This window comes from Bradyrhizobium sp. URHD0069, assembly GCF_000701345.1.
In the GTDB taxonomy this organism is placed as follows: Bacteria; Pseudomonadota; Alphaproteobacteria; order Rhizobiales; family Xanthobacteraceae; genus Bradyrhizobium.
In genome coordinates this window covers 1-51,702 of the sequence record NZ_JNIJ01000044.1, presented here as the reverse complement: position 1 = coordinate 51,702, position 51,702 = coordinate 1, and the positions used below count along the sequence as shown (strand labels likewise).

At 61.0% G+C, this 51,702-nt stretch carries 42 protein-coding genes and 2 pseudogenes; 19 read left to right on the top strand and 25 right to left on the bottom strand.

What is annotated here, in order from left to right:
• From N554_RS0124320 to N554_RS0124305, 4 genes are all read right to left on the bottom strand, one after another.
• Positions 1 to 981: hypothetical protein (locus tag N554_RS0124320; RefSeq protein ID WP_029585873.1), on the bottom strand; the 981-nt coding region annotated here is incomplete at its 3' end.
• Between the two features lie 100 nt (positions 982 to 1,081).
• Positions 1,082 to 1,420 carry a hypothetical protein gene (locus N554_RS0124315; protein ID WP_036053937.1) on the bottom strand — a complete coding sequence of 113 codons (339 nt, stop codon included), beginning with the start codon at positions 1,418 to 1,420 and terminating at the stop codon, positions 1,082 to 1,084.
• The gene (locus N554_RS0124310; protein WP_156042077.1) at positions 1,417 to 1,800 is read right to left on the bottom strand and encodes a hypothetical protein; all 384 of its coding nucleotides are present in this window, start codon (positions 1,798 to 1,800) and stop codon (positions 1,417 to 1,419) included. The genes N554_RS0124315 and N554_RS0124310 overlap by 4 nt, the downstream gene beginning before the upstream one ends.
• A gap of 113 nt (positions 1,801 to 1,913) precedes the next feature.
• A complete protein-coding gene (locus N554_RS0124305) occupies positions 1,914 to 2,162 on the bottom strand; it encodes a hypothetical protein (protein WP_029585870.1) in 249 nt (82 codons plus the stop codon).
• Positions 2,163 to 3,610: 1,448 nt separating this feature from the next.
• Between N554_RS0124305 and N554_RS0124285 the strand changes: the two genes are divergently transcribed.
• The 3 genes from N554_RS0124285 to N554_RS0124275 are packed head-to-tail and all read left to right on the top strand — an operon-like array spanning position 3,611 to position 4,514.
• Positions 3,611 to 3,796, top strand: coding sequence for a DNA-binding protein (locus N554_RS0124285; protein WP_156042076.1), 186 nt, complete (start codon positions 3,611 to 3,613; stop codon positions 3,794 to 3,796).
• A 27-nt stretch (positions 3,797 to 3,823) separates the two neighbouring features.
• Positions 3,824 to 4,126: a helix-turn-helix transcriptional regulator gene (locus N554_RS36350; RefSeq protein ID WP_081851390.1), complete on the top strand. Its 303-nt coding sequence runs from the start codon at positions 3,824 to 3,826 to the stop codon at positions 4,124 to 4,126.
• A 55-nt stretch (positions 4,127 to 4,181) separates the two neighbouring features.
• Positions 4,182 to 4,514 carry a hypothetical protein gene (locus N554_RS0124275; RefSeq protein ID WP_029585867.1) on the top strand — a complete coding sequence of 111 codons (333 nt, stop codon included), beginning with the start codon at positions 4,182 to 4,184 and terminating at the stop codon, positions 4,512 to 4,514.
• Between the two features lie 170 nt (positions 4,515 to 4,684).
• On the opposite strand, the gene N554_RS0124270 is transcribed toward N554_RS0124275, so the two are convergent.
• From N554_RS0124270 to N554_RS0124255, 4 genes are all read right to left on the bottom strand, one after another.
• Positions 4,685 to 6,058, bottom strand: a complete 1,374-nt coding sequence (locus tag N554_RS0124270; protein ID WP_029585866.1) for a tyrosine-type recombinase/integrase — start codon at positions 6,056 to 6,058, stop codon at positions 4,685 to 4,687.
• A gap of 641 nt (positions 6,059 to 6,699) precedes the next feature.
• Positions 6,700 to 8,196 carry an argonaute/piwi family protein gene (locus tag N554_RS0124265; RefSeq protein ID WP_029585865.1) on the bottom strand — a complete coding sequence of 499 codons (1,497 nt, stop codon included), beginning with the start codon at positions 8,194 to 8,196 and terminating at the stop codon, positions 6,700 to 6,702.
• A complete protein-coding gene (locus N554_RS0124260; protein WP_051677674.1) occupies positions 8,186 to 11,098 on the bottom strand; it encodes an SIR2 family protein in 2,913 nt (970 codons plus the stop codon). Before N554_RS0124260 ends, N554_RS0124265 begins: the two co-directional genes overlap by 11 nt.
• A gap of 193 nt (positions 11,099 to 11,291) precedes the next feature.
• Positions 11,292 to 12,986 carry a putative bifunctional diguanylate cyclase/phosphodiesterase gene (locus tag N554_RS0124255; RefSeq protein ID WP_029585863.1) on the bottom strand — a complete coding sequence of 565 codons (1,695 nt, stop codon included), beginning with the start codon at positions 12,984 to 12,986 and terminating at the stop codon, positions 11,292 to 11,294.
• Positions 12,987 to 13,309: 323 nt separating this feature from the next.
• On the opposite strand from N554_RS0124255, the gene N554_RS0124250 reads away from it, so the two are divergent.
• A complete protein-coding gene (locus N554_RS0124250) occupies positions 13,310 to 13,594 on the top strand; it encodes a hypothetical protein (protein WP_029585862.1) in 285 nt (94 codons plus the stop codon).
• Between the two features lie 16 nt (positions 13,595 to 13,610).
• On the opposite strand, the gene N554_RS0124245 is transcribed toward N554_RS0124250, so the two are convergent.
• Together N554_RS0124245 and rpmF are read right to left on the bottom strand one after the other, a co-directional pair.
• Positions 13,611 to 14,225, bottom strand: a complete 615-nt coding sequence (locus N554_RS0124245; RefSeq protein ID WP_029585861.1) for a hypothetical protein — start codon at positions 14,223 to 14,225, stop codon at positions 13,611 to 13,613.
• Positions 14,226 to 14,399: 174 nt separating this feature from the next.
• On the bottom strand, positions 14,400 to 14,585 hold the full coding sequence (gene rpmF, locus N554_RS0124235) for a 50S ribosomal protein L32 (protein ID WP_027540899.1): 186 nt from the start codon (positions 14,583 to 14,585) through the stop codon (positions 14,400 to 14,402).
• Positions 14,586 to 14,971: 386 nt separating this feature from the next.
• Here rpmF and N554_RS0124230 point away from each other — a divergent pair, with 386 nt between their 5' ends.
• A complete protein-coding gene (locus N554_RS0124230) occupies positions 14,972 to 15,901 on the top strand; it encodes a M23 family metallopeptidase (RefSeq protein ID WP_051677673.1) in 930 nt (309 codons plus the stop codon).
• A gap of 39 nt (positions 15,902 to 15,940) precedes the next feature.
• Here N554_RS0124230 and mtgA read toward each other — a convergent pair whose 3' ends face one another.
• Positions 15,941 to 16,618 carry a monofunctional biosynthetic peptidoglycan transglycosylase gene (mtgA, locus tag N554_RS0124225; protein ID WP_029585859.1) on the bottom strand — a complete coding sequence of 226 codons (678 nt, stop codon included), beginning with the start codon at positions 16,616 to 16,618 and terminating at the stop codon, positions 15,941 to 15,943.
• Positions 16,619 to 16,801: 183 nt separating this feature from the next.
• Between mtgA and N554_RS0124220 the strand changes: the two genes are divergently transcribed.
• On the top strand, positions 16,802 to 17,728 hold the full coding sequence (locus N554_RS0124220) for a polyprenyl synthetase family protein (protein WP_029585858.1): 927 nt from the start codon (positions 16,802 to 16,804) through the stop codon (positions 17,726 to 17,728).
• 9 nt (positions 17,729 to 17,737) lie between these two features.
• A pseudogene (locus N554_RS36345) lies at positions 17,738 to 18,423 on the top strand (DUF1345 domain-containing protein).
• 168 nt (positions 18,424 to 18,591) lie between these two features.
• Here N554_RS36345 and N554_RS0124210 read toward each other — a convergent pair.
• Positions 18,592 to 20,418, bottom strand: coding sequence for a caspase family protein (locus N554_RS0124210; RefSeq protein WP_029585857.1), 1,827 nt, complete (start codon positions 20,416 to 20,418; stop codon positions 18,592 to 18,594).
• Positions 20,419 to 20,756: 338 nt separating this feature from the next.
• Here N554_RS0124210 and N554_RS0124205 point away from each other — a divergent pair, with 338 nt between their 5' ends.
• Together N554_RS0124205 and N554_RS0124200 are read left to right on the top strand one after the other, a co-directional pair.
• Positions 20,757 to 21,131, top strand: a complete 375-nt coding sequence (locus N554_RS0124205) for a nuclear transport factor 2 family protein (protein ID WP_029585856.1) — start codon at positions 20,757 to 20,759, stop codon at positions 21,129 to 21,131.
• Positions 21,132 to 21,329: 198 nt separating this feature from the next.
• A complete protein-coding gene (locus N554_RS0124200; protein ID WP_029585855.1) occupies positions 21,330 to 22,937 on the top strand; it encodes a Na+/H+ antiporter in 1,608 nt (535 codons plus the stop codon).
• A gap of 163 nt (positions 22,938 to 23,100) precedes the next feature.
• On the opposite strand, the gene ispG is transcribed toward N554_RS0124200, so the two are convergent.
• Genes ispG through N554_RS0124185 form a run of 3 tightly spaced genes read right to left on the bottom strand, consistent with a single transcriptional unit; the run spans position 23,101 to position 25,865 of the window.
• Positions 23,101 to 24,378 carry a flavodoxin-dependent (E)-4-hydroxy-3-methylbut-2-enyl-diphosphate synthase gene (gene ispG, locus N554_RS0124195; protein WP_029585854.1) on the bottom strand — a complete coding sequence of 426 codons (1,278 nt, stop codon included), beginning with the start codon at positions 24,376 to 24,378 and terminating at the stop codon, positions 23,101 to 23,103.
• A gap of 13 nt (positions 24,379 to 24,391) precedes the next feature.
• Positions 24,392 to 25,348 (bottom strand): DMT family transporter, encoded by a 957-nt coding sequence (locus tag N554_RS0124190; RefSeq protein WP_029585853.1) that lies wholly within the window; start codon positions 25,346 to 25,348, stop codon positions 24,392 to 24,394.
• 31 nt (positions 25,349 to 25,379) lie between these two features.
• On the bottom strand, positions 25,380 to 25,865 hold the full coding sequence (locus N554_RS0124185) for a Fur family transcriptional regulator (RefSeq protein ID WP_029585852.1): 486 nt from the start codon (positions 25,863 to 25,865) through the stop codon (positions 25,380 to 25,382).
• A gap of 223 nt (positions 25,866 to 26,088) precedes the next feature.
• Between N554_RS0124185 and N554_RS0124180 the strand changes: the two genes are divergently transcribed.
• The 4 genes from N554_RS0124180 (at position 26,089) to N554_RS0124165 (ending at position 30,663) form a co-directional block, all read left to right on the top strand.
• Positions 26,089 to 26,571: a MarR family winged helix-turn-helix transcriptional regulator gene (locus N554_RS0124180; protein WP_029585851.1), complete on the top strand. Its 483-nt coding sequence runs from the start codon at positions 26,089 to 26,091 to the stop codon at positions 26,569 to 26,571.
• Positions 26,564 to 27,730, top strand: a complete 1,167-nt coding sequence (locus N554_RS0124175; protein WP_029585850.1) for an HlyD family secretion protein — start codon at positions 26,564 to 26,566, stop codon at positions 27,728 to 27,730. The genes N554_RS0124180 and N554_RS0124175 overlap by 8 nt, the downstream gene beginning before the upstream one ends.
• 6 nt (positions 27,731 to 27,736) lie before the next feature.
• Complete coding sequence (locus tag N554_RS0124170) at positions 27,737 to 29,296, top strand: MDR family MFS transporter (RefSeq protein WP_029585849.1); 1,560 nt, start codon at positions 27,737 to 27,739, stop codon at positions 29,294 to 29,296.
• 302 nt (positions 29,297 to 29,598) lie between these two features.
• A complete protein-coding gene (locus N554_RS0124165) occupies positions 29,599 to 30,663 on the top strand; it encodes an SDR family oxidoreductase (RefSeq protein WP_029585848.1) in 1,065 nt (354 codons plus the stop codon).
• 14 nt (positions 30,664 to 30,677) lie between these two features.
• Here N554_RS0124165 and pcaG read toward each other — a convergent pair whose 3' ends face one another.
• The 3 genes from pcaG to pcaF form a co-directional block, all read right to left on the bottom strand.
• On the bottom strand, positions 30,678 to 31,280 hold the full coding sequence (pcaG, locus tag N554_RS0124160) for a protocatechuate 3,4-dioxygenase subunit alpha (protein ID WP_029585847.1): 603 nt from the start codon (positions 31,278 to 31,280) through the stop codon (positions 30,678 to 30,680).
• The gene (pcaH, locus tag N554_RS0124155; RefSeq protein ID WP_029585846.1) at positions 31,280 to 31,981 is read right to left on the bottom strand and encodes a protocatechuate 3,4-dioxygenase subunit beta; all 702 of its coding nucleotides are present in this window, start codon (positions 31,979 to 31,981) and stop codon (positions 31,280 to 31,282) included. The genes pcaG and pcaH overlap by 1 nt, the downstream gene beginning before the upstream one ends.
• A 149-nt stretch (positions 31,982 to 32,130) precedes the next feature.
• The gene (gene pcaF / locus N554_RS0124150; protein WP_029585845.1) at positions 32,131 to 33,339 is read right to left on the bottom strand and encodes a 3-oxoadipyl-CoA thiolase; all 1,209 of its coding nucleotides are present in this window, start codon (positions 33,337 to 33,339) and stop codon (positions 32,131 to 32,133) included.
• A 231-nt stretch (positions 33,340 to 33,570) separates the two neighbouring features.
• Here pcaF and mutS point away from each other — a divergent pair, with 231 nt between their 5' ends.
• The gene (gene mutS, locus N554_RS0124145) at positions 33,571 to 36,300 is read left to right on the top strand and encodes a DNA mismatch repair protein MutS (RefSeq protein WP_029585844.1); all 2,730 of its coding nucleotides are present in this window, start codon (positions 33,571 to 33,573) and stop codon (positions 36,298 to 36,300) included.
• A gap of 117 nt (positions 36,301 to 36,417) precedes the next feature.
• Here mutS and N554_RS0124140 read toward each other — a convergent pair whose 3' ends face one another.
• Both N554_RS0124140 and N554_RS0124135 read right to left on the bottom strand, forming a co-directional pair.
• On the bottom strand, positions 36,418 to 37,215 hold the full coding sequence (locus N554_RS0124140; RefSeq protein ID WP_029585843.1) for a hypothetical protein: 798 nt from the start codon (positions 37,213 to 37,215) through the stop codon (positions 36,418 to 36,420).
• A gap of 143 nt (positions 37,216 to 37,358) precedes the next feature.
• Complete coding sequence (locus tag N554_RS0124135) at positions 37,359 to 37,868, bottom strand: OsmC family protein (RefSeq protein WP_029585842.1); 510 nt, start codon at positions 37,866 to 37,868, stop codon at positions 37,359 to 37,361.
• A 204-nt stretch (positions 37,869 to 38,072) separates the two neighbouring features.
• On the opposite strand from N554_RS0124135, the gene N554_RS0124130 reads away from it, so the two are divergent.
• Positions 38,073 to 40,868 carry a [protein-PII] uridylyltransferase gene (locus N554_RS0124130; protein ID WP_029585841.1) on the top strand — a complete coding sequence of 932 codons (2,796 nt, stop codon included), beginning with the start codon at positions 38,073 to 38,075 and terminating at the stop codon, positions 40,866 to 40,868.
• Positions 40,869 to 41,906: 1,038 nt separating this feature from the next.
• On the opposite strand, the gene N554_RS0124125 is transcribed toward N554_RS0124130, so the two are convergent.
• Positions 41,907 to 42,179 carry a hypothetical protein gene (locus tag N554_RS0124125; RefSeq protein WP_029585840.1) on the bottom strand — a complete coding sequence of 91 codons (273 nt, stop codon included), beginning with the start codon at positions 42,177 to 42,179 and terminating at the stop codon, positions 41,907 to 41,909.
• 252 nt (positions 42,180 to 42,431) lie between these two features.
• On the opposite strand from N554_RS0124125, the gene N554_RS0124120 reads away from it, so the two are divergent.
• Positions 42,432 to 43,169, top strand: a complete 738-nt coding sequence (locus tag N554_RS0124120; RefSeq protein ID WP_156042075.1) for a hypothetical protein — start codon at positions 42,432 to 42,434, stop codon at positions 43,167 to 43,169.
• Between the two features lie 142 nt (positions 43,170 to 43,311).
• Here N554_RS0124120 and N554_RS0124115 read toward each other — a convergent pair whose 3' ends face one another.
• From N554_RS0124115 to N554_RS0124090, 4 genes are all read right to left on the bottom strand, one after another.
• Positions 43,312 to 44,223 (bottom strand): hypothetical protein, encoded by a 912-nt coding sequence (locus N554_RS0124115; RefSeq protein WP_156042074.1) that lies wholly within the window; start codon positions 44,221 to 44,223, stop codon positions 43,312 to 43,314.
• Between the two features lie 44 nt (positions 44,224 to 44,267).
• Positions 44,268 to 44,756: a hypothetical protein gene (locus N554_RS0124110; RefSeq protein WP_029585837.1), complete on the bottom strand. Its 489-nt coding sequence runs from the start codon at positions 44,754 to 44,756 to the stop codon at positions 44,268 to 44,270.
• Positions 44,753 to 48,550, bottom strand: a complete 3,798-nt coding sequence (locus N554_RS0124105) for a P-loop domain-containing protein (RefSeq protein WP_156042073.1) — start codon at positions 48,548 to 48,550, stop codon at positions 44,753 to 44,755. Before N554_RS0124105 ends, N554_RS0124110 begins: the two co-directional genes overlap by 4 nt.
• Before the next feature lie 400 nt (positions 48,551 to 48,950).
• Positions 48,951 to 49,286 carry a hypothetical protein gene (locus tag N554_RS0124090; RefSeq protein ID WP_029585835.1) on the bottom strand — a complete coding sequence of 112 codons (336 nt, stop codon included), beginning with the start codon at positions 49,284 to 49,286 and terminating at the stop codon, positions 48,951 to 48,953.
• Positions 49,287 to 49,591: 305 nt separating this feature from the next.
• On the opposite strand from N554_RS0124090, the gene N554_RS0124085 reads away from it, so the two are divergent.
• The 3 genes and pseudogenes from N554_RS0124085 to N554_RS0124075 all read left to right on the top strand — a co-directional run.
• Positions 49,592 to 50,518: an efflux RND transporter periplasmic adaptor subunit gene (locus N554_RS0124085; protein ID WP_029585834.1), complete on the top strand. Its 927-nt coding sequence runs from the start codon at positions 49,592 to 49,594 to the stop codon at positions 50,516 to 50,518.
• Positions 50,519 to 50,939: 421 nt separating this feature from the next.
• A complete protein-coding gene (locus tag N554_RS0124080) occupies positions 50,940 to 51,221 on the top strand; it encodes a GIY-YIG nuclease family protein (RefSeq protein WP_029585833.1) in 282 nt (93 codons plus the stop codon).
• Between the two features lie 185 nt (positions 51,222 to 51,406).
• Positions 51,407 to 51,702, top strand: a pseudogene (locus tag N554_RS0124075) (IS110 family transposase); the annotation flags it as partial.

The window sequence follows — 51,702 nt, the reverse complement described above, 5'->3', positions numbered from 1 at the left end:
GATCGCCTGCGGTGCGCAGTCGCTGCGATGCTCACTCGGCAGCTTGTCGGCCTGTGCTTGCCACACCAGACGCGCTTCATCGTACTCGACCGCCAACAGATCGCCCATCACGACGGCGGCACGGGTCTCGCGCTCGGTGGCTGACAATGCGGCGGCGTCATCGGCTTCCTCTGACACCAAGGTATCCAAGCTGGCGAGCAGTGCATCCTTGTGAACGAACGCAAACCATGCGAGCACATCAGGCACTTCGGTGACCGCAAATGATGGCACTTGGGCATTGACGATCGACCCTTGCAGCCGCTGCATGGGCCAGACCACTGATCGGTCGTGTTCAAGCACATCACTCACCACGGGCGTCCCCCGCGTCGCTAGAGCCTCAACTTCCTGTCTGATCTTGGCGCGAACGTGTGCGCTTGGGTACGGCGCGGACCTGATGCGGTTGAAGTCTGCCTTCAGCTCCCGACCACGTCTCTGCAGGCGAAGGATGCCATCAGGCAGGCTCTCATTCTTGAGCAACTGCGGCGGCTTGCCTTCGATGTCCTGCAGCACCACACCGGGCGGAACGCCGTTCTTCAGCCAGTTCTCGACCGCCGTCAACACGTGCGATGCCGCGCGCCATGTCGCCGACCGCGTCTCCTTGAGTTCACTGAGCCGCTTGAGGTGGTCAGTCAGCTTGTCGAGCAGTCGTCGCTGCTCGATGACGCGGCCATCGGTCTCCGGCAGATTGAAGCCGCCCTCTTGCTGATGGGCTTGCAGCCTCGCTAGCCTTTGTTCGGCCTGTATGCGCGCGTCGCTCGCCTCGCGGATTTCCTCAAACTTGGGAATGAGCTTATTCAGGTCGTGGAAGCGCTGGCGCAATGCCCGCAGCCGGTCGGCAGCTCCGGGCGGCAACAGCTCGATCACGTCGTAACTCGGCGTGAGGCTCATGGGAACGGAGAACGGTTGCGGGTCGCGTGGTCCGGGTTCAAATCCTTCTGCCATGGGTGTTCGCCTCCCTCTCGATGATTGATCCGCTCAACATCGCATCCGGCGTGGGCAGGGAATAGGGGTCGGCAAACTTCCAACGGGTGGAAGTCTCGATCTACCGCTGCGCCAGCACCGCCCGGATCAGCCTCTCACTCACCAGCCTGTCGCGGACCTTCAACACGCACCACAACAGCCCGTCGAGGCGTCCAGCAAGTCGCGGCGGCATCGACGGCTCGCTTGCTTCACGTCGCCAAGCACCTTCCCGGTATCGGGCGAGCTTGGTGCGCAGCACCGCCGCCGCTGCACGATCCGACATTCCAGTGCAGTAGATGTCCGCAGCCGCTCGCAGGAAATGATCGCGCACGGACAAATGCAGCAGCGTCAGGGGTGTGCGCCTGCCGCGACCGTCGACCGGCACCGCGTGGGCAAATGCTGTAGCCCGATGCGGCCTCATCGTCGCCCCGCGTCGATGAACCTTCCGCCGGGGATCAGGTGCCGCAGCGCGCGCGCTGCCTCGCGCTCGATCGCCTCGGGCGGCAGATCATGCCAGCACTGGTCGCAGAACGCCGAGACGCTGGCTGATGTCGCCGCGACCGCTGGCGTGGCGAACAGAAACGCCGCAACATGCGCATCGTCGGCAAAGTTGGCCCGGCATGCAGGGCAATACGGCCTCCGCTGCTGGATGTTGCTGCGCCAGAACGACAGCGCGTTGCGCAGCAGCGGATGACCGTCGAGCGGCGCGTCGGCGGCGATCAGATGCGTCAGGATGTGATCGCGATGCACCTCCCGACGGAATGCCCGCGTATCACTGCGACGTTGCGCTCGGTTGCTCATGGTGATGCCTCTTCATCGTCGCGATGGTCATGGTACTGTGGCGGTGATAACTCCCGCCATCTGTTTTGGTCTGCGTCGTCGGCCAGCTCGAAAAGGGCTGACCGGCGGCGTTGCTATTCAAGCACCGGCCCGACGCTCTTCAACAGCGGAAGCCGCAGAACCCCGCGCTCGATGCGTTGCTGACGGCGTTGCTGTCTCCGTTCGACTTCCTTGCGCTCCAGCGGCTGCGGCCTGAGTTGTGGCTGTCGCTTCTTCGGCAGCGGCCCCTTTTTGGCGAAGCCACGCTCCGCCCGCCATTTTTGCTCGGCCTCTCGCGCGCGCATGCGCATTCCCTCTGCTTTATCGTCGTTGATGTTCGTCATCCTGTTTTCCCTTCATCTGGTTCGGTCTGTCTCTGCTGCTCTTTCTTCAAGGTCCATCGCACTGGGTTCGACCTGATCTGCAGACGCACCTCGCCCCTGACCGGGGCAGAGGTGGTTTTGCGTGTTCTGTCATCGCACTTGGGACAGACCCTCACTGGCTCCCTTACGGGGGCACGCTCGATCATGGCGAAGTCCCTCAACGTCGTTGTTGAGAGGCAGATCACGGTCATCCGGTTGATCGCTTCGCGGTCCTCGTTAACCCCGCAATCGCGAGGTCGAAAATGGCGGCGGCCCATCGTTGCTTGATCGACAACAACGGTAGGCGTCCGGCTCCTGGCGGGCCGGTCGTGGCGCGGCATGCATATTGCTGCATACTGGCTCGGTCATATCGGGCATCACCCCGACGTGGTCCCCCTCGGTCCTGTCCCCAAGGTTTGGCCCCGTCTGACTTCCACAGGGCGCATCGCACACGCGCGCGAGCCATCCGCTCCGGGTGCTCCGTGGCGGTGCTCGAATATTAGGATGGACGCGGTCAGCGACCGGCTCATTGCCGGTGCGGCACACCCGTGACTTGCCAAATGATCTGTGGGGCTGCATATGAAAAATACTCCTGTTGGATGCTTGGCAGTGTTCAGGGAGGTCTAAGTTTTTCGCTCGATGGACCTTGGCGGGTCAGGTTCGATCGAAAGCAAAATTGCAAAACGCCGCTGTCCAGCCACGGACGGCGGCGTTTTCGTTTACGGTGGTCGAGATGCGGCGAAGCGATGCCAGCGCGCGACGGCGCAGCACCATGCGGTCTTGTGTTTTTTCAGGTGGGGGTTAGTGTTGGGAAAGGAGCAAGCGCGCATTTGGGCCACCGTGAATGGCGTAAATGGTCTGGGCTTGCTCACCAGAGGCGGTTGGTGTCGAGCAACACCGCCGCCTCGCGCATTTCAACATTAGCCCTCATAAAAAGTCCACCCCTGATGTTGTGATGTTGCGACCGCTTGCGCGAATGCGCGGGTCTCGAATGGACCGGGCGCGTCGTCATGGATGCCAAGCTTCTTCGTCATGCGCGCAAGTGTGAGCCCTCTCCCGGTCATCCGACCGGCATGATCAGGCTGAAGATCGTACACGATGAGGATGATTGCGTCTGTGTTCGTGCGACGGATGCATCAAAGGGCGGGAGATAAATCCCGCACAAATTGCAAAACGCTACTCGAAAAGTCTGACCGCTATCACCGATTGTAAGAACGCGTGCGAAAAAGGGAGCACTGCTTACAGCGCTATCTTCTGGTGTTGATTGATCAATTCGCGAACTGCAACGCGAAAAGAAGAGCAGTCATGAAAATCCGAATGCCGGACGCATCGGAATTGCGACGCTGCTTATCTTGCCGAAGGTGGAAGTTCTGATCAGACTTAAGCATCGGTTGACGCAAGATCAGAAACACATCGGACGCAACAAGGCGATGACCAAGACCGTAAAAATTGCTGCGATGATACCGCCGGACGTAAAGGCGTGGCTTCAGGAGCGCGCCGCCTATCACGGCTCGACCTTGGGTGCCGAGCTTTCTCGTGCGTGCAGGGAGCGCATGGAGCGCGAAGCGCAGGCCGCCAAGGATCGGTTGACCGCTGCTGCTGCTGCTGCGGAGTGAGCCGAACAGGTAAAGTGAGAATGGACCATGAGCAGAAGCTCTGCGCTGCACGATTGGAAGGTAGACACGGCGATGAAAGCCGAAATGGAAGACGGCGCACCGGATAAATCCGGGCCTCGGCGCATGCTTAACGAGAAGCAGGTTTTGCAGATCGTGCCGGTCAGTCCAGTAACGCTCTGGCGGATGGAAAAGAAGGGCTCGTTTCCGAAAGGGACCTATATCAGCCCGAACCGGAAAGTCTGGTTCGAGGACGAAATCACCAAGTGGCAAAGCGACGTCAATGGCCGGGGTCGCGGGCGACGGCACCACCCGACCCGGTCGAAATCATGAAGGCCGGGGCGATGACGCGCCAAAGTCTCGCCGGGCAACGCAGGAGCACGTACCAATGACGAACGCCGATGAAGAATTCCTCCGCCAGATGACTGACATTTCCAACCGGCATCAGCAGGCGATGCAGGGCATGAGCGAGCGAGAGGCCGGAACCTATGTGAAGCGCACAATCGACGCCGCGACCATCGTGGTCGGCATCTTTGCCGATGCCGGGTCACCCAACGGTGTCGGCATGCACGTCATCAAGGGCAGCCGCGAGTTGCAGGTCGTCATCGCATCCGGCCAGCCGGATCAATTTCTGATCGACGCCATTCCCTGCATGGAACTGGAGCAGGCCATTGCAGCGGAGCGAGTGTGGGGCGACGGACAGGTCAAGAGCGATGGTTAAGGCCGCATCGCTGGTGCGTTTATTCCAGAGCCGACGCTACCAAAACACCGGGCAGTACGCCGAACGCATCAGCGGCCAAACAGCGGGTTTCACGGGAATTCAAAAGAAAAGCCCGGCCAGCTTCGCGCTGACCGGGCTGCTCACATCCGCAAATGCCGTATTGGCGTTGATCAGGCCGCGAGCCGCAGCTCGGAACGATCAATGGCCTTCACTGGAGGCTCGCCGATGATGCGCCGCAACTCGACGGCCCATGCATCGAGCACCGCGCGTTTCTTCGCCACCCGGTTGCGGGTAGCAAGGTTATAGACCCGGTTCGTGATTGCAGGCAGCGGCTTGCCGTTCTCGTCCTTGCTCGACTGATGGTCGAGGCAAAGCGAGATACCGCTTTCCGGCAGACCGAGTTCGCCACACATCGTCGCCGCCGTGCGGCGCAGATCGTGCGGCGTGAACGGCTTGAGGCCGAGCAACTCGCAGATGCCTTTGGTTTTCGCGTTGCCGCGCAGCGCGTTGTGCATCGACGAGCGCGACAGCGGCGCGTCGCCGAAGCGGCCCGTGAAGGCATATGCGTAATTGCCCATCGCTTCGTTGATAATCTCCATCGCCAGATCGCTTAGCGGCTGGTGGATCACACGCCGCCGCTTGACCCGCCGTGCCGGGATGTCGACGGTGCCGTTCCCGGCGTTGAGTTCATCGCGGTGGATCGGCAGCAACTCGCCCGAGCGCAGCATCGTGGTCAGCGCGAATTTAAGCGCCAGCCGCGTCTTGCGATCCCAAGGCATGTCCTCACGGTCGAGGCCGTGCCACAGCGTCCTGATCTCGTCTTCGCTTAGAACCCGTGTGCGCGGATGCTCATCGTCCAGCTTCGGCAGGTTGACGCAGGGGCTGGCGCTCACATAGTCGCGGCCCGCTTCCGCCGCCCAGTTGAACAGGCCAGACGCCGCGCGCCGCATGTGGCGGGCGTTGCTCACCGATGCCTTGCCGCCGAGCTTGCCCGCGACGATGTCGTTCGAGAGCGTGGCAATGTCATGCTTGGTCACCTCGCTCGCGACCTTCTTGCCGAGCCGTGGGCTGAGGAAGCGCCGCAAATGGCTGGCGACGTTCTCCCAGCTTTCGATCCGGGCTCGCATCTCGCCGTCCGGCTTGCGAACCGGCGTCTTGATCCACCCGATCCGCTCCTCGATGATGTCATCGACGGTCTTGCCCCGCTTCACCTGCCGCACCTTGCGGTCGCGGAAGGTCTCGGCCATCGCTGCCGCGCCCGTACCCCGCAGGCCGTAGACCCTGCTGCGGGCATCTTCGACGGCGAAGGTCGGGCTGTAGACGCCGAGCCATCCGGTGCGCTGCTTGCCGGTCTTAGGATCGGTGAACTTGAACGAGAAGGTCGCAACGCCAGCAGTGGTGATGCTGACGTAAAGGCCGGGGCATTTGCGGTCGTAGATTTTGACCCGCTTGGCAACCCGCTTCTCGCACATGCGGTCGGTGAGGATGACGCTGCTGTTGCGCGCGCGCTTGGCGGGTTGGGTGGTCGTGGTAGTATCGGTCATGGTTTCGGCTCCGTGAGGGTTGGGACCATGGGTCCGGCTTGGGCCTCTCGAAGTCCGTGGAAGGGTCGAGAGAGGCTTAGGGCCGGGCCCTAGATTTAGCGAAATGCGCTGAAACCCGATGAATGAGGGTAACCCAAAACCCCTTGTTTTAAAGGGTTTTGTTGCTTTCAGCGTCTTTCAGCTAATTTCAAAATATAGCCCACCACGGCTTTGCCGTCCGCAGCAACCTTCGCCAGACGCTTCGACTGGCCATGTGCGATCAGCCGAAGTCCTGATGAAGGCGTTGAAGCGCCGCGTTCGTCCGCGCGCCGCCTGACCGCTCACGGGGTTCGCTCAATGGATGGCCCCGCCCTGCGATTGCGTTTCGCGCCCGACGCTGCCGCGTCCACCGCATCCCGCACCCAACGTTCGCGACGATCATGATACGCCCCTCTGAGGGACGGGAAGGCGTAGGTTGTAGAGCTGATTGGCCTGACGAATAAGGGGAATGTTTTTGAGAAGAAGACTGGACAGGTAGAAACAGGTTGAATTGGTTCAAGAAATTGAGCGGCAGGCGCACGCGTGGTGAACCGTTGTCGGGGGGTACCGGCGGACCAAATGGCTGACATTTGCAAATGCCCTCGTTATCAGGCCAGCGTAACTCACATGTAGAATCTGAAAGATGTCAAAGGCCGTTCCTGAGTGGCTTGCCCATATTCGGCCATAATGCCCCCCACTTGTCGCGCAAACCGCAGCGTAACCGGCTGACCACCTGTAATGCTTGCGGTATTCCAATTCATTCGCGCTAGACCGAGGATATCTTTTGACACTCGCTCAATATCGATCGCTCGATCGCTTCTAATTTCAACAGGTGCTGGAATATGTGGACCTGGATATGTGTTGAGCTCCTGCATATACCCTGTGGTGAACAGGTAAGACGAAGCATCGTTCACTGAACAGAGCGTACCTCGGTTGGGTGGATATGCACCGAAACGAACGAGCCGGAACGTCGTAGGCATAATGTTGATAAGTTCAACAACAGGCACGTCGTCTAGCGCTGACCTAAAACCATCGATCTCCTCTGGGCTGAATTTCGACGACTTGTGCATTACTACACGAAGCGGAACGCCGCCCGCGCGATCTCGATATTCGGAAAGGATATCCTGTCCAAGCTGGTAGGCCTGCTCTCCTGTCAGATGCACGGCACGGCCCTGTTCTTCGGTCCATTCAATATCCCCGCCTCTCAGCGCGAACGCTTCGCCCTGACTGGAAAAGGCTTGAGCAATACTAGATTTCACCAAGTGTCGCTCGGTGGTTTTAATGTGATTAAAGCTAATTCCAACGAAGCAAGTTTCTGGTCCCTCGGTCTTGAGGCGCCACGGAATCCCGCCGGATTTGTAATAGAGTCCTACTGAGCTGTTCCACGCACGCGTGGCAGATCCCTGACCAGATCTCCCATCAACAAATAGGCCCCCAGTCGCGATCTGGATGGGCATTTGCTCCTTCATCGCTCGCGCCTTTAGGGCCCGCCTGAAATCTCGGTAAAGAAGGTCCTCCGGTTGCGCTTCGTCGATAGCCATCTCGTCGAACATGTCATACTGAGTGCTCGCCTTGCGCTTCTTCAGTGCTTCCGCAGCTCTTTTCTCCTCACGCGTCAGAGTTTTTGTGACGTTCCTGCACTTTACCAAAACCTCGTCCGAAACGCAGCAAACAACAACATCAGGTCGCGTCGATTCCAGCTTTGATAGCCGGCGAATCGAGCTTTGATACATTGAGAGAACGAGATCAAAACGTTGACTCGGGTTCGCTGTCTCCAATGCCTCTGCGAACTCGCGATCGTCAAACTTAACAGTCCAATGATCTGCAATAGTTAGTTTCGCACGAAAGATCACCTCAAAGCCGGCGAACGCGGGATATGCTGTAACGCTGGGTTCGTCCAGAAGCTCGCCCTCCGCTCGTCGGAACCACTCAAGCGCACTGTCGATCATAGCTGCTGTGCCAACGATACCAACGCAAACTCGGTCACTGCGAGCCGCGCCGAATCTCAAATCGAACGGCCCCCCCGATCGAAGACCTTCTCTGGGGTCACTAAACTCTCCAGGCCCTCCAAATTCCAATAGAGGTGGGCTAAACTCTCTCAATTCGAACTTAAGAGACATCAGACCCTTCCTCGGTTTTAGTTTCGGATTCGGTCATCTGGCTTTGGCGACCTTGTTCGGCCAACTGTTCTAGTTCTTCGGCCAACTCATCGAAATCGTCATCACTCGATGTTTCCACGCCCTCGTCCGCGGGGACCAGCTTCATATCATTGATGGTAGTGGTCGGAAGATGCGAAGAAAGTGCGATACACGGCGGACTGACGAAGGCAAGCCCGCCGTCGGTATCGAAACGCGTAAAGCCATTTGCTCGCTCCGCTTGTAACGTCGCGACAACCAACCACCGCTCATCTATTTCGTCGTCGAGGTCGCGGCCCCCATCCAAGTTTTCGGGCAAATCTTCAGGGACCCGCACCAACCTTTCCCCGCTAATATTCAAGCTGAAACTCGTCGAGTTACCGCCCCCCAGCAACCATGCCCAGAACGATAAATCGTTGAGCACAGCGCTATTGTAGTCCCTGGCAGCTCGCTTCGTGGACAGCTTGTTAATCCGTTCCGGCGCGAGCAGTCCCTTGAAGCCGTCAAATGTGAAAACATATCCTGGCTCCAACATAAGGCTCCAAGAATCGCCGAACTTGTGGAATTGATATCCGAGGGCTTCGTGCTCCCAATATGTCACCTTGCCAGTCGTTGGAGAATTTCGGGATTTGACGACGGTGCGACGAGCCTTTCGTAAACGCGCTTGGTACGAAATCGAACGGGGGCCTTGAGGTGTACGCGGGAAATAAGCGCGCTTGCGCTTTCCATCTACGATCATGCCACGCGACTGGAAATGCTTTCGAAGGCTGTCATTCAACATTCTGACGAGCAGCCGTTCACCATCGGGGCCGCAAAAGAACTCAGCCGTCCCAAGTGCCTCAACAGTCCCAGGCTCGACAAGGTTACTAAGCGGATTCGCCACGTCGCCCAAGTCATGAAAGCTATAGATCCTGCCCTCATGCAGCAAAAATGGTGGTATCCATTCATCCGGAAGACGTTTCCAAACATTTCCCACCCATGAGATTTCCGTTTCGCCGTGAAAAATCTGAGCAGGAAGTTCAGCAACCTCAAGCAAGTTGGCTGCATAGGTCGTAGACGTCAGCACGGTCGGAACGGCAGTCCTTGTGACTACATCGACAGCCTCTGGTCGAGAAAATATCTGGACGTTAAACTTGGCGTTTTCGTTTGTGGGCCCAAAGCTCACGTCGCCACCGCCGGCCCGCACGATCCGGTAAACATCGGAGAGGCCGGAGCCAGCTTTGTCCATCTCGCCGCTGCCATAAAACAAGTCGGCGAGCACGGGGTTCCGATAACCTTTTATACCTCGATGTCCTAATCGAATTTCCTCTTCAATAGAGCCGGCCTCAACACGGCGCTGAACTTCATCGACGAGTCCACCGGAATTGGATACGCGGATCGAGCCCGCCTCGATTTCGATAATGATCGGGTCATCAACACCATAGTCGCGGTGGACAAGGGCATTTACAACAACCTCTTTCATTGCCAAGAGTGGATACGGCATCACGGTCTCTGATGTCGCCCCCTTTAGGCGAAATGGTCTGTTGAACGATCCGAGAATGCCCATGATGCTGTCGTACTGAGCCCACAAGTTACCATCGATCGTTCGTTCAAAGGAATCCGCGGCAGAGGTGCCTGCTTCAACTCCGGCCTCTTTTGTTCCTAAGGCTCCGACGAGCCAATCCTGATTACCCCGCGCGCGAATAATAACCCTCGCGGAAGGGACCTCAGACTGAGTGAAGCTACCAAAAAGAAGACAACCAGCGAGGGTAATCCTGACAAAGCCATCTGAGTCTGTGAACGCAAGGTTTGTTTGAAGCAGTTGATCCTTGAACCAATTTTGGTCGGTCTCTGCGGGCACCCTTATTTGCAACGACTGGCAATATTTGAGTAGCCTAGGGCGCAGTGTGGGCCAATCCAGGCCTTCCAGACCCGTGTGCTGAGCCGCGCGCATATCGAACGTGGGCGGCGGACTCATGATCGGCTTAGCAATGATTTCGACGGGCCCCCGGGCATCGAGATGAAGCCGCCACAAGTCTCGTTCAAAAAGCTCGTCGAATCCATCAATGTCGACTAACGAGAAGTTGCTGCCAATTTTTTGAGCAAGTGCGGTAACAAGTGGGGATAGTTCTTCCTCTTTTTCAGCCCGCAACTTGCACCAAAAGACGCCATGGCGATATCCGTTTGCAGTATCGGCATTCTGCAACAAAAGATGCTGCATAACCGATGGTTCGCCGCCTCTGTACCCAACGACAATCAACGGATGATCACGCAGAAGAGGGAAGAGCATTTCCACTAGTTTTTGGTCAAGTTTCTGAACCTCCTTTTCGATATTCTTGTCGGTGTAATGATCCACTGACCCGTGGAGATACACCAGCTGTGGATGCTGTGGGCTAGTTGAGAATTTCGTGTAGTCCGAAGGAGTTTGAATAACGTCAATATAGTGCGGACGCCGCTTCAACACCCTCATTTCAGGAAGCAAGCTATCGAAGTTTGTCGTTAGGACAATCGGGATAAAGCCGAGCGCTAAGAACTCGGCGAGCTTATCGTAACCAACACTTGGAGCGAGGCTAGTCTCCAATAGCTGTCTGAAGAAATCGGCGCGCGCTTGCCGGGGCTGAAGAAGATTCTGAACGGCTGCTGCGTAATTGTCGTGTGGCGGCGCATCCCTCTTGTACCAGCCTTGCCCTTCGAGCCACGGAAACCAATCGCTCCGCTTGAGCCTGGGATCCTCGGGTGATCGACCATTTGCGATTGCATAGGCCCAACGTGCGGCTTTTTCGACAATAGTGCCCGCGAGCGGCACTCCCGATTTTAGCGACGCGCCCGCACCCAACAGCACGATCGGACTGGGTTGTCCAATGAGCAGGCTATAGAGCTTCCCAACGATGCAGTACTGCATCTTCATACAGTGTCGCGACCATCACGATTTGGCCGCGAATCGGCAGCCGGTAGGACAGACTACCGAACCTAGAGCGCGTTGTCTTTTTGTTCCGCCGGGGCCACCCGAAACCGAAGCTCGAAAAACAGGGAGTTGCGCTTTCGACGGGGCGCCGCATGCGGCATATGGGTCCGGCGTTCGCCGGGACGATGCGGGTGCTTCACCCCGCCGCCGGCAACACCGTCCCGCCCGCCGCCGCCCACGGCCGCTGCGATGACGCCAGCCCGATCAGCCGCCCCTGGATGTAATCGCAGCCCCAGTCGCGCAGCATGGTCGCGGACTCTTCATCCTGGACCCATTCCGCGACCGTCTTGATGCCGAGCCGGCGCGCGAGATCGATCAGCGTCTGCACGAAGGCGCGGTCATCCGCCGAGCGTGCGATGTTCTGCACAAAGGCACCGTCGATCTTCACGATATCGACGCCGAGCTTGCGCAGATTCCGGAACGAGGTGTAACCGGCGCCGAAATCGTCGATCGCGATCCGGCTGCCGAAGTTTTTCAGCCGAGTCACAAAGCCGCGCAGGTCATCGATATCCTGGATCGCAACGGTCTCGGTGATTTCCACGATCAGCCGCTCGGCCACGCCGGGATGCGCCCGCATCAGCGATTCGATGGAAGCCCACCAGTCCGGATCCATCGTGGTGTCGGGCGAGATGTTGAGGCTGAGCTGCACCTTTGGCGAGCTAGCAAGCTCGGCCACCACGAGTTCGAGCACGCGGTGGTCAACCAGGCGTATCAGGCCGAGCCTCTCGGCGACTGGAACGATGTCCGGCGCCAACAGAACCTGTCCGTCAGCCTGCACCATGCGGACAAGGCACTCGTAGAATGCCGCATCGCGCGAGCCCGCCTCCACCACCGGCTCGAACGCCATCACGATCCGGCGCTCATTCAGCGCGGTGACGATCTCATCAGTAACGCGGATATTGACGCGGCGCTGGGCATCGCGCTCGGCATTCGGACGCCACAGCGAAAACGACCCGGCGCGGCGGCGCTTGGCCATGTCGAGCGTTTCATGGGCGCGATTGATGGCCTCTTCGGCGCTGCGTGCATAACGCGGCACGCCGACCGCGCCGATCGAGGCGGTCACGGAGACCGGACCGGATTTGGTCGGTACCACGTTTTCGCGAATGCCGGCCAGAAAGCGCTCGGCGGCGACGTTCACGTCGTCGACGGTGCAGTTCTTCAGGATCAGTCCGAACTTGTTGCCCGAAAACCGGCCGAGCACGTCGCCGCCGCGCAGCCGGCTGCGAATGCGGCTGGCCACTTCGGAAATCACCGCGTCCGCAACATCGAAGCCGAACGCGTCGTTGATCCGCGCCAGATGATCGATGCCGATCAGCATGAAAGCGCAGGACGTGCGGAAGCGCGTCGCTTCCTCGATGGTCTCGGCCAGCGATGCGATCAGATGCGTACGGTTGAGCTCGCCGGTCAGCGGATCGTGGCGCGACAGTTTTAGCAGTTGCTCGTCGCGGGCGCGCCGTTCGTTGTTGATGCGGACAATACCCTGCGCGTATGCCGGCCTGCCATCGGAGCCGGCAAACCAGCAGCCGGTCTCCTCGATCCACAGCACGGGGACGGACGCAGAGGTCCGCACGCCATATTCAATTCGGTAGGGTGTGCCGTCGACACCGTGTGCCGGCGAAGCATGACCCAGCGCGTTCATCCGGATCGAGCGCTCCGGCTCGATCAGTTTTGAAAATTCTGCGCCGGTTGCCAGCGACGTCGCCGGGATATCCGGGAAAACCGCGCCGACGTGATCGCTCCAGGTGATCGCATCGGTTACGGTATTCCATACGAAGGCTGCCTGGCCAAGCGAACCCAGAATGGTCGAAACTTGCGGAAGGGCGGACGTCAAGATCGCCTCGTTTCGGGATACTGCCGGATGATTCTCGATCTTAAGGATACCGCCTCTTTTGCTCCAAACCAGCGCGTATTCGCGAAAATGCGTACCGGTTGCGATCAGAATACGCGCAGGTCACTAAAGGAGCGCATTTTCTTACGGAAACCGGACCTACGTCGCCCGAAAGTGCGCTGCGCAAGGTTCCAAATGGTTCGGAAACCACGTTGCGCCGCCCTCAGGAACAAAGCGCGCAGAACCGGCATGGACCTTGCGATGATGAAATCGCAAAGGGCGCGACGTCCCAAAACATGACAGTTCAGCCGGGTTTCGATTTCGCGATGCCAGATACCGATCGACCAGAACAGACCGCAGATGATGGCGCCCTCGCGGACGCTAAGCCCGCCTGCGTTGCTCTGGTGCCGGTGATCCCGGCGGCACAATGGTCGCGGACTCCGAGCGAGCTGTCCCGGCCCAACTCGATCTTCGTCACGCATCTGATCGCAAGCGCCGAGCAGGTTCCGCAAATGCGCAGCTTGCGGCGGGCAACGCCTGCCGATGCGCAGAGCGCCTACGGAGCACCCCGCCTTCAGCGGGCCGGCATCCGGATGCGGCAAATCATTTAGGAATTAAGAGCAGCGCTCAGCGCGGCGGCGCGTCCGGCGACGGCGGTGGGCCATTGCCGGGCTGCAGCTCCGGAGAGGCAACCTGCGGCGAGGCCGCACTCGGCGTGACTTTCGGTTCGGGATGATCGAGCAGTACGGATTCGGCGACCGAAGCCGCTGCCGGAATCGGTGGTGCAACTACGGGCTCGAATTGAGATTCGGGCGTTACGGCGGCAGGCTTTCGCGCGCCCCAGCCGGAGCCCGCGGGATCTGACGCCACCTGCATTCCGCGCCGCGCGCGCAAGGCAATGCCCGAGAGGAAATCGACCAACGCCAGCATGGCCAGCAGGAAATAGGTCGACGTGCCGAACTGCGGCCACAGCACAAATTCGGCGGCCGCGGCGCCGAACACGATCAGCGACAACAGGTGATCGGTGAGATATTTCGCGCCGGGGCGCGCGGCCTTGATGACCTCGAACAGCAGCAGCAATACGCCGAGCGCCAGAAGCATATCGCTCAGCGTCACCGACCATTCGGTGCCGGAGATCAGCGTCAACTTCACAAGCGGCTCGGCGAGGGAAAAGCCGGGCATCAGGAAGACGACGATGTTGTAGATTGCGAGCGGAATCAGAAGAAGCGGAAAACCGATCATGGACATCGGCGAGGCCTTCTTTTTCAAGCAAGAGAACCGAGGCATTTTCGGGCGAAGCGCTGTTCGGCTCGCCCTGGACCACGTTCTATCTCACCAGTTTGGGTGAATTCGGGCACGCAAATCCGGTTTGCCGCCCGTCCCGCCTCGCTCGGTGGCGCGGCTTCCGCACCGCGATCAGGATTCCTTCTTGGCCTTCAGAACCTGCCGGCCCTTGTACATTCCGGTCTTCAAATCGAGGTGGTGCGGACGGCGCAATTCGCCCGAATCCTTGTCCTCGGCGTAGGTTGGCTTCTTCAATGCATCCGCCGAGCGGCGCATGCCACGCCGCGAGGGCGATGTTTTTCTTCTGGGAACGGCCATATCGGTGTCCTCTAGGGGTGTTGTCGGAGGCATCGTCCGTGGCGGACGGCTGAAGCGTTTTGGCGCGAGCTGAAATGCCGATAAGGCCGCGCTTATAGAGGATGGCATGGCGTAAAGCTAGGCCAGCCACGCGGGGAAATTGCACGAAAACCTCCCGATGGCCGGGCTCGCAAGCCGGGCAGAGAGGCCGCCCGATCTCGACGATCGGTCGAATTCCGGGAAAAGCCCTATAGAACAAACCGTGATCAACTGCTACGACAATCTCAGCGGGTTTGATGCGGGTGCTTAGCGCTCAGAGGGAGATGAAGGTTGCGTAATCGGGGTTTACGGGGGTCATTTTGGCAATATTCCGCCGTGGCCGCATTTTACGGCTCACAAGTATCTCCTTGCTTCTGCTCGTGGAAGGCGCCGCGGCGTTCGACCCAGCGCGATACCAGCCGGCAGACCTAGACGTCATTTCCGCCAGAAAACCTCCGGTGGGACGGGGTGTCGATGTCTTCCCGGCGCGAGCGTACCGGTTCGACGTGACGTTGGCCTCCCGGGCGGCGCCTTGCAAAACCGACTTCCTGAAATGGGCGATGCAGACATCCGGAATCGAACAGTCGCAAGTACAGAGCATACCGATATCCCGTTGCATCAAGGTCAGGTCGGCGAAGGGCAAAGTCCTGTCGGTGTTCATCCAGGACGTTCTCACGGAGAGCCTTGAGAAAGAGGTGCCGCAAGATGGAAAGCTGACGCTGTATGCAACCCTGATCTATTTCGGCCAGGAAGGTCCAGGAATGATCGTGAACGAGTTCACCCGCCCGCAAACGAAGCAGCAAGCCAGACAGGATTGCGGGTGCGGAAAGGATTCCCATTCAGGAGGCGACTATAGTGCCCCGGCCGGAACCCCCCTTTCAGTGATGGAAGATGGGATCGTGGTGAAGGTGGAAGAAAACGAGCAGGCGATCGTGAACATCCCCACCGCAGGACAGTGCGGACGATACGTCGTGGTCAAGCACACCTTTCCAAACGGACGCACGGCATTCACCCGCTACACGCATCTCGGCCGGCTGACAGGCAAAACCGGCAAGGCAATTTCGGTCGGACTGCAAGTGAGAAAGGGAGACAACATCGGCGAAGTCGGTAGCAAAGGCATCTTCCATTTTGAAATTCGGCCACTTGAGACCGCAACGATGGACAAGAGTGCGGCATGGACCCAGCTTTATGGAGCCGAGCCCGGCATGGATTGGTCGCGGTTTGGGACTGTTGATCCCCAAACATTCGAGGCTGATGTGTTCGGGGGCAAGAACGTGACGCCGGCCAGTAAAAAATGACCTCGCTCTGATTTCACCGCGAGCCCTCTCAGCCCTCGCTCAAAAAGCACGGTTCTCGCTCCAGCAGCGCTGGAGGGCCGCTGCATTGGCCCGCGCCATGTAAGTCCCGGCCAATCGCCGCACGCCGGGGCCGGGATTGCGGGCGCTGCGCCTGACCGGATTGGGCAGGATCGCCGCCAATAGCGCCGCTTCGCGCGGCGCGAGGGCCGATGCCGGATGGCCGAAAGCATACATCGCGCCGGCTTGCGCGCCGAACTGGCCGGAGGGGCCGAGCTCGGCGATGTTGAGGTAGATTTCCAGGATCCGCTGCTTCGGCAGCACGAGGTCGATCCACAGTGCGAGCGGAAACTCCAGCGCCTTGCGCACGACGCTGCGGCCCTGCCACAGGAACAGGTTTTTCGCCACCTGCTGGGTAATGGTCGAGCCGCCGCGCATCACCTCGCCTTCCTCCGCGTCGTCGATCACCTCGCGCAGCGCGTCCCAGTCGATGCCGCGATGGCTGCAAAATTTCGCATCCTCGGACGCGACCACCGAACGTGGCAGCGAAGGCGAGATCGCGCTGAAATCGATCCACTGCCGCGATACCGGCGCGCCGGTCAGCCAGCGCCAGGCCATCAGCGTCGAGACCGGATGACCGGCGCGATACAGCGGCGCCAGCAGATACGGCAGCAACAGCAGGACCAGCAAAGTCAGCAATAGATTTCGGGCAACGCGCAAATTCTACGTTTCTGGTTCAAGTCAGCAGGCGCGGGGCGGGCAAATTGGTCGCTTCGAATGATATGTCTCTGATATTTCCCGGTTTTTCCAGCGCTTTTAAGGCGCTGCGAACCGAGGGGCCGGAATTGACGAAGCCGGTGCCATCAACGATTGTCCGGCCGACTCGATCTGGAGCTGTTTTTGATGACGACCGGCACTGCTATATCCGCTTTTGCGAAACGACTGGACCAGACCGCGGAGGACACCGAAGCCCTCCTTGGCAAGCTTTTGTCGGACGCGCTATTGCCCGACGAGATCGCGCGGCCGAAACGGCTGATCGAGGCGATGCGCTATTCGAGCCTCGATGGGGGCAAACGACTGCGACCGTTTCTCGTGGTCGAGAGCTCGGCGGTGTTCGGCGTCCCACGCGAGGCCGCTCTGCTGGCCGGCGCCGCGCTCGAATGCATCCACTGCTATTCGCTGATCCATGACGATCTGCCGGCGATGGACAACAGCGATTTGCGCCGCGGCCGGCCAACGCTTCACAAGGTCTATGACGATGCCACCGCGATCCTCGCCGGCGACGCCTTGCTGACGCTTGCCTTCGACATCATCACCCACGATGAAATTCACAGCGACGCCAACGTGCGCCTTCTGCTGACGCGCGCGCTGGCGCGGGCCTCAGGGGTCGGCGGCATGGCTGGCGGCCAGATGCTTGATCTCGCCGGCGAGGGCCGGTTCGGCGACCGCGAGCCGGTCGACGTCGCGCGGCTGCAGCAGATGAAGACCGGCGCGTTGTTGCGCTATGGCTGCATTGCCGGCGCGATTCTCGGCCAGTCCTCGCAAAAGCAATATCAGGCGCTCGACGACTACGGCCGCGCGCTCGGCGAAGCCTTCCAGATCGCCGACGATCTGCTCGACGTCGAGGGCGACGCCGCCGCACTTGGCAAGCAGACTGGCCAGGACGCGGCCTTGGGTAAGACCACATTTGTCACCCAGCTCGGGATCGATGGCGCCAAGCAGCGCGTGCGCGATCTGCTGGCGCGCGCCGATTCGGCGCTCTCGATCTTCGGCGCCAAGGGCGACGTGCTGCGCGCCGCCGCGAGATTTGTCTCCGAACGCAACAGTTGAAGAAGGCCGATGACGGGCAAGGAAGCCGACGATCCCGTTCTGCTTCGCTTCCGGAAGATGTCGAGGCCGGTCCGCTTGGTCTATGCGCGACCGCGCACGTTTTTCTCGATCGTGATCGGCATCCTCGCGTTTTTCCTGCTGCCCGGCTCGCTGCGGCTAGCAACGCGCCTTTTGATCAGCTGGGACATTTTCGTTACGCTGTATTTGGCCCTCGCATACGTCATGATGTTTCGCAGCGGCTTGCACATATCCGGCGTAACGCGGTGCTGCAGGACGATGGCCGCTTTCTGATTTTGCTGGTGACTGCGCTTGGCGCCTTTGCCAGCATCGCCGCGATCGTGTTCGAACTCGGCGCATCGCGGCGCAGCGTGCCGCAAATGACGCTGGCGACCGTGACGATCGCGCTGTCGTGGGCCGCGGTCCACACCACCTTCGCGCTGCATTACGCTCATGATTATTACCGCGGCGCCAAAGCGGGGGGCTTGCAGTTTCCCCGCGGCGACGCGAACGAGAATCCCGACTATTGGGACTTTGTGTATTTCTCGTTCGTGATCGGCATGACCGCGCAGGTCTCCGACGTCGGCATCACGGATAAGACCATCCGCCGCACCGCCACTGCGCACGGCATCATATCCTTTGTGTTCAATACCGCGCTGCTCGCCTTGATGGTCAATATCGCCGCAGGCGCGATTTAACCAAACTCCAACCCTTCAAAGAGCTGGTCACTGCGAGGAGCGTAAGCGACGAAGCAATCCCGTTCTTGTTTCGCGCCTCCTGGATTGCTTCGCGGAGCCTGTCGTCGGGCGCATTCGCGCGACCCGTTGGCTCGCAATGACCGCGAGGACCGGCTCAGCGGCCTCCGCTCAATTGCAGATCTGCACGTTACCGCCGCCGCCCTCATAGGGCCCGCCCTGCGCGGTCGTTCTGAACTCAAGACGACATCCCCGGGCGATTGGGCGGCAGCCGCCGCGGTCGCACACGATCTGGCCCGATGCCTGCGGCCTGGCCACGCTAGCGTCGAACTTGGGCCGCTCACGAACCGGACGCTCTCCCCGATCACGCTTTGCGGTCGGCGTTTTTGCGCGCCGCTTCTCGCATTCATTGTCGCCGTTGAGGACCAATCCTTCCGCGCACACGATTCTGCTGCAGCGCTCGCCGTCGACTTTGAAGCCGTGCTCGCAGGTCAGCGGACAGACCCGCGACGGCTTGAGCTTGATCGTGTCAAGCGCGTCGATGCTGGCAAGCTTGACGTCGAGTTTGGTCCCGGCGTGCCGGTTGAACAGCGCCAGCGAGCGTCGCGACGCTGCGTCCCATTGACCATCGGCCGCATTGGTCAGACAGCCGACGCGGCGCAGCTCGGTCTGCACCGATTTTGCGATATCGACCGGCGGCGGCCCGGCGCTCAGGGCGGCAAGGTTCGTCCCTTTCTCACCTTGGGCCTTCTCAGGCGCCGATGCGCCCGCGGCAGCCCTGCTTGCGGGCGAATTATCGGCGACCTTGGTCTCGGCAGCTTTGTCGGTTGCGGACGCCTCGGTTGCCACGCGCTTCCGTTCGGCCTCGGCGGCTTGCTCCTGCACGACCTGCTTGGCTTTTTCGGCGGCGATACGGGCCTGCTCCGTCGCTTTCACGTCCGCCTCGGCCTTCAATTGCTGCGGCTTTTGTGCGCCCTCGGCAGCTAGCCGTGCGCGCTCCTGTTCGGCCAGCCGCGCCTTTTCGGTCGCCGCGACGCGCGTCTCCTCTGCGGCGATCTTGGCGAGCTGAATCCGGGCCAGGTTTGCGTAAAAGCCATCCGGATACTGCGCGAGGAAGGCATTCATGGCATCCTTGTGGCCGATCTGCAGTGCCAGTTCGTAGTCCCGACGGGCTTCAGCCTGGGCATTGGACGCCGGCGCGGACGGCACAGACGCCGCAGGCACCAACGGCACGTCCTCACCGCCGAGCGAACCATAGACAAAGGGCTCCTGCCGGTTGCTGGTGTTTTTCAGCACCTCGTCGCGTACGAAGCCGAACGCCCGGCGTACATCGAGCCCTGGCGTCGTCAAATGCTTCGCGAGCGCGATCGTGAACGGGCTGTTCTTGCTGTCGCCATCCAGCGCCGTCGAGCCGGCCTTGGCGGAATAGGCGATCAGCATGTTCGGACTGGTCGGCTCGACCTTGGCGAGGCCCTGCCCGATCGCGCGCGATGCGACGGTCCGTTTCATGCTCTTGGCAAACGGATTGTCCCGGCAGGCATCGAGGATCACCAGCCGCAAGTGCTTCGCCGGCTCGATCGCCAGCAGCACGCGGTCCAGCGAAAATGCCTCGTCATAGACGTCGGTGTCGCGTTCCAGTCTGGCGTCTATCGGGATCAGGTAGTTCGTACCGTCCACCTCGATGCCGTGGCCGGCGTAATAGACCAGGGCGATGTCGGCATCGCGCGCGCGGTCGGCAAAGTCGCGCAGGGCGCGGCGCGTCTCGGCCGCCGGAAGGTCCTGGCGTGAATCGACGACGTCGAAGCCGGCTTTCTTGAGCGTTGCCGCGATCACCGTGCCGTCATTAACGGGATTGGGAAGCCGGGCCACGTTTTGATAGGCGGAGTTGCTGAGCACCAGGGCGACGCGCTTTTCGGCCCAGGCCGGCTGGCATACCAGCAACAGCGCGGCAACGAGGAAAAATCGATGCAATTTTTTTACAAATCCAGGCGATTTCATCACGACATTCCCCCCGACCTATGGCTTCGTAGCACGAGACCCTGTCTATCAGAAGCCTTCGCCAAGCCTTGTGAGCCAGATCACGGACCGCGAAGTGGTCCGCGGCCTCAATTCAGGAGGCTCGATAAGAGGGGCTTGGGGCGCGTGCGAAAAGGAATTCGTCCGCCACCGCATATTGAACCGCGCCACACAAGCACTGTCCGGCCCCCTAACGCTCGCCTCTCTCAGATTTGTCCCAAATGCCTCCTTGCCCGCCTGATGGAAGCCCGGTGGCGCTATTCATCAGTTCATGGCTTAATTCGAGCCGGATGAATCTTAGCCAGCAGGGAGCATCAACCGTGAGTCATGACCGATCCACCGTCGAGGCCGTGGTCAACAACTACTTCGACGGTCTGTACGAAGGCGATGCCGACAAGCTCGGCGCCATGTTCCATCCTTCCGCCGATCTGCGCTGGCTGGAAAGGGGCGAGCTGCAAGTCCTCACCGTGCCCGATTGGCTGGATCGCGTGAGAAAGCGACCGTCCGCCAAGGCCGAGGGCAAGCCGCGCGAGGATTTCATCGTGACCATCGACCGCTCCGACGATGCCACCGCGTTCATCAAGGTGCGCTGCCAATTGCCGCCGCGCTACTTCACCGACTATCTGGTGGCGATGAAGCTCGCCGACGGGTGGCAGATCGTCTCCAAATCTTACCGCTACGATTTGAGGGACTAGCGCCTTTTCCGTTTCGATCGAATCGAAACGGGGGCTCTGGATTTTTGATTTGCCGCGTTTGTCGACGCGAACCGGTCTCCACGTCGCTTGAAGCGCTTGAGCCATTTGTAGGGAAGAGCCACACCGATTCCGCGGCATTGACGAAGCCGCAGGTCTGGGCAAATTGACCCGACACAGGAATCGGACAGCGTGGACAGCGTGGAAGCCAAATTCCAGATATTTTTGATTCTGCTGGCGGTGCTGGCGGGTACCGCGCTGCTGGCGCGGCGGACCAACATCGCGCCCGCAATCCTGCTGCTGCTGAGCGGTATCCTGCTGGCCTTCGTGCCGGGGATACCGTCGCTGGAGTTACCGCCGGAACTGGTGCTGCTGATGGTCTTGCCGCCGCTGATCTATTCGGCGAGCGTCGCGATGAGCTGGCGCGAATTCAAACTTTACCTGCGCCCCATCATCCTGTTGTCGGTCGGCTCCGTGATTTTTACAGCGTTCGCGGTCGCCGCCGCGACGCATTATCTGATCGGACTGCCGTGGAACGTCGGCTTCCTGCTCGGCGCCATTGTCGCGCCGCCGGACGTGGTGGCGCCGCTGGCGATCGCGCGCAAGCTCGGGCTGCCGCGCCGCATCCTGGTCGTGCTCGAGGGCGAGGGCTTGGCGAACGACGCCACCGCGCTGATCCTCTATCGCTTCGCGGTGGCGGCGATTTCAACCGGCATGTTTTCACTGCCGCAAGCGGCCGGGACGTTCGTCCTCATCGTTGCCGGCGAGGTACTGTTCGGCGCGGCCGTGGGCTGGCTGATCCTGCGGATGCGCCACCGGGCGCGCGACCCGCAGATCGAGATCACGCTGTCGCTGATCACGCCCTATATCGCCTTCTGGGTGCCTGAGCATGTCGGCGGCTCTGGCGTGATCGCGACCGTCACCTGCGGGCTCTATATGAGCTGGAACGGACCGCTATTGATCTCTTCCGCGACGCGCCTGCAGGGCATCTTCTTTTGGGACCTCGTGATCTATCTGATCGAGGGCCTGCTGTTCCTGCTGACCGGATTCCAGATGCGATCGCTGTTCGAGAAATCGAAAGCGTTCCCGCTGGACGACATTCTGTCGGCAACCGCGCTGGTGGCGGTGATGGTCATCGTCGCCCGGTTCGCCTGGGTTTATCCCGCCGTATACCTGCCGCGCGTATTGAGCAAGCGCCTGCGCGAACGTGACCGGTCGCCACCATGGCAATGGACGTTCGTGGTCGCCTTCACCGGCGTGCGCGGCGCGGTATCGCTGGCCGCGGCGCTGGCACTGCCATTCGCGCTTCCGAGCGGCGAGGGCTTTCCCTACCGCGACCTGATCCTGTTCGTCTCTTTCGGCGTCATTTTCATCACGCTGGTGGGGCTTGGGCTTGGGTTGCCGCTGGTGGTCCGGTGGCTCGGCGTCGCGCAAGCCGGTCGCGACGAGCATCGGGCGGAGCACGAGGCTGAGATCGCGGCGCGGCGCGAGGCGCTCGGCGTCGCACTTAAGTCGCTCGACGCCATAACCGATGACCGCGAATTGTCGGATGAGGTGGTGAAGCTGTTACGCGCGCGGCATGAGATCCGCATCAATCAGCTGCCTGATTCGCTCGATCCCGATGCGCACGACGTTTCGGCGACCGGGATAGCGCTGACGCGGGAATTGATATCGGCGGAGCGCAAATACATCCACGTCCTGCTGCGCAACGGCAAGATCACCGACGAGACCAGGCGGCGGATCGAACGCGATCTCGATCTCGAGGAAGCAAGCCTCGCCAACCGCGAACATCGCAGCGCGCCGCTGTGAGAAAACGCCTGCATGGCCGTCCGGCAAACCCCGCGACCGTCTTATAAAACAATAAAACTCGGTGACTTGGTCCCGGCTCGCGCGGAGCCTGTCATCGGGCCGGCCGAAGGCCGGACCCGTTGGCTTGGCCGGGACGACGTGGGAGGGGGACGCCCGCGTTCCCCTACTCCGCCGCCGTGGGCTTAGCGCCGGTGCCGTAGCGCTGGTCGATATAGTCGATCACCAGCGCCTTGAAGTCGGCGGCGATCGTTGGGCCGCGCAGGGTGCGGAATTTCTTGCCGTCGACGAACACCGGAGCGGCCGGCGCTTCGCCGGTGCCGGGCAGCGAGATGCCGATATTGGCATGCTTGGATTCGCCGGGGCCGTTGACGATGCAGCCCATCACCGCAACGTTCAGCGCCTCCACACCGGGATATTGCGTCTTCCAGGCCGGCATCTCGTCGCGGATGAAATCCTGGATGCTGCGCGCCAGTTCCTGGAATGTGGTCGAGGTGGTGCGGCCGCAGCCCGGGCATGCCGCGACCAGCGGCACGAAGGTGCGGAAGCCCATGGTCTGCAGCAGTTCCTGCGCGACCTGCACCTCGAGCGTGCGATCGCCGCCGGGCTCGGGCGTCAGCGAAATCCGGATGGTGTCGCCGATACCGTCCTGCAGGAGAATGCCGAGCGCGGCCGATGACGCCACGATGCCCTTCGATCCCATGCCGGCCTCGGTGAGGCCGAGATGGATCGCATAATCCGACCGCGCCGCGAGTTCCCTGTAGACCGCGATCAGGTCCTGCACCGCCGACACTTTGGCCGACAGGATCATCCGGTTCTTTGCCAGCCCGATCTCTTCGGCGCGCGCGGCTGACAGCAGCGCCGACTGCACCATCGCCTCGCGCGTCACCGCACGCGCATCGAGCGGCTCGGGAGACTTGGCGTTATCTTCCATCAGCTTGGTGAGCAGCTCCTGATCGAGCGAACCCCAGTTGGCGCCGATGCGCACCGGCTTGTTGTTCCGAATCGCGATCTCGACGATGTCGGTGAACTGGCTGTCGCGCTTGTTCTTGAAGCCGACATTGCCGGGATTGATGCGGTATTTATCGAGCGCCTCGGCACAGGCCGGATGCTCCGCCAAAAGCTTATGGCCGATGTAATGGAAATCGCCGATCAACGGCGTGGTGATGCCGCGCTTGCGCAGGGCATCGCGGATATGCGGCACCGCGGCGGCGGCTTCGTCGCGGTCGACCGTAATCCGCACCAGTTCCGAACCGGCGCGCGACAGCGCTGCGATCTGCGCCACCGTGCCGGCGACGTCGGCGGTGTCGGTATTGGTCATCGACTGCACGACGATCGGCGCACCCCCGCCGACGGCGACATTGCCGACCATGACCTCTGTGGTTCCATGCCGGGCCTTGGGGCCGGCGACGTCGTTTGGCAACGGCTTTTCGAGCTTGTTCATGAGGTCTCGGATATCAGGTTTTGGTGACATTCAGCAATGGATCAATGGGAACCGCGTCCACCGGACTGGGGCGATTTACGAGGTAAAGGCCCGCAATCACCAATAGTGCCGCGACGCCGAATGCCACCGTCAGGGTGTCATGCAGTATTAAATAGCTAGCCACGCCGCCAAACAAAGGGGTGATAAAGGTAAAGGCCGACAATTTGCTGGCGGAATAGGTCTTGACCAGGGTGAACCACAGCAAAAACGTCAATCCGACCACCCAAACCGCCTGATAGACCATCAGCGACAGCGCTAAGGGCCCGGGAACCCGGGTCAGGGTTTCACCCGAAAGCCACGCCGCAACCCCGAGTATCGGGATCGACACCGCCACCTGGTAACCCAGAACCTTTTCGGGCGGGGCCCAACGCAGCGGGGTCGCCTTGACCAAAAGCGTGGTGGCCGCCCACAGCGCGCCGCCGCCGACGACCATCAGGTCGCCCAACAGCACATTGGCATCGACATTGGCCTGGGGCACGCCAATCGCCAGCGCGACGCCGGCAAAGCTTAAGCCCAGCCCGCCCCATTGCGACGCACGCAGCCGCTCGCCGAGAAATTGGTAGGAGCCGAGCGCCACGAAGAACGGCACGGTATAGAGAAACACCACCGCGCGCGACGCCGACGTCAACAACAGGCCGCCGTAGATCAGCACGAATTCGAAACCGAACAGCACGCCTGCGAACAGGCCGGCGCCAAGCGTGCCGTCGGCAGCAAAGATTTTCACGCCGCGCAGCCGCGCGATCAACAGCAGCACCGGCAGCGCGCCGACCGAGCGGGTCGTCGCCTGCAGCATCGGCGGAATGTCCGGCAGCGCCAGCTTGACCGCGACCTGAGTGAGGCCCCAGCTCAGGCAGAGCATGAGCATCAGCGCGACGGCGCCCGGGCTGAGCGGACGCTCGGCCGAGGGAATAACCGATTGTTCTGAAGCCATGGAACCCCGTGTCCGGCTCATCGCCGTGTTGTTATTTCTGGCAATGCGCGCAGACGCCGGTGATTTCGACCACGGATAGCTTTGGCGCAAAGCCGGTGGCGCGCGCAGCCGCATTAAGACTTTGCGCCACCGGCACGGCTGGAATTTCGCCGACCGAGCCGCAGCGCTCGCAGATCAGAAACGCCACCATCCCCGTCGCGTCATGGTCATAGGCGCAGGCCAGAAACGCATTGCGGCTTTCGATGCGGTGAACGAGGCCGTTCTCGATCAGGAAGTCGAGTGCGCGATAGACCGTGATCGGCGCCGGTCGCGGCATCGATTTCGCGAGTTCTTCAAGCACTTCATAGGCGCCCAGCGGCCGATGGCTGGACAACAGCGCCTGCAACACCTGACGGCGGATCGGCGTGAATTTCTGCGACCGCCGCTCGCACACCCGTTCGGCATGATCGATCGCGTCCGCAGTACAGCGTTTGTGATCGTGATCGGGCGCGGGGAATGTCGGCTTGGTCAGCGTCATCTGAGGATCATGTAACGCGGCTGATCGGATCGGTCTGACCCGGCCTTGAAAATTTGCAGCGCAGCATCGTGTAGCATCTTGCGGGGAATTCCGAAATCCCCCGGGTTGCCGCGGCACACCCGCATCGAGCCATGTGCTGCCGACGGGTCAGCCTTCCGTTAAACATCGCATTGCCAGATCATGAGCTAGCTTATAATAGGGCACGCTTATGGAGAAGGCGCTGATGTCCCGCGGTTCCGTGGATATGAATTTCCTGTTTACGCTTGGCGAAGTGCAGCGGCTGGTGCGTGCCTATGCCGACAAACAGGCCGCCCGCTACGGCATTACCCGTGCGCAATGGGCGGTGCTGGCCAAGGTGGAACGCAGCGAAGGCCTGAAGCAATCCGAACTGGCGGAACTGATGGAGATGCAGCCGATCACCTTGACGCGGCTGATCGATCGCCTGTGCCAGAACGGCTGGATCGAACGGCGCGGCGACGAGAGCGACCGCCGCGTCAACCGGCTCTATCTGCGCAAAGCCGCCCGTCCGTTGCTCGGCAAACTCAGCGGGCTGCGCTCCGAACTGACGGCGACAGCGCTCGAGGGGATCAATCCCGCCGACGCCCATCGCCTGCTCGCCCAACTGGAAACGATCAAGGAAAACGTGCGCAACGCCATTCAAAATACGGCGGCGGAACCGCCGAGGAAAGAACAGCGCTATGGCTGATCCGGTACTGAAATTTCCACCCGACCAGAAGGGCAATCCGTCGGCAAAGCCGCGGACGAAAATTGCGGCGGAGCCGCGGCGCCGATTGATGGCCGGCATGCGGCGTTACCGTCGCGCGCTGCTGCTCGTGGTGCTGCCGCTGGCGGCGCTGATCGGCGGGGTAACCTTCTATCTCCATGGCGGCCGCTACGTGACCACCGACGACGCCTATGTCGGGGCGCAAAAAATTCTGATTACGCCCGACGTCTCCGGCAAGATCATCAGCGTCGCCGTCAAGGAGGGTCAGCAGGTTTCGCCCGGCGACATCATGTTCCAGGTTGATCCGGTGCCATTTCGGCTGGCTTTGGCGCAGGCGCGCGCCAAGCTGGACGACGCCAAAACCAGCCACGACAACCTGATCGCCAATGTGAAGCTCTATTCGCAGACCATCGAACTCGTCAACGCAGGCATTGCGCTCAAACAGCGCGACGTCGAACGCAAGAATTCGCTGGTCAAGAGTTCAGCCGGATCGCAGCTGGATCTCGACAACAGCGCCACCGGGCTGGTCACCGCGCAAGCCCAGTTGCAACTGGTCAAGCAGCAGAACTCGACCGCCCTCAATCAGCTGCTCGGCAATCCCGAGCTGCCCCTCGAACAGTTTCCGGCTTACATGCAGGCCAAGGCCGCGCTCGACGACGCCCAGCGCAACCTCGATTTGAGCACGGTGCGGGCGCCGATGAACGGCGTAGCCACCCAGGTCGATCAGATCCAGCTCGGCCGCTTCGTGATGGCCGGTGCGCCGGTGTTCAGCATCATCGACGTGTCGAACCCATGGGTCGATGCCAATCCGAAAGAATCCGATTTCACCTATGTCGCGGTCGGCCAGTCCGTCACCCTCGACGTCGATGCCTTCCCCAACCATGTCTTCAAGGGCACGGTCGGCTCGCTCAGCCCCGGCACCGGCGCGCAATTCGCGATTCTGCCGCCGCAGAATGCGACCGGCAATTTCGTCAAGGTGGTGCAGCGCGTACCGGTGCGAATCTATTTCGACAAGAACGACAAGTATGTGCAGAAGCTGAAGGCCGGCATGAGCGTGTACGCCACGATCGACACCAACCATCGCCGTTCGCTCGCTGGCCTGCTCGGCTTCTCGCCGGCGGGGGCGGCAAAAGAGGACTGACGCATCATGCCGGACTCGGCGGCGGCACCCATTGCGGTTCCAGGCCTGCGCCGGACCATGGTGACGATCTGCGCCATGACCGCGACCATCATGCAGGCGCTGGACACCACCATCGCCAATGTCGCGCTGCCCTATATGCAGGGCTCGCTGTCGGCGTCGCAGGATCAGATCAACTGGGTACTGACTTCCTACATCGTCGCCGCCGCGATCATGACCGCACCTGTGGGGTGGATCGCCAACCGCTTCGGCCGCAAGCGTATCTTCATCCTGTGCTCCGGCGGCTTTACGATCGCTTCGGTGCTGTGCGGGCTGGCGCAGGACATCACTCAGATGGTGCTGTTTCGTTTGCTGCAGGGCATGTTCGGCGCGGCGCTGGTGCCGTTGTCGCAGGCGGTGATGCTCGACACCTATGCGCTGCACGAGCGCGCCAAGGCGATGGCGATCTGGGGAATGGGCGTGATGATGGGCCCGATCCTGGGACCATCGCTCGGCGCCTGGCTGACCGAAACCTATTCCTGGCACTGGGTGTTCCTCGTCAACCTGCCGTTCGGCATCTTCACGGTGCTCGGCCTGCTGGTGTTCATGGACGAGACCAAAAAGGATCTCAACCTGCGCTTCGACTGGTTCGGGTTCACCGCACTTGCGGTCGGCATAGGCTCGTTGCAAATTGCGCTCGACCGTGGCGAGCAGCTCGGCTGGATGGAATCGAACGAAATCATCGCCGAGTTCATCATCTCGATCATCGGCTTCTACTATTTCTTCGCGCATTCGCTCACGACCTCAAAGCCGTTCATCCAGTTCGCGCTGTTCAAGGACAGGAATTTTGTCGGAGGCTGCGTGTTCATGGCGGTCATGGGCCTGGTGCTGTTCTCGACCATGGCGCTGTCGTCGCCGTACTTGCAGAACGTGATCGGCTATCCGATCATCACCGCGGGCCTGTTGCTGGCGAGCCGCGGCTGCGGCACGTTCGTCGCGATGATGCTGGTCGGCCGGATGATGCGCTATATCGAGGCGCGCACGCTGATCGTCAGCGGGTTGAGCATCACCTGCCTGTCGCTGTTCTACATGACCGCCTGGACCGATCAAACCGGCGTTGCCGAGATCGTGGTGATCAGCATCGTGCAGGGCTTCGGGTTCGGCCTGGTGTTCGTGCCGCTGAGCACGGTGGCGTTCCTGACGCTGCCCAACCATCTGCGCACCGACGGCACCGCGATGCTGACATTGATGCGCAACGTCGCCTCCTCGATCGGCATTTCCGTGGTCATCGCACAGCTGACCGAAGGAACGCGGCGGACCTACGCGGTGTTGTCGCAGCACATTAATCCGTTCAACCACGCGATGCAGACGCCCGACGTGCGTGGCATGATCGACATGACCACCGACAAGGGCCGCGCCATGATGGACGCCATCGTCCAACTGCAGGCCGAAATCATCGCCTTCTCGCTGGATTACCAGATGGTGATGATCTTCACGCTCTGCGCGATCCCGCTGGCCGTCATGATCGGCTCCACCAAGGCCGCGCTGCGCAAGCAGTCTCTGGCCCCGGAACATGCGGTGATCGAGTAGCGGCGGGTCTTTGCCTCTTCCCGTTCTCTACCGGGGAGAACTAAAGGAAGAACCGCCCTTTCACACCTCGAAAACCGCGATCAGCGTGCCGCGCCGACGTTGGCGGCATCGCCGTCTGAATAAATCCGCGTATGGAGATGCCGCAACATGTGCGCGCAAAAAGCACGTCTTCAAGCAGACGTTCCGGCCATCCGCGTCTCCGGTGCAATCGCAGACAAGTGACGCCATCATTCATGGTTGCGCTTGGTTGATGCGGCCACGTGACATATCTCCTTCAATTATTTTCGGGAAAAGGTCCGGTCATGGCGGGTTCAGCACTGGTGGTTGGAGTGAGCGGCATTGTCGGCAACAACCTTGCGCGGCGTCTTGTCGAACGAGGCTGGCAGGTGCACGGACTGGCGCGGCGGCCGCCCTCCGATATTGATGGCGTGATGCCGGTAGCCGCGGACCTGCTGGATTCCGCATCCCTTCATAACGCCTTGCAGGGATTGCGACCGGCCGCTGTCTTTATCGGCGCATGGCTGCGGCAGAGGACAGAAGCCGAAAACATCAAGATCAACCGCGCCATGGTGCGCAATGTGCTCGAGGCGTTGTCGCGTTCCGGCTCCGTCCGGCACGTCGGGCTTGTAACTGGACTTAAGCATTACCTCGGACCGTTCGAAGCCTACGGCAAGGGCACGCTGCCGGCGACGCCATTTCGCGAAGAGCAGCCGCGGCTGGATGTCGAAAACTTCTACTATGCTCAGGAAGACGAATTGTTCGCTGCGGCGCGGCGTGATGGCTTCGGCTGGAGCGTGCACCGTCCCCACACGATCATCGGCTACGCCGTTGGCAACGCCATGAATATGGGGGTTACCCTTGCAGTCTATGCGACGATCTGCCGAGAGACCGGACAGCCGTTTGTGTTTCCCGGCTCCGCCGCGCAATGGAACGGGCTCACCGACATGACGGATGCGCGGTTGCTGGCCCGTCACCTGGAATGGGCCGCTACGACCGAGGCTGCGCGCAATCAGGCTTTCAATGTCGTGAACGGCGATGTGTTCCGCTGGAGCTGGATGTGGGCGCGGCTGGCCGATTGGTTTGGACTGCGACCCGCGCCGTATCCGGGCCAAGCCATTCCACTAGAGGGCCAGCTGGCTGAAGCGGGTCCGATCTGGGCCGAGATCGTGCGCAAGCACAGACTGGCGCAGCAGGACCTCACCGCGATCACCTCGGCCTGGCACACCGACGCCGATTTGAGCCGTCCGATCGAGGTGGTGACCGACATGAGCAAAAGCCGCAAGCTCGGCTTCCTCGACTACCAGGCGACCGATGACAGCTTCTTTGACCTGTTCAGCCGATTGCGTAAGGAGCGTATCATCCCCTGACGCCAGAGTTTAAGCTAAACGTCGAAAAACACCGTCTCGTTGTCGCCCTGCAGGCGGATATCGAAGCGATAGACGGCGTTGCCGTTGCCGGGTTCACGAGCGGCGATCAGCGTGGCGCGGCGCTCAGTGGGCACCAGCGCCAGCACGGGATCGGTGGCGTTATCAGCCTCGCCGTCGAAATAGATCCGCGTATAATTGTGCAGCAGCATGCCGCGCGCGAAGATCGCGAGCAAAATATGCGGCGCCTGAACCTTGCCGTCGGGATCGGGCACCGAGCCGGGTTTGATGGTGTCGAACGCATAATCGCCGTTCGGATCGGTGCCGCAGCGGCCAAAGCCTCTGAACGCCGAATTCGGCAACGCGCGTTTATCCTTGGGAACATTGAAGCGGCCCTGCGCATCGGCCTGCCATATCTCCAGCATGCAATCCGGAACCGGCTGCCCGTCACCGTCGAACACCCGCCCTTCAATCCTGATGCGCTCGCCCGAGGTGTCCGGGGTGACAAGGTTGTTGGTGAAGGCGTCGTTCCAGTCGTATTTGCCGTCCGGCGCCAGCCCGTATTTGAAAAACGGACCGACGGTTTGCGATGGCGTAATCCCCTTTGTGATTTCCTGCACTATTTGGTCTCCATCGGCGTGGCATTGCGCCCGCGCAGCACAATGTTGAAGCGGTAGCACAGCGCCCATTCCGGCTGGGTGCTTTCCAGGTCGAACGAGGAAACCATCCGCATCCGCGCCTTTTCATCCGGCACCGAATTGAAGATCGGATCGAATTCGAACAAGGGATCGCCCGGGAAATACATCTGCGTTACCAGCCGCGAGATAAAGGAGTGGCCGAACACCGAGAAATGAATGTGGGCGGGCCGCCAGGCGTTGTGATGATTGCCCCACGGATAGGCGCCGGGCTTGACGGTGACGAACCTGTAATAGCCGTCGCTATCGGACTGCGCGCGGCCGGCGCCGGTGAAATTCGGATCGAGCGGCGCCGGATGCTGGTCGCGGACGTGGATATAGCGGCCGCAGGCATTGGCTTGCCAGATTTCGAGCAGCGTATTCGGCACGCCGCGTCCGTCTTCGTCCAGCACGTGGCCGTGCACGATGATACGCTCGCCGAGCGGCTCGCCTTTGTGCTGGGTAGTGAGATCGTTGTCGTTCTCGCGCACCGTCTCGTGGCCGTAGACCGGTCCGGTCAATTCCGACAGCGTGTGACGGATGACGATCAGCGGCTTTTGCGGCGCCCGCTTCAGCGTGCTCTTGTAAGCCGGCGACAACCGCGCCGGATGCGCGGCGTTGCTCGCGATCGGATAGGTGAGTGTCATGTCAAATCCTCAGCACATCCCTCGTCATTGCGAGGAGCGCAGCGACGAAGCAATCCAGTTCCCCGCGCCGTGATTGCTTCGCGGAGCCTGTCATCGGGCGCGCATTCGCGCGACCCGTTGGCTCGCAATGACGGCTAGAGCAGTCGCCGTTAATTCAGCTTCTCGATCGCCATCGCGACTCCCTGCCCAACGCCGACGCACATCGTCGCCAGCGCGCGCTTGCCGCCGCGTTTCTCCATGCCATGCACCGCGGTCATCGCCAGCCGGGCGCCGCTCATACCTAAGGGATGACCGAGCGCGATGGCGCCGCCATAGGGGTTGACGAAATCGGCGTCTTCCTTGACGCCGAGCTGGCGCAGGCACGCTATCCCTTGCGACGCGAAGGCTTCATTGAGCTCGATCAAATCGAAATCGCTGATTTTCAAGCCCAGCCGCTCCATCAGCTTGCGCGTCGCCGGCACCGGACCGATGCCCATGATGCGCGGCGGCACCCCGGCCGAGGCGAGCCCGAGGATCCTCGCCCGCGGCGTCAGCCCGTGCGCCTTCACCGCGGCTTCGGAGGCCAGGATCATCGCCGCCGCACCGTCATTGACGCCGGAGGCATTGCCGGCCGTTACCGTGCCGGGATTGCGTACGATCGGCTTCAGCTTGGTCAGGCCTTCGAGCGTGGTTTCGGGACGCGGATGTTCGTCCTTGTCGACGCTGACCGGACCAGCCTTGCCGCCGGGTACCGAGACCGGGGTGATTTCCTCGGCGAAATAGCCCGACGCAATCGCTTGCCCGGCGCGCTGCTGGGAGCGGATCGCGAACGCATCCTGGTCGGCGCGCGACACCTGGAATTCTTCTGCGACGTTCTCGCCGGTTTCAGGCATCGCATCGACACCGTATTGGGCCTTCATCAGCGGATTGATGAAGCGCCAGCCGATGGTGGTATCGAAAATCTCAGCGGAGCGCGAAAACGCTTCCGGCGCCTTGCCCATCACGAATGGTGCCCGCGTCATCGATTCGACGCCGCCGGCGATCGCAAAATCGATCTCGCCGGCGCGAATCGCCCGACCCGCGGCGCCAACGGCATCCAGCCCCGAAGCGCAGAGACGATTAAGGGTTGCGCCGGGAACCGATTCCGGCAGGCCCGCCAGCAGCAGCGCCATCCGCGCCACATTGCGGTTGTCCTCGCCGGCCTGGTTGGCGCAGCCGAGATAGACCTCATCGACGGCGGACCAGTCGAGCTTGGGGTGGCGCGCCATCAGGGCCTTGATCGGGGCGGCCGCGAGATCGTCGGCGCGGACCTTGGCCAGCGAACCGCCGAAGCGGCCGATCGGGGTCCTCACGGCGTCGCAAACAAATACATCGCGCATTGAATCTCTCCCTGAATGCCGTGGTTTCCGCGGCGAACGGCTCGAATTGATGGCGAGTTTTAGGAGCGGCTATTCGGCAGGTCAATTGATCGCCGATGTTCCAGCGAGGCATTCGCGTGAGGTCGGGTATGCCCCCCGGTTGTGGACAGGCGCGTGGAGGAGGTGGAAAACCTCCATGGCTGCGGCAAACCGATAGGAGCGACGGCTAAAATTTTGTAGTTTGCGCAGCCCATGACGATCCAGCAATCCATCCCTGTGCCATCAGACGCCGCATTGACCGCCGAGACCGCCGCGCGCGTCACGCCGATGATGGAACAATTCCTTGAGATCAAGGCCGCCCACCCCGGGCTCTTGTTGTTCTACCGGATGGGCGATTTCTACGAGCTGTTCTTCGAGGACGCCGAAATCGCCTCGCGCACGCTCGGCATCGTGCTGACCAAGCGCGGCAAGCATCAGGGCCTGGACATTCCGATGTGCGGGGTGCCGGTGGAGCGCTCCGAGGATTACCTGCACCGCCTGATCGAGGCCGGCCATCGGGTGGCGGTGTGCGAACAGACCGAGGATCCGGCGGCGGCGCGGGCACGCGGCAACAAGAGCGTGGTGCGCCGCGGCGTGGTGCGGCTGGTGACGCCGGGCACGCTGACCGAAGACACGTTGCTCGACGCCAAGGCCAACAATTATCTGCTGGCGATCGCGCGGGCGCGCGGCTCAGTTGGGGCCGATCGCATCGGGCTTGCCTGGATCGACATTTCCACCGCGGAATTCATCGTGACGGAATGCGCGACCGGCGAACTCGCCGCCACGCTGGCGCGGATCAACCCCAACGAGGTCATCGTCACCGACGCGCTGTATGGCGATCCCGATCTCGGACCGCTGTTGCGCGAATTGCCGGCGGTGACGCCGCTGACCCGCGACGTCTTCGACGGCTCCACCGCCGAGCGGCGGCTGTGCGATTATTTTGCGGTGGCCACCATGGACGGGCTCAGCGCGATGTCGCGGCTGGAGGCCACCGCCGCCGCCGCGGCCGTCACCTATATCGACCGCACCCAAGTGGGAAAACGGCCGCCGCTGTCGCCGCCGTCGCGCGAGGCGGCCGGCACCACCATGGCGATCGATTCCGCCACCCGCGCCAACCTCGAACTGACACGGACGCTCGCCGGCGAACGGCGCGGCTCGCTGCTCGATGCGATCGACTGCACGGTGACGCCGGCCGGATCGCGGCTTCTTGCCCAAAGACTGGCGGCACCGCTCACCGACAGCGCAGGGATCGCGCGGCGGCTCGATGCTGTCAGCGCCTTCGTCGCAGACAGTGCGGCGCGCGACGATGTCAGAACCACACTGCGCGCCGCACCCGACATGTCGCGCGCGCTGGCGCGGCTCTCGGTCGGACGCGGCGGCCCGCGCGATCTGGCGGGTTTGCGCGACGGCATTTTGGCGGCCGATGCGGCGCTGGCGCGGCTTGCCCAGCTCGAAGCACCGCCGCCGGAAATCACTGGCATCATGGAGGCGTTGCGCCGCCCGTCGCGCGATCTCGCCCGCGAATTCGAGCGTGCGCTCGCCGAGCAACTGCCGCTGATCAAACGCGACGGCGGCTTCGTGCGCGAAGGCTATGAGACAGCACTCGACGAAACCCGCAATCTGCGCGACGCCTCGCGCCTCGTGGTCGCCGCGATGCAGGCCCGCTACGCCGACGACACTGGCGTCAAGGGTTTAAAAATCCGGCACAACAATGTGCTCGGCTACTTTGTCGAAGTCACCGCGCAGCACGGCGAAAAATTGATGTCGCCGCCGCTCAACGCCACCTTCATCCATCGCCAGACCCTGGCCGGGCAGACGCGATTCACCACCGCCGAACTCGGCGAGATCGAAGCCAAGATCGCCAATGCCGGCGACCGCGCGCTCGGGCTGGAGCTGGAAATTTTCGAGCGGCTTTCCGCAATGGTGATGGCCGCCAGCGACGATCTGCGTGCCGCCGCGCATGCCTTCGCGCTGCTCGATGTCGCCACCGCGCTGGCGAAGCTTGCGGTCGATGACAATTACGTGCGGCCCGTGGTAGACGGCTCGGTCGGTTTTGCCATCGAGGGCGGCCGGCATCCGGTGGTGGAGCAGGCGCTGAAGCGCGACGGCCAGCCGTTCATCGCCAACGCCTGCGATCTCTCGCCGGGGCCGGGCCAGAAGTCAGGCCAGATCTGGCTGATCACCGGCCCCAACATGGCAGGCAAATCGACCTTCCTGCGCCAGAACGCGCTGATCGCGCTGATGGCGCAGACCGGCAGCTTCGTGCCGGCGACGCGGGCGCGGATCGGCATTGTCGATCGGCTGTTCTCGCGGGTGGGTGCTGCCGACGATCTCGCGCGCGGCCGTTCCACCTTCATGGTGGAGATGGTGGAAACCGCCGTCATCCTCAATCAGGCCAGCGAACGCTCGCTGGTGATCCTGGACGAAATCGGCCGCGGCACCGCGACCTTCGATGGCCTCTCGATCGCCTGGGCGGCGATCGAGCACCTGCATGAAGCCAACCGCTGCCGCGCGCTGTTCGCCACCCATTATCATGAGCTCACCGCGCTTTCGGCGAAATTGCCGCGACTGTTCAACGCCACGGTGCGGGTCAAGGAATGGCAGGGCGACGTGGTGTTCCTGCACGAGGTGCTGCCGGGCTCGGCCGACCGCTCCTATGGCATCCAGGTCGCAAAACTCGCTGGCCTCCCGGCGCCGGTGATCGCCCGCGCCAAATCGGTGCTAGCAAAACTGGAGGCGCAGGACCGCGGCCAGACCGCCCGCGCCCTGGCCGACGATCTGCCGCTGTTCGCGGTGCCGTCACGCGCCGCCGCCGAGCCGGCGCCGCCGAGCGAAGTGGAACAGCTGATCGAAGCCGTGAAGGCGCTGCACCCGGATGAGATGTCGCCGCGCGAGGCGCTGGAAGCGCTGTATGCGCTGAAGAACAAGCTGGTGAAACATTAGGACATCGTAGCCCGGATGAAGCGCAGCGAAATTTGGTCACAGACATCGCAACAGCCCCGGATTTCGCGGAGCCTGTCATCGGGCGCGCATCCGCGCGACCCGTTGGCTTCATCCGGGCTACAAGCGCGCCACCTTCCTTCGCCCGTTCCACCACAGGCCGAGATTCCAGCACACGCAAATCATCAGCGCCAGGCTCAAGCCCACCACCGAGCCGAACTGCAATGCCGCGACATGCAGCGCGGCGATGGCGATACCGAGGCCCATCAATCCGCCGGCGCTGTTGGCGATGACGGCCGCGGTCGGCGGCCCGCCGATCCGCGGCTGCAGGATCAGCATCATGCTGGTGAACACCACCGGGAACAGCGCGATCATGCCGCTGACCTTGGGCCCGACCCAGCCCGACAGCGTCACCACAATTGCCACCAGCGTCGCGACCAGCGAGGCGCGCAGCGGAATGTCGTACCAGCGGCGCGTGATCAGCGGCATCTTGACGTGGCGGAAACGCTGCAGCAGCGGCACGCAGATCGCGAAGGCAACGGCGTTCGCGACCAGGCCGCCGGCGAGCGACCACTGAATGGTTCGCACCGCAGAGGCCAGCGCGACCCACACGGCGACCGCACCAAGACAACTGACAATTGCGCTCTGACGCTGCGCCAGCACGACATAGGTCAGGCCGAGAAAGATCGTCGCGGCGTTGATAGGCAGGCTCGCCAGCGCGCCCTCGGCGATGAACGCCGCATCGTGATCGAGCGCGAGAAACACATAGGAAGGCCCCGCCGAAATCGGCAGCGTCGCGACCAGCGCGCCGATCACCGGACCCGAGCGCTCTGCTATCACCGACGCGGTAACCACAAACGCGGCGGTGATCGCCATGCGCAGCGCGAGCGTCAGGATGAAGGCAAGATCGGCGGACATTTCTTAGTCGTCCCTGCGAAAGCAGGGACCCCTAACCACAACTATTTGCATGGCGCGAAAGCCGTCGAACAGCGGTTCTTGAAACGAGAGGACACCGCGTATGGGTCCCGGCGTCCGCCGGGACGACGTCGTATTGGTGGCACTCACACCCGGTGCATGGTCACCGAAACCTTCGGGCCGTTCCTGATGGTCTGGTAGACCACGCAATAGCGCTCGGTCAGCTTCAACAACAGATCGAGCTTGTCCTGCGGTGCGTCGGTGGCGACGTCGAAGCGCAAACGAATTTCCGCAAAGCCGACCGGCGCCTCCTTGTCGACGCCGAGCGTACCGCGGAAATCGAGATCGCCCTCGGCGGTGACGTTTCCCGACTTCAGCGGCACCTCGATGGCGGTCGCCACCGATTTCAACGTCACGCCGGCGCAGGCGACCAGCGCCTCGAGCAGCATATCGCCGGAGCACAATTCGAGCCCGGAGCCGCCCGTTGCGGGATGCAGCCCCGCCACCGCCAAGGCGCGGCCGGTCTCGACCTTGCAGGCGATGCCGTCGTTGTCGACCGAGCCCCTGGCGGTCAGCGTGATGACCGCGGCTTTGGGATCGGACTTATAGCGCTCCTTGATCGGAGCCTGCGTGGCGCGGAGTTGGGCGGCGTCCATTTTTGTTCTCTCCCGGATCTTATGGGTGTTGCATGTATCGGGTCGAAGGACGGATGTCACCACCGCATCGCTTCACCTGCAGTTGATCTGGCTGAACCAGGGTCAGCACCCCCGTTGCGAAAACACCGTTTCATTCCAAATAATTAAACCGATACGCCACAATCTCCCGTGACAGCGTCAGCGCCGTCCGATATCGGGATAGCCATGGATAGCGTCGTGACACAGGCCCCGCCAGAGGCCGACGAGCGTTTCGACACCGCGCGGATCACGGCCGCGGTCGACGCTCTCGCCGAAAGGCATGCCGGCCGCGAGGACCTTTTTCGCTCCGCCACGGCGCAGCTCCTGAAGGCGGAACTTATCGCCGCGCGGACCACGGCGCAGGCCGTGCTGCTGAAGGATCGTCACGGGCGACGCTGCGCCGAACGGCTGTGCTACGTCCAGGATGAAATCATCCGCATCCTGTACTCGGCAGCGACGCGGCATCTCTATCGCTCGCCAATCCCCTCCGGCGCCGAGCGGATGGCCGTCGTCGCCACCGGCGGGTACGGCCGCGGACTGATGGCTCCGGAATCCGACATCGATCTGTTGTTCATCCTGCCTTACAAGCAAACCGCCTGGGGCGAGCAGGTCGCGGAGGCGATTCTCTATTGCCTGTGGGACATGGGCTTGAAGGTCGGTCACGCGACGCGCTCGGTCGATGAATCGATCCGGCAGGCGCGCGGCGACATGACGATCCGCACCGCGATCCTCGAGACGCGGTTCCTGACCGGAGACCAGCCGCTCTACGACGAGCTGGTGGCACGGTTCGACAAGGAAGTCGTGCAGGGCACCGCCGCCGAATTCGTCACCGCCAAGCTCGCCGAGCGCGAAGAGCGCCACCGCCGGGCCGGACAATCGCGCTATCTGGTCGAGCCCAACGTCAAGGACGGCAAGGGCGGGTTGCGCGACTTGCACACGCTGTTCTGGATCGCGAAGTACGTCTACCGCGTGCGCGAGACCGATGAGCTGCTGGAACGCGGCGTATTCGACGCGCACGAATACCGCACCTTCCGCCGCTGCGCCGATTTCCTGTGGTCGGTCCGCTGCAACATCCATTTCTTCTCGGGCCGCGCCGAAGAGCGGTTGTCGTTCGACATCCAGCGCGAGATCGCGATCCGGCTCGGCTATACCTCGCATCCTGGCATGCAGGATGTCGAACGCTTCATGAAGCACTATTTCCTGGTCGCCAAGGACGTCGGCGATCTCACCGCGATCCTGTGCGCCAAGCTGGAAGATCAGCAGGCCAAACCGGCGCCGGTGCTCAGCCGCATGATGGCTCGGCTGCGGCCGAGCAACAACCGGCGGCGGGTGCCCGAGAGCGATGACTTCGTCGTCGACAACAACCGCATCAATCTCGCGGCCCCCGATGTCTTCAAGCGCGACCCCGTCAACCTGATCCGGATTTTTAGCCTGGCGCAGAAGAACAATCTCGCCTTTCATCCGGACGCCATGCGCACCGTGACGCGTTCGCTGAAGCTGATCAACACGCAGCTGCGCGAGGATCCGGAGGCCAACCGGCTGTTCATGGAGATCCTGACCTCGAACGATGCGGAGGTCGTGCTGCGGCGGATGAACGAGACCGGCGTGCTGGGCCATTTCATTCGCGCCTTCGGCAAGATCGTGTCGATGATGCAGTTCAACATGTACCACCACTACACGGTGGACGAGCATCTGATCCGCTGCGTCGGCTACCTGCAGGAGATCGAACGCGGCGGCAACGACGAATTCACCGTCGCCAGCGATCTGATGCGCAAAATCCGCCCCGAGCACCGCGCGGTGATCTACATCACCGCGCTGCTGCACGACATCGCCAAGGGTCGCCCCGAGGATCACTCGATCGCCGGCGCAAGAGTGGCGCGGCGGCTGTGCCCGCGGCTCGGATTCAACGCCGCCGATACCGAACTGGTCGCGTGGCTGATCGAGGAACATCTGACCATGTCCACGGTGGCGCAATCGCGCGATCTGTCGGACCGCAAGACCATCGAGAATTTCGCAGCCGTGGTGCAGTCGGTCGAGCAGATGAAGCTGCTGACGATCCTGACCACCGCCGATATCAGGGGCGTCGGTCCCGGCGTCTGGAACGGCTGGAAGGCACAGCTCTTGCGCACGCTGTATTACGAAACCGAGCCGGTGCTGACCGGGGGTTTCTCGGAGGTCAACCGCGCGCAGCGCATCGCGCTGGCACAGGCAGAATTTCGCGCGGCGTTCACCGAATGGCCGGAGCAGGAGCTCAATGCCTATGTCGCGCGGCACTATCCCGCGTACTGGCTCAAGGTCGAACTGCCGCGCAAGATCCGCCATGCCCGATTCCTGCGCGCCAGCGAGCAGGCCGGCGACAAGCTCGCGATCAATGTCGGCTTCGACGAGGCGCGCGGCGTCACCGAACTGACCATCCTCGCCACCGATCATCCCTGGCTGCTGTCGATCATCGCCGGCGCCTGCGCTTCGGCCGGCGCCAACATCGTCGACGCGCAGATTTACACCACCACCGACGGGCGTGCGCTCGACACCATCGCGATATCGAGGGAATACGACCGCGACGAGGACGAGGGCCGGCGCGCCACGCGGATCGGCGAAATGATCGAGGACGTGCTGGAAGGCAAATTGCGGCTGCCCGAAGTGGTGGCGCGCCGTGCCGCCGGGCGCGGCAAGCTGCGTCCGTTCGTGGTGGAGCCGGAAGTCATCATCAACAATCAATGGTCGGACCGCTACACCGTGATCGAGGTCTCCGGCCTCGACCGGCCGGGCCTGCTGTATCAACTGACGACGGCGATCTCGAAGCTCAACCTCAACATCGCCTCAGCCCATGTCGCGACCTTCGGCGAGCGCGCCCGCGACGTGTTCTACGTCACCGACCTGCTCGGCGCGCAGATCAACGCTCCGACCCGGCAAGCCGCGATCAAGAGCGCGCTGATCCACCTGCTCGCCAATGAGGACAACGCGGCGCAGCCGGCGGCGTAATGAAAGATCGGCGATCGCAGGGTGGGCCAAAAGGCCGTCATACCCCGCCACCGGGTCTCGCGAATGCGTAATGTCTCAATGTCGTCCCCGCCTAGTGCGCAATTGCGCACGGGGAGCGGGGACCCATACGCCGCGGCCTTGCATTTTGGCACGGTGGCTAACGGCTTCTGCTCCAACAAACGATGGTGGTTATGGGTCCCCGCGTTCGCGGGGACGACGCATGGTGGGGGTGGGCGTTCGCACTCGGCGAGCCGCGACGGATTCAATTTTCAGACAGCCGCATTGTTCGCAAAACGCAGCTTTGCGATCTCGCGGCGCGATTGCGCCCGAGTGATGCAAAAATCTTTCGCCCGAATGAGGGCGTGGGGAATGCCGGGTGCACGGTGCACCCGCAGCCCGTGTGCAATGTAGTAAGCACACGGTAGTCACCGCAGGTCACCGGAACACCCGGCATTCCCGCACGCAATGGTTTTAACGGCTTATATCGTGCTCTCCCCGGCGACGAATTCGTCTTGTCACCGTCGTTGGCGGATTAAGGTTTTGCCGAACCCGGTTGGGCCAACGAAAACCTCCGCCGACTTGACACCAGCAACGGGTGCCAGGACCACACGGTTTTGCCGTACGCGTTAGCATCGTTCGTCTGCGCGCCGCTTGATCGCTCACGAGCCTCATTGAAGCCGCCCTGCGATTGCCGATGCGCCCAACGCTGCCGCGTCCACCGCATCCCACCCCGCGTCCGTGACGATCGCGATACGCCCCTCTCATGGGGTGAGACGGCGAGGGTTCTAGAGGTGATTTGGGTAAAACGGGAAGCGGAATATTTTTGCAAACAGGGCTGGACTACCCAAATCAGATTGATCCGCTTCAACAAATCAGGCTGACGCGGATGCGGAATTTTGCGGCGGCGGGAAGAGGCGGAGGGGGTCGAGGCGCGGCGGCGGGGTCCGCGCATCACAAACGGACGGAAGAAAGGCCCCACACCCTTTTGGGAGTGCGGGGCCTTTTTGGCGCGTTGGCGCTCATGCAACGCGGAGAGATTTATTTCATGGTGCCGTTGGTTTTCGCGGAACCAGAACCGGTCGTCTGCTGACCCGGCGCATATTCGGACGCGCCCCGCCCGGTCGATTTCGCATCGTTCTGCATTCTGTGGCCCGGAGCGTTTTCGGACGCGCCCGGAGCGGTTGATTTAGTGCTGTTGTGCATCCGCTGGCCGGGCGCGCTGCTCGATGAACCGGACGATGTTCCGGACTGGGCAAATGCGGAAGCGGCAAACAGCATGCTGGCGGCGACGATGAGGGTCTTCTTGATCATGGATTTCTCCTGGTTTCCACGACGCGTCAACGTTGCGAGATCAAGCAGGTTCCTTTTCTTGATGGGGGACGCGCGCACGAGATCGTGTTAGCCGGCGTGATTATCAAGTCATCGTCAAAGCCGCCCCGCTCAGCAACTTTCGTGATAGGCGGACACAAATTCTTGTCTGCCGAGACAGTTTTCCGCGCAGCTCCTATTGATCTCACTCGTTAGTTGCGCTTTGGATAACCTTGGGCTTTTGGGGGTTCATCAATGCGTAATTTGGGAGTCGTGGCGCTGTGCGCCGCGCTGGGCGGCTGTGTTTCAAGCGGCGAAACGGTTTCTTTTCGAGCTTCTAATCCACAACAACAATCGATGATGCGTGATGGGCAACCCGCGCTAGTCTCACGTCAAAAAAGCTCGCTGGTTCTGGTCCGCCCGGCATCCCGGCAATTGCAGGCCAACGGCCGTCCAGTGTTTGTGGTGGGAATCAACAACCTTGGGAAGCAGCCGATTGATTTCCGAATGGCGCAGGTTGACGCCACACAGCACGTCGGCGGATCAGACTTTGGGATGCAGATCGTCACGTATGAAATGCTCGTCCAGGAAGAAAAGAACCGGCAGGTAGCCTCGGCGATACTAACCGGCCTTGCGGGCGCTGCGAACGCGTACAGCGCATCGCAAGCGGGTTACGGCAGGTACACCACGCCTGGCGGCCGCACTGGGACGTTTTACAGTCCCACAGCCGCGGTGATAGCGCAAAACAATGCTGCCGTTCAAAACGAAGCAATGATTGCTGCGACCGTTGAGAATGGTCAACGCAATATGGCAGCCCTCGAGCAATCGGTGATCAAGGACAACACGCTGATGCCCGGTGAATGGTACGGCGGGCAACTGCACCTCGCTCCCCCAACCGATCAAGCCGGCGGGCCAAAGACCTACACAATCATCATCACTGTAGGCAGCGATCGGCATGTCGTGGAGGTGTCGCAAGTACCGGCCGGAGCATAAAGAATGGCCGATCTCGGTTTTGCTGATGAATTTGGGATACCGAGTGCGGTTGAAGAAGATCTAAGTTGCGTAACCGCGTTGACTACGCCGCCGCGCGGCCTCAATTCGGGTAGATCATACGCCAGGACGCGAACGTTGATACCTAATCCCTGAAAAATTCTGACCGCGTCGCGAGAACCGGCGCACCATATTCGGAAGGCCGCTGCCACAGGCTCAACTTGACGTGCCAAGCCAGTTTCATCCCCAGCGTTGCCGCAGTCGAGCACAGAACGCTGGTCTTCAACTCCGTCAATCCGCCGCAGCGGGTATGACCGTCTTTGGCGTGGACGGGAATCCAGTTGTCGTGCCAGACCTTCCAATAACCCACGCGTCTCCCATCAAAAGAAAATCCGACCCAGCCTTTCGCAGATTCGACATGTGGGGCCGATGGGAAATTATACGGCGCGGGAAAGGCGAAACCGAGGTGGACATAATCGTTCTGCCAGAAACCGAAGTCCGAAGGCCAAACGTTGAGGCAAACAGGGATGCATGACCCTGTGGCACCGTCTATTCGATACTGTTTTACGTCCTCTTCCGGCAGTGGTCCTTCGAACGAGACAAGATCGGTGATCGGCCAAATCAGCATTCGGGTATGATCTTCGACGAAGTCAGACTTCGGGTTAAAGTCCTCAGTCACGTAAAAGCTCTCGATCGAAAGTTCTCCGAACTCTGCCATTGCATTGCTGATCGGAATTCGGAGCGATACAGGACGCATTCCGCTTGATCCAATGTTTACCTTAAGCAGCCGCCGCGAGATCTCCTCCAGCGAAGCATCCGACTTGCAGCATTTCTCGGGCACATCTTTAAGCCAAGCGGGGCGAGCGATAGGACGTAACGCGTGCAAGCCCTTACTTAGCGGAAGGCAGCGAGCCGCGACGATGACAGCGAGGTTTCGTGGCATGCCCCACTGCTGCACCGCAAACGCCAGCGTACGAAGGAAAGCAGACCTATACACGTTGCATTGGCTTTGGCTGAACTGACCCCCAACGCCCTCGCGGCTTCTGACCGTATTCATGAAGTGATATGGATAAGATGAGTACGGACTATTCGTCGCGTCCATTAACTTGCGCCACTCGAAGGCCCACTGCTCCTGGAAAGGAAGGCCGTTCTCATCTTGCAAGCGCTGAAAGTCGCTGAAAGAATGAGCGGAACGACTTGCCCTTTGTGATTCTCAAAATATTTTTCCGCTTGGTATCCAATTGGTGCCGGACCTGAATGTCTATTGAGCCAGCCTCCTAGCGGTTCGCCATATATCCGCTGGAAGAGAAGGTCGGCCAGAATGGAAGAATTATTGACGCTACGCTTCACGTCCTCCGCGGCCGGCAAATCCGCCGGCGTCGTACACATCAGTACGGCCATCCCCGCCACAACCTCGGTTTCGAACTGACGAGATTGTAGCCAATCGAGAAACACGCGGGTTGCTAGAGCCCGCTTGGGGGATGAGAGCAACGCAGCGAATTCCTTAGCGGCCTGCCAGCGTACAAGACGGATTGGCCAATTGAGCCGGTCGATCAGAACTCGCATCACATGTTCCGGCTTCAGCGTCATGAGAGCCACGCTGCTGACGGGATAGGCTGGTCATGCACCTCCTCGGTTGTTAGCTGAACCATCGATCCCGCGAATCGAACCGCGCATTTTGTTTGCTTCACTAGAAGCAAATAGCTAACCAGCCGCTGCATCCCGATGGTGAAGCCGGACCGTCTCTTCTCCCAGTAGCGCGCGGGCCTAGACGTATCGCGGATGAAATCAACCCATTTGTCTTTGTAATGCTTGGCCGCAAGCTCCAAACGCCTTTGCACTTTACTGCCATCGTCCCAATTGGATTGCCAGCCTCGACGTTCGATATGCGCCCTGACGAGCCACTTGTAGGCCTTCTTCTTTCCCTCGTACTTGATACTCACATCGAAAGCCTCGTCGAGTAACGGCTCTATGTCGTGCGGGTTATCGTGAGAATTGAAATAATCATCAATTGATCTCAAGGCGGCCAAGCCCTTGTTCTTGCTCGCCCAGTATTTCAGCCAGCGGACTAGGGACTCATTGCGATGTATGTAGCCGAGCTTAGGACTCGCAACGCGCTTCAACAGTGCTTCAAGCTTGTCAGGTCCGAATTTTCTTACGTCGGGCGGGGTGCCGCCCCGGCTGACATTGTCCTTGGTAGCACGATTGCTCTTCTTCGTCGTTTTCTCAGGTGGCTTTTGTCGGGCGGCTACGATTCCAAGAAAGACCCTTCGTTTGCGTAGCAGATTGGATGCATCAGTGCGGCCTGCGATCCAGATTGCATCGACCCAATGGATTGACCCCCGCGCAACTCCAAATGCATCTGGTTCGACGAGAGATGCCCCAGTCATTGCGCACTTCAACCCGTGAAGGTCGAGTGCAATTTCCCCGACAATCGCACGAAGAGCACGATACTGGGCCGAAGCAGGTTCTGAGGGGCGGTGCTGAATATCAACCGGCGCGAGTTCGGCCAAGCCAACAAAAATGCTTCCAAACCCTATATCTGTTGGGTTCTTCGCAATCTCCCACGCAGCGTTCCAAAGGCGGTCGATAGCCTCTTGCAGCCATCCCAGCTTAGAACGCTCAATGCCGGGTAACGCAGGCACACAGTCACCCTGCGCTTGCAGTGCCGCATCAAATGCCGAAAAGAAGAAGGCATGGAGGAATTTCTCGACAGCGGGATTCGGTCCATAGTCGTAGTCCGTCCCGACAGCGGCGGCGGAGAGATCAATAAGGTTACAAGGCTGCGGAGGCTGATGACCCTTCAAGCGATACCAGCATGATAGAAGTGGGCTGATGTTACTCTGGGGGGCGAGCCTCAAGGCTAGATCAATGTCCTCTGCGCTGGCGATTTGAACAACGGCATTCTCTGTAGCATTACGCCAGACCTTATGCTTTTGGGCAACCAGGAGCCCGAGCATGCTGCACGCCATATCGAAATTACGGGTGCGAACTACATGTCGCAAGAACGTCAGGTACATACGATCGCGTGGGTGGAACTGCCCGATGAAGCGAAGTAGCTTCCTAAGATCGGGTCGTCCAAAATCGACAATCGCTTCAATGAAGTTTTCAGCTAAGGAGAAGAACTCCTCGCCAGCGCGATGGCGGAGACTGATCCACAGATTTACTTGTCTACGAAGCTCTTCGTAACATTCCGCTCCGATGCCATCCTTCTCAACCCCGTTAAGGCACCGAAGAAGCGTAACAATCTCGTCGTCGCTGGCCGAGGGCAAGCCGTCGGCCATGTTTAGAATTTGCTGCTCGTTCCCGGCGCTACGGACCGCACTTTCCTGAAAATCATGGAAACGATCAATCTGATAATCTTGTCCGTTTTGAAGGCGCGTCTTCAGAGTCCGAAGTTGCATTGTGCGCACATAATCGTTCCTCTCGAACGCGCGTTCTTCCGCAGCACTAAGAATGATAACGATTTGGTCTGCGGGCCATCCTTTGGCGAGTGAGCGGATGATCCAATCGCGACTGGTCAAACTTAACAGTTCATTTGTGTCGCCGGATCGCGCGCGCATGATCCAAAGCCAAGCCCATCGCCAGTATTCAGGGGCCTCACGTTCCAGCCATCGGACAACAGAAGGCAGAACCGACTGGAAGGTACTATCGTGGTCAGGTTGTTCGCGCGCGTAAGCAAGGATACTTCCATGAAAAGGAACCAGCCCGGATCGCCGGTGCTCAAGGAGATGATCGACTTCATCGAGCGGCCCCGCGCATCTTCGCAAGCCATCAGGGGGCCAATGAAAGTCTGATCCCGCAACTAGATGCAGAACCTTCCGGGCATTCGCTGGTAGCCGAGTCCAAAGACCTCCGTAGTACTTTCTAATGTCGCCGTCTGGACAAGACGGCAAGAGGGAAACTTCATCAGAAGTGACGACAACACCGCGCCGCACCAGCGCTTCGAACGAGTATATGAGATGAAGCGGATTGCCGTTGGATATGGCGAAGAAGGCTTTACTGACTTCAGATAGTTCCGTCAGCTTGACGTTATGCTTAATGTCCCGAAGCAAGAGGCGGCCTGCATCGTGTTGCCCCGTTAACCAAGCATGAACAGCGGCCTCATCCATTGGAGGAACTTCAATCCAATCTTTCTTCTCGGCGCGCTGAATAAGCTTGAGCGGAAGTTGGTCAGGTGCAACCTTTTGAGTGCCAATGAGCAGATAGACGTTGTCAGGGCACGGCAACAGATAGTTGAAAAGGTGCTCCATCTGCGCCGTGTTGCGTTGTTCACGCCACACGTGATCCAGACCATCAACGACCACATAGAATCGCTTGCCCTCGGCAGAGTAGTGCTTGCCGCATGCCTCCAGCCACTTACGAAGTTGATTTGGCGCGCTCTCCATTCCGCGGACGGCGTCGAGATACCGGCCCGCAATTTGATCCATCAGGGAACTGCTGATTTCCGTGAATGAAACGCGATCGACGGTACTGTCATCGAGTGACAAGAAATAATGGTGGCGCACGACGGGCAGGTCGGCGTCGCGCAGCGACTGAACCAAAAAGCTCAAGTAGGTGCTTTTACCCCTACCGGGCGACCCCCAAAGCACCGATACTGGTTTTAATTCGGTCTTGACGCGAGCTGTGAAAGCCCCGTGGAAATCTTTCGACGGCACTTGATAGAGCGCCGGAACAGCAAAGTTCTGCGGAATGGGCTTCGGACGTCGCTTCGTGATGATTTGAACAAGATGTTCGTATCTGATTCTTCCGTCGGGATCGGGAGACTTTTTGCGTGTCGCCCAGCGCCGCGCCTGTTCGCGCAGCACTAGCCACCCCGTGTTGTCCGTATCCGTCGGCACAATATCGCCCTTAAGGCGTGCCTCTAGGTCGTCAACTAGTGCCTCTGAGTGCGCAAATTCAAATTGCTCAAAGAAGTCGCGCGCAGCGGCTTCGCTGCCAAATTCCATTAAGAGCGTTGCTTGCTGAGCGGTTCTAATTTTGTCAAAATCGACAAACCCATCTTTCAAAGAGAGTACGAAATCGTCACTTGGCCTCCTGTTTGTGCGTAGCTTTGCGGAATGAACGGCCCCAAGACCTTTGACCTTAACTAGCGCACCTGACCACTTCTGAAGGAGCGATGTACCCTTGCCCTTTTTTTCCAGGAGCCAATCCCAATCTAGAAAGTATCTGTTTGGATCAACCGTGAACTTCACCTGCAGGAGTTCAAAAGTGTTATCTTTGCGGGCTGCGACCACATCATCAAGTTTGCCGACCTTGGGTTCGTCGGCTTCAAGTTCGACCCAATGAAAGAGATTTGGATCGCGATAGAAGCGTAGCAATACCTCAATGCCTATAAGGTCTTGGTATTCAAAACCCATGCGGGGGATACCCGCGTTCTTCAAGGAATTTTTCGTCACTATTCGCGACCCGCAACGCGAATGAGGGCGTCGGAATGTGCGCAGAAGCTACCGCAAATTTTGAAAGCGCTGTCCATTTTTTCGAACGAATTGAAAAAGCAAAGATTCATCATCAATAGAGCCAATTGCGCCATAGCGGTAGACTACATGTCTTCGCTGCTGACTGGGATTTCTGGGCACCGGATCGCTGGACTGGAAGATTCGACCGACAGATGCCGAGCCTACAGTTCTTTGGAAACAGGACTGGAATGCCGATGAACCATTTTGCCGCACCCAAGCTTTCGCTTGGGCTGTTGACACCGATCGTTGCGGGATCGTTCGGCCTGGCGGCGCGGGACTGTCCGGGGTTCAGCTAGAGAATAAAGAGCGGCCGCCCCTCATTCCGTTACAGGATATACATTCGCTTGGCCGCGGTGAGTTCGCGGGTGCAGCCCAGGCGGTTGCCTTGGGCATCATAGCGCTTGGCACGGGCCATCGTTGCCGCGAACTTTTTCTTCAGCTGGTCCTCGGCTTGTTTCACGGAACCAGCCGTGGGCTGGTGCTCAAGCTGTGCGCCGACCGACTGTGGCGCGGTCAATCCCGCATACGGATTGCCTTGCGAGGCGCGAATGGCCGCTTCGAATTGCGCGATATCGCTGGTGCAGGGTCCGGCCCACGCATCGGTCGCGGCGAGAGCGAGCGCCGCCGAAAGAAGAGCCGCTGTTATCCCAGGTTTGGACATCGGAGCACCCCCGTGTTCGAGCTTGGATTATAGCTGCAAATCCGCGCCCGCGCGCGGTGGTTTTTGGGGTGAAATCTTCGGGGCGCGGCGGCACGTCTGGCCGATGTTCTGATATCGCTAACCAGGCCAACCACCGTCGTCCCTGCGAAAGCAGGGACCTATAACCACCGGTGCCGATAGTTACGAAAGGCGTCGCCTTTCGGCGCCCAAACCGATAACACACGGAGTGGCGATGAGCGCAATTGCGCTCACGCTGGGGTCCCTGCGTTCGCAGGGACGACAAAGGAAACCGGACTGGAACGCCGATGAACCCTTTCGCCGCGCGCGCGCCATCGCGAAGACTGCTGACCCCGCTGGCCGCGGGGCGGCTCGCCGCTCTCGTGTTCGCGCTGGCCTCGCAGGCCTGCCTCGCCGCCGAGGAGGCCGATGCGCCCAAGGACGGCCCCAAGGGCGCGGCGGTCACCGTGCTGAAAGCGGCAAAATCCTGCTTCTCGGCGATCTCCGAAGTCTCCGGCATCATCATTCCGCGCGAGGAGACGGCGGTGCGCCCGGAACGGCCGGGCCTGAAGGTCGCGGAAGTGCTGGCCGACGCCGGCGACACCGTCACCGCAGGGCAGACCCTGGCCCGGCTTTCCCTGCCCGAAGGCGGCGTGGCGCAGGTGCAGGCGCCGGTCGCCGGGCTGATCGCGAGCTCCTCGGCGTCGGTCGGCGCGGTGGCTTCGGGCAAGGGCGAAGCGCTGTTTTCCATCATCGCGCGCAGCGAATACGACCTGGTCGGGCTGGTGCCGACCCAGGACATCGCCAAGCTCACGGTCAACCAGACCGCGAAGATCAAGATCGTCGGCGGCGGCGAGATCGACGGCAGGGTGCGCCGGGTGGCGCCGACCATCGAGCCCAACAGTCAGTTGGGCCAGGTCGTGGTCGCGGTCACGACCAACCGGCGCCTGTTGGTGAATTCGTCGGCGCGGGCGCTGATCACCACCGGGCGAAGCTGCAACAACGTCTCGGTGCCGCTCACCGCGGTGCTCTATGGCTCGGCCGGCACCGTGGTCCAGGTGGTGCGGCGGGCGCGGGTGGAAACTCGCCGCGTCGAGGTCGGGCTGATGTCGGCGGGCCAGGTCGAGATCCGCGACGGCCTGCAGGAAGGCGACATCGTGGTGGCCCGCGCCGGCGCACTGCTGCGCGAGGGCGACCCGGTGCGGCCGGTCACCGCCAGTGTGGATGTGAAGTAGGGTTGGCACCAACAATTACTGTCGCCCCTGCGAACGCAGGGGCCCATAACCACCGGCGTTCGAGGTTGCAAAAGGCATCGGCCATCCTGCCCAACGAGAGGCCACGGCGTATGGGTCCCTGCTTTCGCAGGGACGACGAGAATGGGGCCGGTCACATCAAGCGCGGATGCGAAGTAGGCGGGGGATATATAGCTGGCGTCGTCCCTGCGAACGCAGGGACCCATAACCACCGGCTTTCGTGGTTGCGGTAGGGTCGGCCGTCCCGCCCAAAACGAGAGGCCGCGGCGTATGGGTCCCTGCTTTCGCAGGGACGACCTGATGATAGAGTTTGCTCGCTGACCAGCGGCGAACGCAGGGACCCATAGCCCCTGACATCAGTGAGCAAGCACGGGAAGTTCGACATCCACTCGGTGTTTGGCGCATGTACCACGTCTACATTCTCGCCAGCCGACGTCACGGGACCCTGTATGTCGGAGTGACCAATTCCCTGCAAAAACGCATAGCCGAGCACCGCAATGGCGACGGCTCCTCGTTTGTCAAAGCCTATGGCGTTCATCGCCTTGTTTATGTCGAATCTTATGATCGCCCGGATGAAGCCATCAGCCGGGAGAAACAGCTAAAAAGATGGAAGCGGGATTGGAAGATCGAGCTGATTGAGCGCGAAAACCTGGAATGGCGCGATCTCAGCGATTTGCTGGTTTAGCGCAACAGAAAACTACGGTCGCCCCTGCGAACGCAGGGGCCCATAACCGCCGGCGTTGGTTGATAGCAGAAGGCCTCGGGGCATCCGCCCAACGAGAGGCCACGGAGTATGATGGGGTGGACGGCCCCCTACGGCATCAGTGTGCCAGAATGAGGTTGTTGCAAATTCAGACAAGGGAGCCGTCCGTGGACCAGATTATCCGCATTGGAATGGATACGTCGAAGCATATTTTTCAGCTGCATGGGGTCGATGCCGCGGAGCGGCCGGGGTTGCGCAAGCGGCTTCGGCGCAACGAGGTGTTGGTGTTTTTTGCCAAGCTGCCGCCGACGGTGATTGGAATGGAGGCGTGCGGCGCAGCGCATGACTGGGCGCGGAAGTTACGCAAGCTAGGCCATGAGGTGAAGCTGATGGCGCCGCAACACGTCAAGCCCTATGTCAAGCGCAACAAGAACGACGGGCGCGACGCCGAGGGATTGTGCGA

Excerpts from the sequence above, each read along its gene's own strand:
- N554_RS0124175 (WP_029585850.1), top strand. The coding sequence starts at position 26,564 with ATGGCTGATCCGGTACTGAAATTTCCACCCGACCAGAAGGGCAATCCG.
- N554_RS0124270 (WP_029585866.1), bottom strand. The coding sequence starts at position 6,058 with ATGACCGATACTACCACGACCACCCAACCCGCCAAGCGCGCGCGCAAC.
- N554_RS0124305 (WP_029585870.1), bottom strand. The coding sequence starts at position 2,162 with ATGACGAACATCAACGACGATAAAGCAGAGGGAATGCGCATGCGCGCG.
- N554_RS0124115 (WP_156042074.1), bottom strand. The coding sequence starts at position 44,223 with ATGAATACGGTCAGAAGCCGCGAGGGCGTTGGGGGTCAGTTCAGCCAA.
- N554_RS0124130 (WP_029585841.1), top strand. The coding sequence starts at position 38,073 with ATGGATAGCGTCGTGACACAGGCCCCGCCAGAGGCCGACGAGCGTTTC.
- N554_RS0124080 (WP_029585833.1), top strand. The coding sequence starts at position 50,940 with ATGTACCACGTCTACATTCTCGCCAGCCGACGTCACGGGACCCTGTAT.
- N554_RS36350 (WP_081851390.1), top strand. The coding sequence starts at position 3,824 with ATGAGCAGAAGCTCTGCGCTGCACGATTGGAAGGTAGACACGGCGATG.
- N554_RS0124315 (WP_036053937.1), bottom strand. The coding sequence starts at position 1,420 with ATGAGGCCGCATCGGGCTACAGCATTTGCCCACGCGGTGCCGGTCGAC.
- N554_RS0124170 (WP_029585849.1), top strand. The coding sequence starts at position 27,737 with ATGCCGGACTCGGCGGCGGCACCCATTGCGGTTCCAGGCCTGCGCCGG.
- N554_RS0124250 (WP_029585862.1), top strand. The coding sequence starts at position 13,310 with ATGCCAGATACCGATCGACCAGAACAGACCGCAGATGATGGCGCCCTC.
- N554_RS0124120 (WP_156042075.1), top strand. The coding sequence starts at position 42,432 with ATGCGTAATTTGGGAGTCGTGGCGCTGTGCGCCGCGCTGGGCGGCTGT.
- N554_RS0124265 (WP_029585865.1), bottom strand. The coding sequence starts at position 8,196 with ATGTCTCTTAAGTTCGAATTGAGAGAGTTTAGCCCACCTCTATTGGAA.
- N554_RS0124220 (WP_029585858.1), top strand. The coding sequence starts at position 16,802 with ATGACGACCGGCACTGCTATATCCGCTTTTGCGAAACGACTGGACCAG.
- N554_RS0124190 (WP_029585853.1), bottom strand. The coding sequence starts at position 25,348 with ATGGCTTCAGAACAATCGGTTATTCCCTCGGCCGAGCGTCCGCTCAGC.
- N554_RS0124260 (WP_051677674.1), bottom strand. The coding sequence starts at position 11,098 with ATGAAGATGCAGTACTGCATCGTTGGGAAGCTCTATAGCCTGCTCATT.
- ispG (WP_029585854.1), bottom strand. The coding sequence starts at position 24,378 with ATGAACAAGCTCGAAAAGCCGTTGCCAAACGACGTCGCCGGCCCCAAG.
- N554_RS0124140 (WP_029585843.1), bottom strand. The coding sequence starts at position 37,215 with ATGTCCGCCGATCTTGCCTTCATCCTGACGCTCGCGCTGCGCATGGCG.
- N554_RS0124125 (WP_029585840.1), bottom strand. The coding sequence starts at position 42,179 with ATGATCAAGAAGACCCTCATCGTCGCCGCCAGCATGCTGTTTGCCGCT.
- N554_RS0124310 (WP_156042077.1), bottom strand. The coding sequence starts at position 1,800 with ATGAGCAACCGAGCGCAACGTCGCAGTGATACGCGGGCATTCCGTCGG.
- pcaH (WP_029585846.1), bottom strand. The coding sequence starts at position 31,981 with ATGACACTCACCTATCCGATCGCGAGCAACGCCGCGCATCCGGCGCGG.
- N554_RS0124090 (WP_029585835.1), bottom strand. The coding sequence starts at position 49,286 with ATGTCCAAACCTGGGATAACAGCGGCTCTTCTTTCGGCGGCGCTCGCT.
- N554_RS0124165 (WP_029585848.1), top strand. The coding sequence starts at position 29,599 with ATGGCGGGTTCAGCACTGGTGGTTGGAGTGAGCGGCATTGTCGGCAAC.
- N554_RS0124285 (WP_156042076.1), top strand. The coding sequence starts at position 3,611 with ATGACCAAGACCGTAAAAATTGCTGCGATGATACCGCCGGACGTAAAG.
- pcaF (WP_029585845.1), bottom strand. The coding sequence starts at position 33,339 with ATGCGCGATGTATTTGTTTGCGACGCCGTGAGGACCCCGATCGGCCGC.
- N554_RS0124275 (WP_029585867.1), top strand. The coding sequence starts at position 4,182 with ATGACGAACGCCGATGAAGAATTCCTCCGCCAGATGACTGACATTTCC.
- N554_RS0124185 (WP_029585852.1), bottom strand. The coding sequence starts at position 25,865 with ATGACGCTGACCAAGCCGACATTCCCCGCGCCCGATCACGATCACAAA.
- N554_RS0124085 (WP_029585834.1), top strand. The coding sequence starts at position 49,592 with ATGAACCCTTTCGCCGCGCGCGCGCCATCGCGAAGACTGCTGACCCCG.
- N554_RS0124210 (WP_029585857.1), bottom strand. The coding sequence starts at position 20,418 with ATGAAATCGCCTGGATTTGTAAAAAAATTGCATCGATTTTTCCTCGTT.
- N554_RS0124245 (WP_029585861.1), bottom strand. The coding sequence starts at position 14,225 with ATGATCGGTTTTCCGCTTCTTCTGATTCCGCTCGCAATCTACAACATC.
- N554_RS0124110 (WP_029585837.1), bottom strand. The coding sequence starts at position 44,756 with ATGACGCTGAAGCCGGAACATGTGATGCGAGTTCTGATCGACCGGCTC.
- rpmF (WP_027540899.1), bottom strand. The coding sequence starts at position 14,585 with ATGGCCGTTCCCAGAAGAAAAACATCGCCCTCGCGGCGTGGCATGCGC.
- N554_RS0124135 (WP_029585842.1), bottom strand. The coding sequence starts at position 37,868 with ATGGACGCCGCCCAACTCCGCGCCACGCAGGCTCCGATCAAGGAGCGC.
- N554_RS0124180 (WP_029585851.1), top strand. The coding sequence starts at position 26,089 with ATGTCCCGCGGTTCCGTGGATATGAATTTCCTGTTTACGCTTGGCGAA.
- mutS (WP_029585844.1), top strand. The coding sequence starts at position 33,571 with ATGACGATCCAGCAATCCATCCCTGTGCCATCAGACGCCGCATTGACC.